Origin of the sequence: Pontivivens marinum (genome assembly GCF_900231835.1) — a bacterium.
GTDB lineage: Bacteria > Pseudomonadota > Alphaproteobacteria > Rhodobacterales > Rhodobacteraceae > Pontivivens > Pontivivens marinum.
Genome location: NZ_OCTN01000008.1, coordinates 1 through 57,671, shown reverse-complemented (window position 1 = coordinate 57,671; position 57,671 = coordinate 1). Strand labels below are relative to the sequence as shown.

The window sequence follows — 57,671 nt, the reverse complement described above, 5'->3', positions numbered from 1 at the left end:
GCGTAGGTTACCAGCACAACGATGCCTTCCCCGGCGGCCACCCCCTGTTCGCTGGCCCACTGGGCTATAACGGATCAAAAGCAGGGATGGAGCTGATCGCAAAGGCAGATGTTGTCCTCGCCCTCGGCACGCGCCTCAACCCGTTCTCGACCCTGCCCGGTTACGGCATGGATTACTGGCCAACAGATGCGAAGATCATTCAGGTTGACCTTAACCCCGATCGCATCGGCCTGACCAAAACCGTGACCGTCGGCATTGTCGGCGATGCGGCAAAGGTGGCGACCGGCATCGCCGAGCACCTCAGCGACGGCGCAGGCGATACCGACCGTCAGGCCCGCCGCGATATGATTGCACAAACCAAATCGACATGGGCACAACAGCTTTCATCGATGGATCACGAGGATGACGATCCGGGCACCACATGGAACGAGCGTGCCCGCGCCGACAAACCCGACTGGATGTCGCCCCGCATGGCATGGCGCGCGATCCAGTCTGCCTTGCCCAAGGAGGCGATCATCTCCTCCGATATCGGCAATAACTGCGCCATCGGCAACGCCTATCCGTCCTTTGATGAGGGCCGCAAATACCTCGCCCCCGGCCTGTTCGGCCCCTGTGGTTATGGCCTGCCCGCAATCATGGGCGCGAAAATCGGCCAGCCTGACGTGCCTGTTGTGGGCTTTGCCGGCGACGGCGCATTCGGCATCGCAGTGAACGAGCTAACGGCGATTGGCCGCAATGAATGGCCACCTGTCACGATGATCGTTTTCCGCAACTATCAGTGGGGCGCGGAAAAGCGGAACTCGACCCTGTGGTTCGACGATAACTTCGTCGGGACCGAACTGGATACCAGCGTATCCTATGCAGGCATCGCACAGGCCTGTGGATTGCAGGGCGTGGTCGCGCGCACGATGGATGAGTTGACCGAGGCGCTGAACAACGCGATCCGCGACCAGATGCAGAACGGTAAAACCACCCTGATCGAGGCGATGATCAATCAGGAACTGGGCGAACCCTTCCGCCGCGATGCAATGAAAAAGCCGGTTTCCGTCGCTGGCATCAATGCCGCTGATATGGCTGCACCTGCACGCTAAACGACACTGAACTACCTTCGTCGGATGACCCTCCGGCCACCTAACCCGCCGGGACAATGGCTCGGCGGGGCTTTCATGACCCCGCCACAAATGTGGCCTGTTTCCGTACCCCCTGAGTACCCCCGCCAAAGGCCCCAATTCCCAATGCTTGACTATTTATCCGCCCTGACGGCACTGCCCGCCGACGACCTCATATTGCTCAGCTGCATCGCATACGGCGCCGGCCTTGTTCGCGGATTTTCAGGATTTGCCCTCTCCGCACTGGTCATGGCCAGCGCCACAGCAATCCTGCCCCCTGTCGCGCTGATCCCGATCCTGTGGTTTATGGAGATGACCGCAGGCATGCTGATGGTGCGCGGCGGCATGACCGAGGCTGATCGCGGCGTAGTGGCCGGTTTGGTCTTTGGCTCCTTTGTCGGCACCCCAATCGGGCTGGCAATCACAACCACCGTTTCACCCACAACATCCGCGCTGATCGCGCTGATCATCATCATCGTGCTGGCCCTGACACAACTGGCCCGCATCCGCCTTGCCTTTCTGTCCACCCGTCCGGGCTTGCTGATCTCGGGCCTCGTTTCGGGCATTGCGACGGGCCTGGCATCGGTGGGCGGCATGGTTGTCGCGCTCTACGTCCTGGCACGCGAGGCACCTGCACGGCAGATGCGCGCCTCACTGGTGATGTTCCTGTTCTTCTCCTCCATCGGGTCGGGGATCTATATGGCACTATACGGCCTGCTGGATCGTGAGACAGTGATGCGCGGCCTATTGCTGAGCATTCCGGCGGCAGTGGGCGTTGCGATGGGCCAGCGGATCTTCATCCCCGTGCTGGAACGATATTACCGCCCATTTTGCCTGAGCCTGTTGATTATTCTTGCCGTGGCAGGTTTGGTAAGAAAAATTGCCTACGCATGACGATAAACTAAGAAAATTCCTCTCAGCCGAAAGCCAGCAGATGACACAGCACCAGCCGATCGTGGATACGCAGCCCAAGGTTTCGGACGAGGTGCGAAAAACGACCTGCTACATGTGTGCCTGCCGCTGCGGTATCAACGTGCATCTGAAAAACGGCACCGTCGCGTATATCGAGGGGAACAAGGATCATCCGGTGAACAAGGGCGTGCTGTGCGCCAAGGGCTCCGCCGGCATCATGCAAATCAACTCCCCCGCCCGCCTGCGCGCCCCGTTGAAGCGTGTGGGCCCGCGCGGCTCCGGCGCGTTCGAGGAAATCTCGTGGGAGGAGGCACTGACCATCGCCACCACCCGCCTCAACAAAATCCGTGAGACGGCACCTGAGAAGCTGGCCTTCTTTACCGGCCGCGACCAATCGCAGAGCTTTACCAGCCTGTGGGCGCAAAGCTTCGGCACGCCTAACTACGCGGCGCATGGCGGCTTTTGCTCGGTCAATATGGCGGCGGCGGGCATCTACACGATGGGCGGCGCGTTTTGGGAGTTCGGTCAGCCTGACTGGGACCATACCAAACTGTTCATGCTGTTCGGCGTGGCCGAGGATCACGACTCCAACCCCATCAAAATGGGCTTGGGCAAGCTGAAATCGCGCGGGGCCAAGGTGATCGGCGTGAACCCCATCCGCTCCGGCTATAACGCCATTGCGGATGAATGGGTCGGGATTACTCCGGGCACGGACGGGCTGTTCATCCTCGCGCTGGTGCATGAATTGCTAAAGGCGGGTAAGATCGACCTGACCTATCTGCGCCAATATACCAACGCGCCGGTTCTGCTGAACGGGGATGAGGCATCCCCCGAATTCGGCCTGTTCCTGCGCGATGCGGATGGCAAACCGCTGGTGATCGACCGCATGACGGGGCAACTGGCCCCGTTTGACCAAACGGGCGTGCGCCCCGACCTTGCCGCGACACACACCGTCGATGGCATCACCCACCGGCCCGTTTTCCAGCATCTGGCCGAACGCTATCTATCGGATGACTATGCCCCCGACGCCGTGGCACAGCGATGCGGCATCACCGCGTCAAAAATCCGCCACATCGCCGCCGAACTGGCCCGCGTCGCCTTTGACGAGAGTTTCGAGCTGCCCCAACCATGGACCGATTTTCGGGGTGAGCATCACGAGACCATGGTTGGCCGTCCTGTCAGCTTTCACGCCATGCGCGGGATTTCGGCGCATTCCAACGGCTTCCAAACCTGCCGCGCGCTGCATGTGCTGCAAATCCTGCTGGGCACGGTCGAGGTGCCGGGCGGCTTCCGCTTTAAACCGCCCTACCCCAAACCGGCGGAGGCACATCCGAAGCCACATTGCGAAGTAAAGGCAGGTAAGCCGCTGGACGGCCCGCATCTGGGCTTTGTCCACGGTCCCGATGACCTGATGCTGTGCAAGGATGACAAACCCACCCGCATAGATAAGGCGTTCACATGGGAAAACCCGATGTCCGCCCATGGCCTGATGCATATGGTCATATCGAACGCCCATGCCGGTGATCCGTACAAGATCGATACGCTGTTCATGTATATGGCCAACATGTCATGGAACTCGTCGATGAACACCAAGGGCGTCATGCAGATGCTGACGGATAAGGATGAGAACGGCGAGTATGTGATCCCCAACATCATCTATTCCGACGCCTATTCGTCCGAGATGGTGGCCTATGCCGACCTCGTTCTGCCCGACACGACGTACCTAGAACGCCACGACTGCATCAGCCTGCTGGACCGCCCGATCTGCGAGGCGGACGCCGCCGCCGATGCGATCCGCTGGCCGGTGATTGAACCGGACAGGGACGTGCGCGGCTTCCAATCAGTGCTGGTGGATATGGCCAACCGCATGGGATTGCCCGGTTGGGTGAACGAGGATGGATCGGGCAAATGGACCGACTATGCCGACTACATCACCAACCACGAACGCCGCCCGGGCGTCGGCCCGCTCGCCGGATTTCGGGGTGACGGAACGCAGGGCGGGCGCGGTGCGCCCAACCCCGACCAGATCGCGAAATACATCGAAAACGGCGCGTTCTGGTCCACCCATATCCCCGAAGAGGCGCAATATTACAAACCGTGGAATGCCGCCTATCAGGACTGGGCCGTAAAAATCGGCCTGTTTGATAAGGCACAACCTTACCTTTTCCAGCTTTATGTCGAACCGATGCGGAGATTCCAGCTCGCGGCGGAGGGGCACGGAAAGCGGCAACCCCCTGAACACCTGCGCGAACAGGTCAAATGCAGCATGGACCCGCTGCCAATCTGGTACGAACCGTTCGAACAGACCCAGACCGACGACGCACAATATCCCGTCCACGCCCTGACCCAGCGGCCCATGGCGATGTATCACTCATGGGGCAGTCAGAATGCATGGCTGCGCCAGATCCACGGGCACAATCCGCTCTACGTGCCAACAAAAATCTGGGAAGCGAACGGCTTTGCTGAGGGGGACTGGGCCAAGGTTACATCCCCCAATGGTCAGATTACCGTTCCCGTCGCCCACATGGCCGCGTTGAACGAAAACACCGTCTGGACATGGAATGCGATTGGCAAGCGTAAGGGCGCATGGGCGCTGGACAAGGACGCCCCCGAAACCACCAAGGGCTTCCTGCTGAACCACCTGATCCACGAGTTACTACCGCCCAAGGGCGACGGCCTGCGCTGGTCCAATTCCGACCCGATCACCGGACAGGCCGCATGGTTCGACCTGCGCGTGCGGATCGAGAAAACGGCGGCGCCAGCCCTTGATCAATCGCAACCGGACATTGCCGCGCAATCCTCACCCGTGCCCGATGCACCGGAGCATGTCAGCCAGCAGGTCGGATCATGATCCGCCGCCCCCTGCTCCCGTTAGGCCGGGCGCGCCTACGGCGCGAGAGCATCCCGAATTTGCCGCCCAAATCTGCCAGCCACAGCGCAGCTACAAAGCAGCCGGAAAGCAGCCAGCAAAAATGACCAGTTTACCGACCCAGACTGACCGCAAACTCGGCCTCGTTATTGACCTCGATATCTGCGTTGGCTGCCATGCCTGCGTGACCTCGTGCAAAGGCTGGAACACCGAAAATTACGGCGCGCCCCTATCGGATATGGACGCCTATGGTGCAAAACCGCAGGGCACATTCCTGAACCGCATCCACTCGTTCGAGGTGCAACCCCAACAGGCTGATAAACCGGCACAAACCGTGCATTTCCCCAAATCATGCCTGCATTGCGACGACGCCCCCTGCGTCACCGTTTGTCCCACCGGTGCCAGCTATAAGCGGCAGGAGGATGGCATCGTTTTGGTCAATGAATCCAGTTGCATAGGCTGTGGACTCTGCGCATGGGCCTGCCCCTATGGCGCGCGTGAGATGGACGCAGATGCCGGTGTAATGAAGAAATGCACCCTCTGCGTGGATCGTATCTATAACGAGAACCTGCCCGAGGAGGACCGCCAACCCGCTTGTGTCCGCACTTGCCCGTCCAATGCAAGGCACTTCGGTGACTTCGCCGATCCGGAAAGCCATGTTTCCCAGATGGTTACGGATCGCGGCGGCTTTGACCTGATGCCAGAGCTCGGCACCTCGCCGGTCAACAAATACCTGCCCCCCCGCCCCAAGGACGCGATGGAGGATGTTCCCGACATCCTAGGTCCGATGATGGCGCGGGTGGATGATACGCCCACCGGCTTCCTCGGTTGGCTTGACCGCACATTGGAGAAAATCTGATGCATCCCGCCCCCTCAGTTATCATATTCTCCGTCTTGTCCGGCCTAGGCTTCGGGTTGTTGGCATGGCTGACATTGGGCCTGCCGGATGTTTCGGGATGGGTTCTTTTTACATTCTTTGCAATTGGTTACGCACTGGCCGTCGGCGGCTTGATTTCCTCGACATTCCACCTTGGCAACCCGCAACGCGCGCTATTGGCATTCACGCAATGGCGGTCGAGCTGGTTAAGTCGCGAGGCATGGTTATCCGTCCTGTCGCTGGTCACGACGGGGCTATACGCGCTGGCGGCGATCTTTTTTGACACGTATTTCGTACCACTGGGCTGGATCGCCAGCTTGCTCAGCCTTGCCACTGTTTTCTCAACCTCAATGATTTACGCGCAGATGAAAACCGTACCCCGTTGGAAACATTGGACAACCAACGCGCTGTTCCTGCTGCTCAGCGCGGGGGGCGGTGCCCTATTGGCCGCGCAAACCACCGCAGCGTGGATATTGCTGGCGGCCGCATTGGCTGTGCAAATCCTGAATTGGAGCAAAGGCGACACCGCCTTTGCTCGCAGCGGATCGACAACGGAAACAGCGACGGGCCTAGGCGCCATCGGCAAGGTGCGCCTGTTCGAGGCCCCGCATTCCGGTGGAAATTATCTATTGGATGAAATGGTTTACCGTATTGGCCGCAAGCATCGAAACCGGCTGCGCGCCATTACAGTGATCTGCATGGCTGCGCCGATTGTACTGCTGATCGTGTCTCCGCTGGGCCACCTCGCAGCGTTGGTTGCGGTGGTCGTGCATCTGACGGGCGTGTTTGCGTCACGGTGGTTGTTCTTTGCCGAGGCGGAGCATGTTGTCGGGCTGTATTACGGCAAAGCTCCGTGAAATTATTGTTGACTTTTTCACGGGCTCGTCGTGAAATTTCAGCAGATAATTTCACGAGGATGCTATGCCATACGAACCATCCCCTGCCTCAACCCTAGGAGCAGACCTGCGCGCGCTGCGGCGTACGCGGGGCCTGACGCTGGGCACTGTTGCGCAAAAAATGGATCGATCTATCGGCTGGATTTCACAGGTGGAGCGCGACCTGTCCACCCCGACCCATGACGATTTACGCGCCTTTGCAGATACTTACGAGGTTCCACTCTCACTGTTTTTTGGAGAGAGCGACGCCCCCGATAATGAACGCGGTCTGGTCGTGCGCGCGGGCAGCCGTCGCGCGATTGGTGATAGCGAAACGGGCCTACGAGAGCAGCTAGTCTCCCCCGATCTGACCGATAGCTTCGAGGTGATCCGGTCCGTCTTTGCGCCCGGTGCGCGGATGGACACCCCCAAAACGCGTGAAACGCAGGAGGTCGCCTATATCCTCAGCGGTAGCCTGACGATCTGGCTGGATGATGTCGAATTCATCATCAGCGCTGGCGACAGTTTTCGTGTGCGCGGGCAGTCCCTGCGCTGGCACAACCCCAACGACCTGCCCGCCATTGCGGTCTGGGTCATCTCCCCACCTGTTTACTGAAAGGTCTCGATATGTCCGATTTCCCTACCACTGCACGGGTTGTGATCATTGGCGGCGGGGCCGTCGGGTGTTCGTCGCTATACCATCTGGCCCGTGCTGGTTGGACCGATTGCGTGCTGCTGGAACGTAACGAGCTAACCGCGGGATCCACATGGCACGCGGCTGGCAATATCCCGAATTTCTCGGCCAATTGGGCCGTTATGAACATGCAGCGCTATTCGACAGAGCTGTATCGCGGCTTGGCCGAAGCCGTAGATTATCCGATGAATTACCACGTTACCGGATCGGTGCGGCTGGCGCATAGCAGAGAACGGATGCAGGAATTCGAGCGCGCCCGCGCGATGGCCCGTCATCAGGGCCTCGACATGGAAATGATGTCCCTAGACGATCTCAAGAACGCCTACCCCTTCATGGAAACCCATGATCTGGAGGGCGGTTTATACGATGCGCTGGACGGTGATATGGACCCCGCGCAGCTGACCCAAGCCTATGCCAAGGGCGCCCGCGATCTGGGCGCGCGCATCCTGCGCTTCACCCCCGCAACCGGTGTGCGGCGTGAGGGCGGCGAGTGGGTTGTTGAAACGGAGAAGGGCGAAATCCGCTGTGAATATGTAGTGAACGCCGCCGGTTACTACGCCCAACGTGTCTCGGAATGGTTCCGCCCCTATGGCGGCCGTCGCCTGCCGATGATGGTGATGAGCCACCAATACCTGCTGACCGATGAAATCCCTGAAATCGAGGCATTTTCGCAGGAAACCGGCAACAAACTGCCCCTGCTTCGCGATGTGGACAGCTCCTATTACCTGCGGCAGGAAAAGCACGGCCTGAACCTCGGTCCATATGAGCGGAACTGCAAGGGCCACTGGATGACGCCCGAGGATCCCATGCCCGAGGATTTCAGCTTCCAGCTATACCCCGATGATCTGGACCGGCTGGAATGGTATATCGAGGATGCAATGGCCCGCGTGCCGCTGCTGGGTCAGACGGGTATTAACAAGGTCATCAATGGCCCGATCCCATACACCCCCGACGGTAACCCGCTGATCGGCCCGATGCCCGGCGTGCCCAATGCGTTCGAGGCTGCGTGCTTCACCTTTGGCATCGCCCAATCCGGCGGCGCGGGTAAGGTGCTGGCCGAATGGATGGTCGAGGGCGGAACCGAGTGGGATATGTGGTCCGTAGACCCCCGCCGCTTTACCGATCACGCGGACCAGGCCTATGCCGATGCCAAGGGGATGGAGGTTTACGGCCACGAATATGCCATCCACTTCCCCCGTCATGAATGGCCCGCAGGGCGCGATAAAAAGCTATCCCCTGTTGATGCCCGCATCCGCGCCGATGGTGGTGTGATGGGTGCATATAACGGCTGGGAGCGCGCGAACTGGTTCGCCAAGGACGGCGACGACACCTCCGAGGCATCAACCGAAACGTGGAACCGCCATGGCCCGTGGGAGGCGCGGATCGCCGAGGAGGTTCACGCCGTCACAAATGGCTGCAGCGTTCTGGACCTGCCCGGATTTTCACGGTTTGAGCTGTCCGGCGACGGTGCCGCGGATTGGCTGCTGACGCGCATGGCCGGTGGTTTGCCCAAGGTTGGCCGCGTTGGTTTGGCCTATTTTGCCGATGATCGCGGGCGGCTTGTGACGGAAATGTCGGTGCTGCGCAGTGGTGAGGATAGCTTCACCCTGATCACCGCCGCCCCTGCGCAATGGCATGATTTCGAACTGTTGGATCACGCCCTGCCCGAGGGGGTGGAGCTGACTGATCGCACGGCAGAGGTGTCCACGCTGATTATCTGCGGCCCGCACACACGGCAGGTTCTGGCCACCCTGACCGATGGCGACCTGACCCAACCGTGGTTGAGCCACCAGCAGGCCAATGTCTGCGGAAAACCCGTCCTGTTGGCCCGTGTCTGCTTCGCGGGTGAGCTGGGCTGGGAGGTGCATTGCCCGATGCAGGATGCGGCGGAAATCTATGACGCGGTGCGCGATGCGGGGGCAAAACCCTTTGGCATGTACGCCCTGAACTCGATGCGGATCGAGAAGGGATACCGCGCATGGAAGGGCGATTTGTCCACGGATTACACCTTGCTTGAGGCCGGAATGGACCGGTTCGTAAAGCTGGACAAGGAACAGGACTTCCCCGGTAAGGCAGCCCTGCTGGCACAGGTTCCGACCAAACGCTTCGCCACGCTGAAAATTGAAGTTGAGGAATTTGACGCCCCCTACATGTCCAGCGTCCTGCTGGGTGATGAGATTGTGGGTGAAGTAACCTCGGGCGGATATGGCTACCGCGTGGATGCGGCCCTTGGCCTAGCCATTGTGCGCTCGGATATTGCGGCGGGCGCGACGGTTGGCGTCAATATCTTTGGCAACATCTATCCTGCCACAGTCCTGCCCGACGGCCCCGCATTTGATCCCAAGAACGAAAGGCTACGCGCATGACCGTCCCCGCAAAGGCCCGCGTTGTTATCATCGGGGGCGGCGTAATCGGCTGCTCCGTCGCGTATCACCTCAGCAAACTGGGTTGGACCGATATTGTGCTGCTGGAGCGTAAGCGCCTGACCTCCGGCACGACATGGCACGCGGCAGGGCTGATCGCGCAGTTGCGCGCCACACAAAACATGACCCGACTCGCGAGATACTCGCAGGAGCTATATGGCGAGCTGGAGGCGGAAACCGGCGTTTCCACAGGGTTCCGGCGTTGCGGGTCCATCACCGTTGCCTTGACCGAGGCACGGCAGGAGGAGCTGTTGCGGCAGGCGGGAATGGCCCGTGCCTTTGGCGTGGATATCGAATCCATCAGCCCGACTGAAATCGCAGCCCGCTATCCCCACCTGAACATCGACGACGTTTTGTCCGGCGTTTATCTGGAAAAGGACGGTCAGGGCGATCCGGCAAATATCGCGCTGGCCTTGGCCAAGGGTGCGCGGCAACGTGGTGCGCGCGTGCTGGAAAACACGCTTGTGACCGGAGTGCGGCGTGAGGGGCGGCGGATCACAGGCGTTGATTGGCAACAGGGCGAGGATCGCGGCCATATCGAGGCGGAGATGGTGGTAAACTGCGCAGGCATGTGGGGCCGCGAGGTTGGCCAGATGCTGGGCGCGAATGTGCCGCTACAGGCCTGTGAACATTTCTACATCGTGACCGAAGCGATCCCCGGTCTGACGCAACTGCCCGTGCTACGTGTCCCCGATGAATGCGCCTACTACAAGGAGGACGCGGGCAAGATCCTGTTGGGCGCATTTGAGCCTGTCGCAAAGCCATGGGGCCCCATTCCCCATGATTTCGAATTCGACCAATTGCCCGAGGATTTCGACCATTTCGAACCGATCCTGGAGCAAGCCGTCAACCGCTTCCCCGCCTTGGCCGAGGCGGGCATCCATACCTTCTTTAACGGACCGGAAAGCTTTACCCCCGATGATGCCTATCACCTTGGCCTTGCGCCGGAGATGGACAATGTCTGGGTGGCTGCGGGCTTTAACTCCATCGGCATACAATCTGCGGGCGGGGCTGGGATGGCGCTGGCCCAGTGGATGGATACGGGGGAAAAGCCGTTCGATCTGGGCGATGTGGATATTGCGCGGATGCAGCCCTTTCAGGGGAACAAACACTATCTGGTGGAGCGGTCAAAGGAGACGCTGGGCCTGCTCTATGCCGATCACTACCCCTACCGGCAAAAGGCAACGGCGCGGGGCATTCGACGCTCGCCCCTGCATAACCTGCTGCTGGATCAGGGCGCCGTCATGGGTGAGCTGGCAGGGTGGGAGCGTGCGAACTGGTTCGCAAGCCCCGATCAAACGCCCGAATACCAATATAGCTGGGGCCGTCAGAACTGGTTTGAAAACCAAGCAGCCGAACATCACGCCGTGCGCAATGGCGTTGGAATGTACGACATGACATCCTTTGGTAAAATACGGGTTGAGGGGCCGGATGCGTGCGCCTTCCTCAACCGCGTATGCGGCGGGCAGATGGACGTGGCGGCGGGTAAGATTGTCTATACCCAGTTCCTCAATTCCCGTGGCGGGATCGAGGCGGATGTGACCGTCACCCGCCTGTCCGAAACCGCCTATCTGATCGTGACACCTGCCGCGACGCGACTGACTGATGAGACGTGGCTGCGCCGGTCCCTACGCGATGAATTCGCAATCATCACCGATGTCACAAGCGGCGAGGCGGTTTTGGCCATCATGGGACCGCGCGCGCGCGATCTGCTGACGCTTGTCTCGCCCGATAATGTCTCGAACGAGGCGCATCCCTTTGGCATGGCGCGCACGATCGAGATCGGGATGTGCCACGCCCGCGCCCACCGCGTGACCTATGTGGGTGAGCTGGGGTGGGAGCTATACGTCCCCACCGAATTCGCCGCCCATGTCTTTGAGGTATTACTGAAAGCAGGCGAGCAGGTCGGGCTGAAGCTGTGCGGATTGCACATGATGGATTCCTGCCGGATCGAGAAGGCCTTCCGCCATTTCGGTCATGATATCACCTGCGAGGATCACGTGATTGATGCGGGGCTAGGCTTTGCCGTAAAAACCGATAAGCCCGCCTTTACCGGCCGTGATGCGGTTTTGCGGCGCAAGGAAACCGGCCCGCAGGCGCGCATGGTGCAATTCCTGCTGAACGATCCGCAGCCGCTATTGTTCCATGCCGAACCGATCCTGCGCGACGGGGATGTTGTCGGTTATCTGGCCAGCGGCAATTACGGCCATACTTTGGGTGGGGCTGTCGGACTGGGCTATGTGCCCTGTGCAGGACAAAGCGCGGCGGAGGTTCTGGCATCAAGCTATGAGATTGAGGTCGCAGGCCAGCGCATACCGGCAACCGCATCGCTGCGCCCGCTATACGATCCGAAATCCGAGCGGGTGAAGTGCTAGGCAAAGGTTTCAAATTTGTGAACAATCAGTTGCTGGGGCGCCCTATATGCGCGTGCCAGCAACAATGCTAGATGATGGCCATCACAGTTAAACTGAGCGGAGCATCACCATGTTGAACCAGATCAAGGGCCTGCACCACGTCACCTCCATCGCGGCGGATGCGGCGCAAAACAACCGGTTCTTCACCAATACGCTGGGCCTGCGGCGGGTGAAAAAGACGGTCAATTTCGATGCGCCTGACGTGTACCACCTGTATTACGGGGATGAGACAGGCGCCCCCGGTTCGGTCATGACCTATTTCCCGTTCCCAAATGCGGCGCGCGGTACGGCGGGCGTGGGTGAGGTTGGCACCACCACATTTTCCATCCCCGAGGGGGCGCTGCCCTATTGGCGGGACCGGCTGGCGGGCAACGTGGCCGAGGATACCCGCTTTGGCCAGCAACGCCTGCTGTTTACGGCCCCTGACGGCGACCAATTTGCGCTGGTAGAACAGTTGGGCGACGCCCGTGCCCCATGGGCCGGAAACGGGGTCAGCGCGGATGAGGGGATACGCGGGTTCCACTCCGCCACCATGCGTCTACAGGATGGCGGTGCCATGGCAGAGCTGTTGGGCTTCATGGGCTATGAGACGCTGGAAACCGAGGGCAATGTCACCCGGTTTGCAGTGGCCGACGGCACCGGCGCGAATATTATCGACGTTGAAACCCTGCCCGACGCCCAGCGCGCGCAGCAGGGCGCAGGATCGGTGCATCACATCGCCTTTGCCGTGGAGAACCGGCAGGCGCAGCTAGAAATACGCCAAGCGTTGCTGGACACCGGATATCAGGTCACGCCTGTAATTGATCGCGACTATTTCTGGGCGATCTATTTCCGCACCCCCGGTGGTGTGCTGTTCGAGGTGGCAACCAACGAGCCCGGATTTGATCGGGATGAGGCCCCTGCCCATCTGGGTGAGGCGCTGAAACTGCCCACGCGGCACGAACATTTGCGGCCTGTGCTTGAGCAGAAATTGCAGAAAATCTAGGCAGTTGGGGCGTGCATATCCGCGCACGCCCCGTTCCATTTATTGCGACGCGGCCAGCAGGGCGGCGTTGCCACCTGCAGCGGTGGTGTCGATGCAGACGTGACGCTCCATTATGCAACGCTCCGCCAATTGCGCCGATCCGACCAAGGGCAGGATCGCGCCTGTCCGTTGGGCCAAGGCACGGCGCAGGGCGCGACGTGGTTCTGTCGCAGCATCCGAGGCGACAACAGCGAACCCCAGCAATTGGGTCAGGGCCTCCGCCGATAGAACGCCGTCCACCCCCTCCACCGCAGTGGCACCCGGTGCGACGATCACTGTGGGGCAACCGGATTTGGCGGCCTGAAGGGCCTGCAAACGAGCCGTGACCAAGCTTGGCCCCAGACACAGAACAACCCCGCGACCCATCGTGGACAGGCGGTTAGATTCCCCCGTTGGGCCATGCATTGCAGTCTGCGACAGCTCTACACCGGGCAAGGCAGCAGCGACGTTCAGCGCCTGTTGCACGTCCGTGACAGCCGCTGCTCGCCCCTCAACCGATGCCTCGGACCCGCGAGATGCAGCAGCAAAGCGCGGCAGATAGTTCGGCCCGCCTGCCTTTGGACCCGTCCCCGACAGCCCCTCACCGCCAAACGGTTGCGAGCCGACAATCGCGCCAATCTGGTTACGGTTGATGTAGATATTGCCGGCATGCAGGCGGGCGCAAACCTGCTCCACCCGATCATCAATCCGGCTGTGCATGCCAAAGGTCAGGCCGTATCCCTGCGCGTTGATCGCATCGACCACACGGTCCAGATCGCGCGCGCGGAAGGTCGCGACATGCAGCACGGGGCCAAAGATTTCCTCGCTCAATGCCTCGATCCCCGACACCTCGATCAGGGCTGCACCGGTGAAGTTTCCAATCTGTGGCGTGGACAGGCGTTTACGCAGGCGTCCCTCGCTTTCGGCCACGGCAACATGCGCCTCGATCTTATCCCGTGCAGGGCCATCGATGACCGGCCCGATATCGGTGGAAAGGTGCCATGGATTGCCTGTGACCAGCTCATCCATCGCGCCCTCCAGCATACGCAGCAGGGATGGTGCCACATCCTGTTGTACATATAGCACCCGCAGCGCCGAGCATCGCTGACCCGCCGATTGGAATGCCGACACCACGATATCGCGCACCGCCTGTTCGGGCAGCGCCGTGGAATCCACGATCATTGCGTTCAGGCCTCCGGTTTCCGCGATCAATGGCACGCTAGGTGACATGCCGTTAGCCATCGCGGTGTTAATCCGCATCGCGGTGCCGGTGGAGCCGGTAAAGCACACGCCACCGATCCGCGCATCAGAACTGAGCGCGGCACCAACCACGGCCCCCTGCCCGGGCAGATATTGCAGCACGCTGCGCGGAACGCCCGCCTGATGCAGAATCTCAACCGCGCGTGCGCCGACCAGCGGGCTTTGCTCTGCCGGTTTGGCCAGAACACCGTTGCCCATGGCCAAGGCGGCGGAGATTTGCCCGCAGAAAATCGCGAGCGGAAAGTTCCATGGCGAAATGCAGGTGAAAATACCACAGGGCTGCGTGCCCTCAACCGCTTGGCCTGCATAGTATCGCAGGAAATCCACGGCCTCGCGCAGTTCACCAACGGCGTCGGCCAAGGTTTTACCCGCCTCACGCGCCAACAGGGCGAACAACTCGCCATGGGCGTCCTCCATCAAATCAGCGGCGCGCAGCAGGGTTGCGGCACGCTCCGCTACCGGAGCATCCCAGATTGTCGCCCCCGCGATGGCTGTTTCCACATCGGCAAAGCTGGCATCGCGCACCGTTCCGACAAGATCATCGGGGCATGCCGGATTGAACCGGTGCATGGCCTGTGTCGGCGCAGTTTGCACGGCGAGCATCGGCCCTGCGGACCATTCATGCCGCTCAAACGGATCACGGGCCGCTGCAATTTTCTGCAACGTAGTCACATCGCACAAATCAAAGCCCTGCGAATTCGTGCGCCCGGGGAAAATCGCCTCGGGCTTCAGCACGGCTGACTTGCCCCGCACAACCTGCCATGCCGCGAAGGGATCAGCGGCGACGACCTCCGCCGGAACATCCTCGTCCACGATCTGGTTCACAAAGGACGAGTTCGCGCCGTTTTCCAGCAAGCGCCGCACCAGATAGGCCAGCAGATCGCTATGCGCGCCAACGGGGGCATAGATACGGCAGCGCGCCTTAGGTAAGCGCAGCACGATATCGTATAGCGAGGCGCCCATTCCGTGCAGCCGCTGGAATTCATATTCCTGATGGGGCTGTGCCATTTCCAGCACCGCCGCGACGGTATGCGCGTTATGCGTGGCGAATTGCGGGTAAATGCGGTCAGACAGGTTCAGCAGCTTTTGCGCGACGCAGATATAGCTGACATCGGTTGCCGCCTTACGCGTAAAGACGGGGAAGTCTGGCAGACCCTCGACCTGCGCACGCTTGATTTCGGTATCCCAATAGGCGCCCTTGACCAAGCGAACCATGATTTTGCGGTCCAGATGCGTGGCCAAGGTGTGCAGCCAGTCGATCACGTGACCAGCGCGTTTGCCGTAAGCCTGCACGACCACGCCGAACCCGTCCCAGTTGGCCAGTTCGGGATCAGCCAGAACCGCCTGAATCACGTCGAGGGACAGGTCCAGCCGGTCGGCTTCCTCCGCATCGATGTTCAGGCCCATACCGGCGGCGCAGGCCTGACGCGCCAGATCTCGGGTACGCTCGACCAGTTCGGACATCACGCGGTCACGTTGGGCCACCTCGTAGCGGGGATGCAGAGCCGAGAGTTTGATAGAGATGCCGGGATTGTCGCGGATATCTGCCGCAGTGCAAAACGGAGCCAGCTTTGCGATGGCATCGCGATATGCCTTCAGGAAATGCTGCGCGTCGTGTTCGGTCAACGCCGCCTCGCCCAGCATGTCGTAGGAATAGGTATAGCCCTCGGCCTGCCGTGCTTTGCCGCGCTTTACCGCCTCCTCAATATTGCGGCCCAGAACGAAGTTATGGCCCAGTTCCTTCATCGCGCGGGCAACGGCGGTGCGGATGACCGGCTCCCCCAAGCGTTTCACTGCGCCGTGCAGGGTGGCGGCAACGCCCTTACGTTTGTCTTCCTTCAGAACCTTACCGGTCAGCATCAACGCCCAAGTGGAGGCGTTAACCAGTGACGACGAGGATTTCCCCAGATGCTCACCCCATGCGGAGGGTGCGATTTTATCCTCGATCAACGCATCGATCGTGTCGGAATCAGGCACGCGCAGCAGTGCCTCGGCCAGACACATCAGGGCGACGCCCTCATCCGTGGATAGGCCGTATTCAGCCAGGAATACCTCCATCACACCGGGTTTCGCGTCGCTGCGAATGGACCGCACTAGACCAGCGGCGCGATTTACGATTTGCTCACGCTGTTCAGGTGCAGGGGCCTGTTCGCGTATCAACGTTTCCAGCACGTCGCCCTCTGGGGCTACATGCATGGTGCGTATTGTGGCGCGCAGCGTCTCCAGACGGGTCAGAGTCTCGGTCGTCATTCGGAAAAATCCTTGATAGGGTTGCGACGTCAGTTTACTGGATGAAGAACAGGCTTTTCTCCCGCGATTTGACTTCACAACAGCAATTCGCCCGAAGTTATTGCCTGATTGCAGGACAATCGCAGGAAATCCGATGGCTGACAGTCAACTAGACAACTTTGACCGCAAGATTCTCGCAATCCTTGCAGAGGATGGCCGGATCGCGGTCACCGACCTTGCCCGCCATGTCGGCCTGTCTAAAAGCCCCTGTCAGGTGCGCATGAAGCGTTTGCAGGCCGAGGGGTACATTCAGGGGTTCCGTGCACGGCTAGACCCCGCGAAGATGGGCATGCGGCATGTGGCCTTTGTCGAGGTACGCCTGACCGACACGACCGAGGCAGCCCTGCGTGCATTCGGTGCCGCCGTGTTAAAGATACCCGAAATCGAACAGTGCCACATGATCGCCGGTGCGTTTGATTTCCTGCTAAAGGTCCGCACCAGCGATATCGTGACCTATCGGCAGGTTCTGGGTGAGCGCGTTTCCGCCCTGCCCTATGTTGGCAGCACCTCGACCCATGTGTCGATGGAATCCATCAAGGATGACGGATTCTAATCGTTTCAATCGGCGCGCAGGGTTTGCATCCAGCCTAGGCCGACTCCCGTTTCGCGGCTGGGGCGATATTCAGCGCCCAGCGGCTGATCCCAGCCCAGCCTATCGAGCAGCGCGAATATCTCCGCATAATCCAGATCGCCACCATCCGGCTGCGCCCGTTCAGGGACCGAGGCGAACTGGATATGCCCGATCATCGGCAGATATTCCTGCAAGTGGCTCGCCACATCGCCCTCAGTCCGCGCAACATGGTAGCAATCGAACATCAGTTTGAGGTTATCACGCTCAACCTCGGCTATGATATTCGCCGCCTGTGCCAGCGTATTCAGGAAATAGCCGGGGGCGTCGTGCGCGTTCAGCGGCTCAATCAGGATCGTAATACCGTGCGCCACGGCGGCACCACAGGCATAGCGCAGGTTCGCAACAAAGGTGTCATGCGCCTTTGCCCCCTGTGCGATGCCCGCCATCACGTGGATTTTGGACACTCCAATCCGGCGCGCATATCCGATGGCCTGATCGATTGCGTGTTGCGCCTGCTCCTGCCGGTCAGGCAGCGCGCTCAGCCCGTTTTGCCCTGCATCACCGCGCACTGTATTCAGCGCCAGCATTGGTAGGCCGGTTTCGTGCAGAGCCATGCGCACATCCTCCGCCGGTGTTTCATAGGGCCAGTGGCATTCGACAGCCTCGAACCCCGCCGCTGCCGCTGCACGAATTGCGTCGGGCAATGGCAGTTCCGTCCACAAAAAGCCCAGATTTGCTGAAAACTGCGTCATGTATGCGCCACCCCTAGCAGTGCATCCGCCGTGCGTTCATTCACCGCCAGCGCCGTATCATACAGGATCGCCAAGCGTAGCAGCGATTTCACGTCAACATCATGGGGCAAGGCCGATAGCGGATCGATAAAGAAGACCAGCCCGTCCAGCCGCCCCTCAGCGATCATCGCGCCAAGCTGTGCATCCCCGCCCAATGGGCCGCTTTGCAATCGTGTGATTGGCAGGCCGACCTCTGCCTCGATCCGGCCGCCGGTGGTGCCGGTGCCGAACAGCGTCAATTCGCCCAGCGCCAGTTTGTGCAGCTTGGCCCACGCGACCAACTGATCCTTTTTCCCGTCATGCGCCACAAGTGCCAGAGTTTTGATTGCGCTCATTTTCAGCGATCCCCGTCCGAATTCAACCTTAGCTTGTCATTTATATAGCGCAGCGAAGGCAAAGCCCCAACGCCCCTTGACCTTCCAGCGACTGGAAGCCCTATGTGACGAGTGAACAGGAGAAACGTCATGGCCAGTTACACGCTACAGATTGAAAATATGACCTGCGGCGGATGTGTCAGTCGGGTTGAGGCCGCGTTGGACAAGGCGCCCACGACCACCGATGCCCACGTCAATTTCGCCAATAAAACGGCCCGCATCGAAACGGGCGATTTGCCGCAGGTTCTAACCACGCTTGAGGCAGCAGGCTATCCCGCGCACCAGACGGTCACAGACCTGACCATTGACGGCATGCATTGCGGGTCGTGTGTTGGCAAAATCGAACGCGCATTGCTGGCCTCGCCGCAAGTTGTTGCCGCGCAGGTGAACCTTGCCACGGAAACAGCGCGGGTAACGCATGTGGAGGGCGTGGACTTGGCCGCGATCATCCGCGAGGCCGGATATCAGGCGCAGCCCGCCACGGCAGAGGTCGCTGATAAAACAGATGAGGTTGAGGCCGCGCGCAAGCGGATGATCCTTGCCGTCGCGCTGACCGCACCGGTTTTCGTGCTGGAAATGGGGGCGCATATCTTTCCCCCCGTTCACATGGCGATTGAGCAAACCATCGGCATGCAGGCCAGTTGGGTCATCCAGTTCATCCTTACAACGCTGGTTCTAATCTGGCCCGGACGCGAGTTCGCCCGCCTCGGCTGGCCCGCCCTGCTGCGTTTTGCGCCGGACATGAACACTTTGGTTGCGCTGGGGACTTTGGCGGCGTGGGGATATTCCAGCGTGACGACCTTTGCGCCGACGCTGCTGCCCGCCGATAGCCGCGCCGTGTATTTCGACGCCGCCGCCGTCATCGTGACCCTGATCCTGCTGGGTCGCTGGATGGAGGCACGGGCAAAGGGCAAGGCGGGTGCCGCCATCACCGCACTGGCGGGTCTGCAACCGCGCACTGCTCGGGTTGAGGTTGATGGCACCGTGCAGGAGCGTGACATCAGCACCATTCGCGTCGATGACCTGATTCATATCCGCCCGGGTGAGAGGATTGCCGTGGATGGCATCGTCACCAGCGGCTCCTCTCATGTGGATGAGAGCATGATCTCTGGCGAGCCTATGCCCGTGGATAAGGTTAGCGGCGATACTGTGACCGGCGGCACCGTCAATGGCACCGGTACGTTGGTCGTGCGCGCAAACCGTGTTGGCAGCGATACCGTTCTGGCAGGCATCATGCGGATGGTCGCGGATGCGCAGGCCGCTCGATTGCCGATTGAGGCTTTGGTAAACCGTATCACCCTGTGGTTCGTGCCGGTTGTGATGGTGATTGCCGCGGCAACGGTGGCGCTGTGGTTGATCTTCGGCCCGTCCATTGCGCATGCGTTGGTTGCAGGCGTTGCTGTGCTGATCATTGCCTGCCCCTGTGCAATGGGTCTGGCAACGCCCGTTTCGATCATGGTTGGCACGGGCCGCGCGGCGGAGCTGGGCGTGCTGTTCCGGCAAGGGGATGCTCTGCAAAGCCTGCAATCGGTTGAGATTGTAGCCTTTGACAAAACCGGAACCCTAACGCAGGGCCGCCCCGAACTGACCGATTTCGAGAGTGCCGCAGGCTGGAACCGCGATGATGTCCTGCCCCTGATTGCCAGCGTGGAGGCCGGATCGGAACATCCACTGGCCCGTGCAATCCTGCGCGCCGCTGAACCGGCAGGCCCTGCCACCGACTTCCGCGCATTAAAAGGCTTGGGCGCGGAGGCGCAGGTCGATGGCAAACAGGTTCTGGTTGGTGCAGATCGCCTGATGCGTGATCGCGGCATTCCGCTCGATTGGGCGCAAGAGGTCGGCACACGTATTGCGCAGGCTGGGCGCACACCGATCTATGCCGCCATAGACGGCACCTTGGTCGCGGCCCTCGGCATTGCCGACCCAATCAAGGACACGGCGCGTGAAACGGTCAAAAACCTGCGCACCGATGGATTGCGCGTGGCCCTGCTAACCGGTGACAATCCGCTAACCGCCAGTGCCGTCGCGCAGGAATTGGGTATTGAGGAACTGCACGCGGGCCTGATGCCGGATGATAAGGTTGAGGCACTCCGCGCCATGGACGCCCCTGTTGCCTTTGTCGGGGATGGGATCAACGACGCCCCTGCCCTTGCCGCTGCGACTGTGGGCATAGCGCTGGGGTCCGGCACCGACATTGCGATGGAAAGCGCAGATGTGGTCCTGATGTCCGGTGATCCGCTCGGCGTGCGTGATGCCCTGCGGTTGAGCAAGGCGACGCTGCGTAACATTCACCAGAACCTTGGCTGGGCATTTGGCTATAACGCCCTGCTGATCCCCGTTGCGGCGGGGGCGCTATATCCGCTGACGGGCACATTGCTGTCACCCGCGCTGGCGGCGGGGGCGATGGCCCTGTCCAGTGTGTTTGTCGTCAGCAACGCATTGCGTCTGCGCCGCATTGGAGGTGCCCAATGAATATCGGACATGCCGCCAAGCGGACCGGATTACCCACCAAGACCCTGCGCTATTACGAGGAGATCGGATTGGTCAAACCAGCCCGTGATACCAACGGATACCGTGCATTTAGTGAGGTAGACATCCATAACCTGACCTTTGTGGCCCGTTCGCGGGCGCTTGGTTTTTCGGTCGAGGAATGCCGGACCCTGCTGACATTATGGCAGGATACCGACCGCGCCAGCGCCGATGTGCGCAAAATGGCGGCGCTGCATCTGGCGCGGATCGAGGAGAAGATCGCCGATCTGGCGGCGATGCGTGATACCTTATCCGAACTGGTGCAGGGCTGCGCGGGCGATGACAGACCCGACTGTCCGATCCTGAACGGGCTGGCCGGTGAATAGCCGGCTCCGTGCTGCATCTGCGAAGAAACCTGCATGCAGCCCTCGACAAGTGGACGTGAACCGCATAGAGCAGCGCCTTTGGTGCGTTTTACCTGTTCCAAACTGCTCTTAGGGGTGCGGTGTCCGGGTGGAAGCGTGAGGAGCGTTGGCTCCACCCTTGTCCCCGACGATACCGTCGAACTATTGAGAGATTTGCTCGTGAAACAAGCCCTTGCCGATGCGCTGCAACAGCGCGGCTATACCGACCTGACACCCGTTCAGGAAGCAGTCACCAAGCCAGAGCTGGAGGGCGCAGATCTGCTGGTCTCCGCGCAAACCGGATCTGGTAAAACCGTTGGCTTCGCGCTGGCCCTTGCACCTACCCTGCTGGGCGATGCCGAGGTATTCGGTCAGGCCGAGGCCCCGCTGGCGCTGATCATCGCGCCAACCCGCGAATTGGCCCTACAGGTTAAGCGTGAGCTGGCTTGGGTCTATGAAAAGGCCAATGTTGTTATGGCGTCCTGTGTGGGCGGCATGGATATGCGCGACGAGCGTCGCACGCTGGCACGCGGTGCGCATATCGTCGTCGCAACACCCGGTCGTTTGCGCGATCACATTCAGCGCGGCTCCATCGACCTTAGCGGTGCGCGCGCCGTTGTGATGGATGAGGCGGACGAGATGCTCGACCTCGGCTTCCGCGACGATCTGGAGTTCATTCTGGAGCACGCCCCTGAGGAACGCCGCACGCTGATGTTCTCCGCCACGGTGCCACGGGCGATTGGTGAGCTGGCCAAGCGTTACCAAAAGGACGCCGTGCGCGTCACCACATTGGCCGAGCGTTCGCAGCACGCCGACATCACCTATCAGGCGATGTCCGTTGGCGCACGCGATGCGGAAAATGCGGTTATCAACGTATTGCGGTTCTACGAGGCGCCCAGTGCCATCGTATTCGCCAACACCCGTGTTGTTGTGAACCGCCTGACCACGCGCTTGTCGAACCGTGGTTTTTCGGTCGTTTCGCTGTCGGGTGAGCTGTCGCAGAACGAGCGTAGCCACGCCTTGCAGGCGATGCGCGACGGTCGGGCCAAGGTTTGTGTGGCAACCGATGTTGCGGCACGCGGTATCGATTTGCCCAATCTGGAGCTGGTGGTTCACGCCGAACTGCCCTCCAACCACGAGACATTGCTGCACCGGTCGGGCCGGACAGGTCGCGCGGGGCGCAAAGGCGTCAGCTCGCTGATCGTCACGCCTAAGGATCGCAAAAAGGCTGAGCGTATTCTGAAATTCGCGCGCCTGAACGCAGAATGGGGCGAGGCCCCCTCAGCCGAGGCTGTCGTGGCCAAGGATGAGGAGCGTATGCTCGCCTCTGACGGATGGCGCGATCCGATTCAGGAAAACGAAGCAGCGATGGTCGCTACTCTGACCTCCAGCTACGATCCGGATCAAATCGCTGCCGCCTATCTGCGCCTGTATCGTGAGCGTCAATCCGCGCCTGAGGAACTGGCCGCAGCGGGTCCAGATGCCCCGCGTCAGCCGCGTGAGGCCTTTGGCCCCAGCACTTGGTTCGCCGTCGATGGTGGCCGTGCCGCCGGTGCTGAGCCGCGCCGTCTGTTGCCAATGCTGTGCAAGGCTGGTGATCTAACCAAGAACGATATTGGCGCGATCCGCATTCAGCAGGATCAATCCTTTGTCGAGGTGCGTCAGTCCAGCGTTGCGAAATTCATGAACGCACTCGGGTCGTCAATGACGGTTGAGGGCGGCGCGAAGGTTTCGCAATTGAACGAGGCCCCTGTCCTGCAACCCCGCCCGCAGCGGGCAAAGCCGTCGCGCTCCAAATACGGCCCTGACGCGCCGCGCGCCCCCCGCCCGGATCGTGCCCCGCGTGAGGAACCGCGTGCAGTTGTGCATGACACAAAGCCGACCGAGTGGAACGACGATCCTGCCCCACGTCAGCGTAAACCAAAGCCCGAGGAGCGTCGCCGCGCCGAGGAAGCTCGCGGTGATCGTGCAGGCAAACCACAAGGCGGTAAGCCCGGTAAAACACCGGTAGGCAAGCCGAACTCCAAGAAGAACAAGGCGCGCGCAGCTGCCGCCGCGGCCGAGGGGAAACCCGCCGGTCGTCCGGGTGCGAAATTCCGCGCTGGTGGACCGGGCTTCAAAAAACGCGGCGCAGACAAGCGCTAAGCACTATGCCTGATGCCTCGCCCCAGCCATAAAGCAGGGGTGAGGCAGCGGGAGGCCAGAAATGGTACGAGTACTGACGGAATTCGGAATGGGCACATCGCTGCGGCGGCGTGACTACACACAGGCGGCCACGCGCGGCGTGCAGGATGCCCTGTGGCACAACTCAATCAACATCGCGGAACTGTTCGGCTTTCCCAAGGAGGCCATGCAAATCCTGCTTGAGGTCGGCGTACAGCAACCTGATGCCGTGGATGTAGACGCCCTGACGCAGGTGTTCCCCTATGGGCAGGTCGAGGTCGTAGTGAAAAAGGGCGGGCTGGACGTGCCGCGCCCTGATGGCGAACCGACGGTGATCGCCAATGTCGCCATATCCGTTAGCTTCGCGATGGAGAAAGCCTGATGGAACAGCGTATTATCATCGAAATGGGTATGGGCAACGACCTGTACGGGCAGGACTGGACCAAGGCTGCCTCCCGCGCGATCGAGGACGCAATCCGCCATTCCTCACTGCCGATATTCGAGGCGATCAACCTGCCACATTCGCAAATGCGCGTGCAGGTAACGGTCGGCGTTGGTGGCCCCGTTGATCTTGAAAAACTCGCACAGGGATTGCCCCGTGGCCGCGCCGAGGTGAAGGCCGTCGAGGGTGGGATGCAGGTTGAAAACCCCGATAATGGCAACGTCATCGTCATCGCCAGCGCCGCGGTTGAGGCATTTGTACCGCCCCAAACCGGATGGGTTTTGCGCGATCAGGAATAGGCAGTTCAGGACCACACCCCGAACCACCCAATATTCAGATCGTCAGTGATGCAATCAGAACCGCAAAGGACGCACCGTGCATGTCCCGATCAGCGCGCGTGCCCTGAATAGCAGGGCGCGGCGCGCTGAATTTAACCACGTTCAGGTCCGACAGATCGAAACGCTTTAGCTGATCGGGCCTGACATTCAGCGCCTGCGCAACGATGCCACTGTCCAGCCCTGCGCTGATTTTATCAAACGCCCCCGCAGAGCCGCAGAAAATATCCACGGTCAGCCAGAATGGCCCAGCATTTTTGGAGCGCACCTTTAGCGCTGTTTCACCTACCGTGCTCATGGCGCCACCTCGATCACGTCCAGGCGGAACGCATCCATCGGATCATCTAGTCTGAGGATATGGTTCAGGCAAAATTCATGGATCGCGCCCCGTTGCATTTCCGGTGGAGAGAACGGGAATGCAAAGGTCGGCATCTCCTCCTCCTCGGTCAGGGGATGGTGCAGCAGGTAGGGGTTGAGCATCTTGGCAACCTCCATCGACAGGGCCTGCGTTTGTGCCGTGATGATGCCCATGACGCCAACCTCCGTACCTGATTGCGCGGTTGTATCCAGCGCGCCTAGCGTCGCGTCCAAACCGATAATCCGCAGCTCGATACTGAACTCACCACTGACACGCGATTGCGCCTTTGCCGTGCATTTTGTCTGGATATCATCACACCATGCGCGGATATTTTGCACATAACGCGGATCACGGACCAGCGCGATGCTGACGGTTTGGAAACCGGTGCGACGTGCGCCCTCCAGCTTGACCGTATAGGGTGCGGGCACCCACTGACTGCCCTCAACCCGAACGGATCGCGCATCCGGTGCCGTATAAACCGCGTTGCTGACATCCAGATAGCCACCCGGTTCAAACAACCGGATCGGGTCACTGTTTTCATACAACATATGCGCCGAGACAGTATGCGGCGTTGCCCGCACGCCCTGCCCCATCGGCTGCATGGTAAAGCCGGTTTCATCGAAATCGATCAGGATGGTGCCGGAATTGGGATGCGTGGTGGCCAGCGCCCCGCATTCGCCAATCTTGGCCCCATGCCACGCGCCGCCAGCATGGCAGCCGTGTTTCAGGGGCAGCGCTGCAATAATCGCCGTATCGGTGGTGCGGCCCGCAATCACAATATCCGCCCCAGTATCCAGCGCTGCGGTGATCTGCTCCGCCCCAGCCAATGCTACGATATTCGTGCATTCGTCCAGCAATGCAGGATCAAGTGGTTCGGACGGGGCCAGCGGAGTTACCCGCCCCGCGCCAAGCGCAGACTTTAGCGCAGCCGCGTCCTGCCCGCTTTTGAGCACCGCGATCTTCAGGTTTTCACCTGTTTCGGCGGCAATCTCTCGCGTGATGTCCACCAGCCAGTCCACGGCATCATCCGCGCCGCAAGTACCCGCTGTGCCAATAACCAACGGAACACCCGCCTGCGCCCGTGCGGCCATCAGCTCACGCCACTCAGCCTTGGTCGAGTTGCGCGAATATTTCGACGTGCCCGTACCCAGATAATGCGGCCCGCTATCGGTGGAGCCGCCATCAATCGCGATCACGTCCGGCCGCATTGCGATGCCGGCAGCCAGGGCCGCGCGATCATATCCCAGACCCAGCGCCCCCGAGGGGATCAATACTCTAATCATCAATCTGTCACCGCCTGAGGTTTCGTAAGCACCGAGCGTAGGAACATTGGCGCGATAAAGCCGACAACCGCCGCAATCCACAATCCAATCGCGATGGGTGAGGAAAACAGGAATGTCGCATCTCCGTCAGACAGCACCATCGCACGCCGCAGCGCGTTTTCCATATTCCCGCCCAGCAAAATGCCAAGGATCACCGGAACCGTCGGGATATCCAGCTTGCGTAGTACGTATCCCAGCGCGCCAAAGCCGATCATCAGCAGCAGGTCGAAATAGCTGCCCGATAGCGAGTAGATGCCAACGAACGACACCATCGTCACTCCCGGCAACAGGATCCATGCAGGCACCGACAGGATGCGTACAAAGATCTTAACCATCGGTACGTTCATCAGCAGCAGAACCACGTTGGCAATCAGCAGCGATGCGATCAGGCCCCAAACGACCTCTGGCCGGTCGGTGAACAATGTCGGCCCGGGTGTGATATTCAGCGTCATCAGCAGCGCCAGCAGCACCGCAGTCGTTCCGGATCCGGGCACACCAAGCGTCAGCATCGGCACCAGCGCACCACCCGCAGCGGAGTTATTGCCCGCCTCAGGCGCGGCAATACCCCGTGCCACACCGGTTCCGAAACCACCCTTTGGCCCTGCAATGGATTTTTCCGTCATATAGGCGAGGAAAGATCCCAGCGACGCACCCGCTCCCGGCAGGATACCGGCGACAAAGCCAACACCAGACGCACGGATCATCGTCGGAGTGGTTTCGCGGATATCGCGCCATGGAATGCGAACCTTTTCCAGCTTCACCCCGATGGACGAGCCCTTGCCATGGCTTTCGATGAAAAAGAACACCTCGGCAATTGCGAACAGGCCAACAATCGCCACGAGGAAATCGATGCCATCCATCAGGTGCAGATGGCCGCCGGTCATGCGCGGCAGGCCGGAATTGTTATCCACGCCGATCATGGCAATGCCCAGACCAATGCACGAGGCCAGCGCCGCCTTGGCTTGGTTATTGGATGCCATCCCGCCCAACGTACAAAACGCCAGCAGGTACAGCGCGAAATATTCAGCGGGGCCAAACAGATAGGCAACACGCGCCAGCATCGGTGCCAGCAACATCAGACCGATCGTTGCCAGCAATGCACCGACAAAGGACGCAACGCCCGACAGCACCAGCGCATCGCCTGCCCTCCCTGCCTTGGCCATTGGATAGCCATCCAGCGTGGTCATCAGCGCCGGTTCATCCCCCGGTATGTTCAGTAGGATCGAGCTGATCCGCCCGCCATACATCGCGCCATAATAAACGGCGGTCATCAGGACCAACGCTTGGGTCGCGTCGAGGCCCAGTGTGAACGTAATCGGGATCAGGATCGCCACGCCGTTCGACGGGCCTAACCCCGGCAGCGCACCGATAATCGTGCCCAGAAAACAACCGGCCACGGCCAGCATCAGCGTGTAGGGCGACAGCGCCACGGAAAACCCGAGCGCCAGATTTGCAAAAATATCCATGTCAGAACCACCCCTTAGGGAACGCGAACAGGCTTAGGCCCAGTGCGAACCTGAACAGCACAAACAGCCCGACGCTAAGCCCGACACCTGTCAGTGCAGCGGCCCGTGGCTGGGGTGACAGCTGATAGCTCAACACACCTGCGGCGATGGCCGTTGGGACCAGAAAACCAAGCGGTTTCAGTGAATAAGCATAGGCGATCAGCACAACAACCGCGATCAACAGCGACACCCATGTGCGGCCAATAGGCCAGCTTGGGTCGGGATCGGGGCGCAGGATCAGCACCAGAGAGCTAAGAGCAGCAACCGCACCCACCAGCATGGGAAAGGCCTTGGGACCGACAGGATCGGCCAGAAAACTTGTCTGGATCTGTGTGGCGCTCGCAATATATGCGAGCGCCACGAAGAGAGAGACCAGACCGAAAATCCGGTCGGATGCCATTACTGGATCACCCCGATCTCACGGCTGAGCGTGTTGATCTCAACAACCAGATTATCCACATAGGACTGGAACTGATCGCCAACCATGGTGAAGGGCGCCAGACCGTTTGCGGCCATGGATTCAGCCCAATCGTCGGAATCTGCAACCTGCTGCAACTTGTCAGCCCAGCCGTTGAAATCCTCGTCCGAGATACCGCGCGGTACGTACAGACCGCGCCAGTTCACGGCGACAACGTCAAAGCCCTGCTCACGCGCCGTTGGGATATCGTCAAAGCCGGGCACACGCTCCTCGGTCAAAACAGCCAATACGCGGATTTCGCCAGCGTTAAGGAAGCCTACAACCTCAGACATGTCGCCGGTCATCGCTTGGGTAAAGCCACCAACGGTCTGCGTGATCGCATCCGCGCCACCGTCAACACCGATATAGCGAACCGAACGGATATCGTCGAAGCCTGCCCGTTGCAGAACCATCAGCGGCTTCAGGTGATCAAAACCACCCACAGCGGACCCACCGGCAAATGCGACGGAGCCCGGGTCAGCCTGAATCGCGGAAACCAGATCTCCCAGCGTGTGATAATCGCTATCCGCCGCAACAACGATAACGCCCGGATCAGCACCGATTGCACCAACGAAGCGAACCTGATCCGCCGTCGCACCCGCATATGCGTTTTGTGCAAGGCGAGTAGTAGTGGCCGAGGACGCCGCAATGATCACATCATTGTCGTCATTCCGTTCGTTCACGATGTGGCTATACGCCAAACCACCGCCCGCGCCGGACATGTTGGTCACCTGAACAGGCTGGTCCACCGCGCCAATATCAAACATGATTTTACCGATTTGACGGCAGGTGAAATCCCAGCCGCCACCGGGGTTTGCCGGTGCGATGCATTCCGCCGCGCTAACCGCAACAGGCGCGGAAAAGCCCAGCACTGCGGTCGCAAAGACCGCCTTAAACAGACGTTTTGTCATTGTAGTCCTCCCATTTGACTTGGCTTATTAGTTTGCCAATGCTGCACCGAAACCCTTCAACCTGACACCAACCTGTCACGGCATCGAAAAAGTGACCCATGCGATTTTTGCTTATCGAGGATAATCCGAAGCTGGCCAGCGCCATTGTCGAACGGCTGCGGCTGGACGGGCATGCCGTGGATCATGCCGATACTTTGGACGCTGCGCATTCCTGTTTGGCGGTTGCGCGATACGATCTGATGCTGCTCGACATCATGCTGCCCGATGGCGACGGGCGCGCCCTGTTGGAGAGCCAGCGGCAGGATACCAACCGTTGTCCGGTCATCGTGATTACGGCCCGTTCAGCGGTGTCGGATCGGGTCAGCCTGCTGGATTTGGGGGCCGATGATTACATCACCAAGCCCTTTGATTTTTCGGAGCTGGAGGCCCGCTGCCGCGCCGTTTTACGCCGTCAGGGGCGGGCAACGGATAACCGGATCAGCATCGCGGGAACCACGCTGGATTCAACGGCGGGGGAACTTCTTTTCGACGGTCAGGTGATCGCATTACGCAACCGCGAATTGCGTCTTCTGGAGGTATTTTTCAAGGCACCCGGGCAGGTGTTTTCCAAATCTCACCTGATCGACCGCATGTTCTCACTCTCCGACGAAGCCTCTGAAAACGCTATCGAAGTTTACGTTGCCCGCTTGCGTAAACGGCTGGATGGGTCGGGGACGAAAATCGAAACAGTGCGCGGGTTAGGTTACCGCATGGTTGCGGTATGACGGCTACGAAAATGCACCCCACAGCGTCGATCCGGCAGAACCTGTTTTACCAGCTTGCCGGGGTTGCCGCGATCCTGTCATTTGCCTTTTTCCTGATCGTTCGCGGCGTGGCGGAACAGGCGGCGGAAATGACGCAGGATGGCATCCTGTCCGCCTCCGCCACCGCGATTGCAGATGCCCTGCGCAGTGAGGGTGGCGCGGTGGTTTTGGACTTGCCTTACTCCGCCCTATCCATGCTGGGCACATTGAACGAGGATCGGGTTTTCTACCGCATCTATACCGATCAACAAACCCTAACCGGCTATCCCGATTTGCCCCTGCCTGATGAGCGTCCGCGACGGGGTGAGCCGGTTTTTGAAACCCACGAATTTCGCGGGGACGAGGTCCGCGCCGTATCCGTCATGCGCCCTGTCGGGGCATCAGGTGCCGCGCGAAATGTCATCGTTACCGTCGCCCAAACACGGTTGGGGTTGGAGGCAACGTCGCGTACCATCACCACAACCGCGACAGGGGTAGCGGCGGGATTCTTTCTGGCGGCGACGGGGCTCAGCCTGTGGGCAGCCTCTGCCGCACTGGCCCCGATTGAGCGTTTGACCAGCGCCGTCGCCCGCCGTGGCCCCTATGACCTGCGCCCTGTTACGGCGGACACCCCGACCGAACTGGTGCCGCTGGTCGATGCGCTGAACTCCTTCATGACACGCCTGCGCGCATCCCTCTCCCGCACCGAGGATTTCATAGCCGAGGCCGCGCACAGGGTCCGCACGCCGCTCGCCACTGTCCGCACGCAGGCCGAAGTCACGCATCGCAAGTTGAACAAGCCTGAACACCGTCTGGCCATCCGCGAGATGATCCGCGCAATTGATGAAAGCTCACGCTCCGCCGGACAGATGCTGGATCACGCGATGGTCAAGTTTCGGACCGACACGCTGGCCAGCGATCAACTGGATATGCGCGCCCTGATTGACGAGGTTTGCGACCGCCTAGGTGCCACCGCTGATCTGAAGGATATCGACATCATCCGCGATCTGCCCGACGATCCGATCCCCATCCACGGCGACGGTATTCTGTTGCAAGCAACTCTGCAAAACCTGTTGGATAACGCCATCAAATACTCGCCCGAGGATAGCCGCATCACCGTTTCCGTCACGCCGAACGATGCGCTATGGGTGTCTATCACTGATGAGGGGCGCGGCTTTGGCGATGCCGACCTGACCCGCCTGAAAACTCGCTACACGCGCGGTGCGAATGTTGGGGATATTGTCGGTTCCGGTTTGGGGCTGACCATCGCGGATGAGGTGGCCAGCGCCCATGGCGGGCGGATTGATATTAAACCGAACGAGAATGGAGCCGGAGCATGCGTTTCCCTCGTCTTGCCGCGCGAATAATCGCCGCCCTGACCCTGCTGACCACCGCCAGCCATGGCTATGAGGTTGAGCAGCAAATGCACTATCCCTCCACACAGGACGGGACCGTGTTGCGCATCATTTCCACTGCGGATTTGAATGTGTTCGAGCCGATCTTGCTGGCCTTTCAGGACATGCATCCCAGCGTTGCAGTCGACTATGTTGTCGTTGAAACCGCCGATTTGATGCATGCGATTTATGCCGAGGGCGCTAGTTTTGATCTGGCCATTTCCTCCGCTATGGACCTGCAAACCAAGCTGGCCAATGACGGGTTTGCGCAGGACTATACCTCACCCGCGACGCAGGCCCTGCCGGATTGGGCGCGATGGCGGAACCAGGTTTTCGCGTTTACACAGGAACCTGCTGTGCTGGTGGTCTCCGATGATTTCTTTGGCACGGAACACCCGCCCACCAATCGTGATGAGCTGATTGCATTGCTACGTGAAAGCCCCGAACGGTTCCGCGGCAGGATCGGCACATATGATGTCAGGCGTTCCGGCTTTGGTTATCTGATGGCCACGCAGGACAGCCGCAACAGCGAGGCCTATTGGCGCCTGATGGAGGTGATGGGTCGGTTGGAGGCGGAGCTATATTGCTGCTCGGGCGAAATGATCCGTGACGTGGCCAGCGGTAATTTGGCATTGGCGTACAACGTGTTGGGCAGCTACGCGACATCGCAATTGGCCATAACGGACGGGTTTCGGATTATCGAGCTGAGCGACTATGTAAACGTCATGCTGCGCACCGCATTGATCCCTGTCACGGCTGAAAATGTAGCGGATGCTCAGGCGATGATCGATTTTCTGACTATGCTTGAAACGCGCCCTGACTTGATTGCCGCATCCAACCTGCCCTCCATTGCGCAGGAAACGTTTCGCGCTAATACAGCCCTGCGCCCGATCCGGTTCGGGCCGGGCTTGCTGGTGTTTCTGGATCAGTTGAAACGTGCGGCCTTCCTGCGAAATTGGGAAGATTCACTGCTGCAAAACTAAGGATATGCCACGTGTGCATTGCTGACCTCACCACCCAAATCAATGCCGTGCTACCCAAAGGGCGCAGGCGCCTCATCGCGCTGGCCGGTGCGCCTGCAAGTGGCAAATCAACCTTGGCCGATGATTTGGCCAATGCATTGGGCGGGCAAGTGGTTCCGATGGACGGCTTTCATCTGGATAACTCGATTCTCAGCGTCCGTAACCTGCTACACCGCAAGGGCGCGCCTGAGACATTCGACGCCAGCGGCATTTTGCATCTGGTGCAACGTTTGGCGCAGGGGGCTGAGGTCGTGCACCCTACATTCGACCGCCACCGCGACATCGCGATTGCAGGCAGCGGCGTGGTTGGGGTGGACTGTACGACCGTGGTGATCGAGGGGAATTACCTACTGCACGACGCCCCGATCTGGCGGGAGCTGAGCGCGCTGTGGGATTTCTCGATCCGGCTGGATGTGCCAATGGCTGAGCTGCGCAATCGGCTGGTTCAACGGTGGCTGGATCATGGGCTGACCGAACGGCAGGCCATCGCACGGGCCGAGGAAAACGACCTGCCCAATGCGCGCCTGATGGCAGCGGCGGAATTGCCCGCCGATGCGACAATCACGTCAGCCTAGCGGTCAGGCCGCCATTCGCCGCGCCGTGGCAAAGGATACCAAGCGGCGGCTCTTTTCATCCCACAGGTCGAGGCTGGCGCATTTGAAGCTCTGCCCCAAGGTCATGCGGCTGACCTCAATCAACTCACGATGGTCACGCAGAACCTCTGGCAAGCGATAGAACGGGATGCGGCTATACAGGTGATGCACATGGTGAATGCCGATATTCGCCGTAAACCAGCGCAGCACTGGCGGCAAATCGAAATGCGAGCTGCCATGCAGAGCCGCCTCGTGAATTTGCCAATCAGGTGCGCGATCCCAATGCGTGTCCTCGAACTGATGCTGGATGTAGAACAACCACATACCGGCAGAGGCCGCGACCAGAGTGGATGGCAGAAAGATCAAGAACAGCGCCTGAAATCCGCCGAAATAGGTAATCGCAGCCAATAGCGCGAGGATACCGACATTCGTGCCCATAGCGCTGATCCAGTATTTACGCCCCTGATTCATAAACCCGACCGGCAGGCGGTTTTGCAGGATAAACAAATAGGTCGGGCCAAGGCCAAACAGAACCAGCGGGTGGCGATAGGCGCGATACATCAAACGCCCCAGCGGGGTGCGCTGGTGATATTCCTCAATCGTTAGCGTCATCACATCACCGATGCCACGATGATCCAGATCCCCCGCATGGCTGTGATGGATCGAGTGGGACCGCCGCCAAACATCGTAAGGCGTCAGGGTCAAAACGCCCAATGCGCGACCGATCCAGTCGCTAACATCGCGGTTGCCGAAAAACGATCCATGGCCGCAATCGTGTTGAATACAAAACAGCCGTAACAGGAATGCGCCGTTAAAGGCCGAAATCACAAATGCGCCCAGATAACTGAACTGAACGACCCAGCACGCAGCAACCCATAGCGCGACAAACGGGATCAGGCTGATCACCAGTTCATAGCTGCTGCGGACGTTGCTAGGCTCACGATAACCCGCAAGAACCTTGATCCAATCGCGGGGTTGCCTTGCCGGCGCAGTGCTAGTGTTTTCTGGCATGATCTTCTTCACATTGCATTAGGCGTCTCGGATAACGGAATGACGCCACGTAGCAAGCAAAATTAGCCCTCCGCGCCCATTCATCGCGGTTTGTTGTATTATTTGGTACGCTTGCAGGACACGACATATACGGATGTTAACCGCGCTGCGGATCACGATGTGCGCGCGACCCTTTTGGATTTAACGTGATATGTCAGTGCATTAGAAATTAGCGCCGCAATCGTATCCGGCATAATGTCCTGTCCGGTCGTGAATGTGACCGCCCGATTTCCCTCATACGTATAGGCATCGGGAAACAGGTGACGAAAATCCGTCAATAGCGTCGTCTGGCAATGCACATACAGCGCGAACCCGCCGGATTTCGGCACGCCCAACCGTAATGTTGACCCTGATTTTGTGTCAGGCGTCAGATAGGATGGCTGACCCCATTTCAGGGTTTCATGCACGCGGCCAATTCCGGGATCAGCCGCGGCGCATTCGAAAATCAGGCCGCGTAGCGCCATTAGCCCATCCCGCACATCAGGTGCGAATTTGGCAAACGCCTGCGCAACCTGCGGATCGTCAAAGGCAGGATGTTTCTGTTGCACGTAAAATACTCCGTTTCACCAAATTCATAGCAATCTTTGCGATCTGGCACAGACCCAACATTTAGACCTTGCCCTAGCTGCCTGCCTTTGTGAGTACGACTCTAAACGCGTTCCTTACCCCCGCTGGAGAAATTTTATGTCCATTAGCCATCTTGTCACCCATTCTGGCGGTTTTCATGCGGACGAATTACTGTCCTCGGTGATCCTGACGCGGTTGTTTCCGCAGGCAGAATTGCGCCGCACGCGGGACAAGGGCTGGCTGACCCCTGCCGATGACAAGATTATCTATGATGTGGGTGGCGCCTATGATGCCGATGCGCAAATCTTTGACCACCACCAGCGCCCCGGCCCCCTGCGTGAGGATGAGCAGCCCTACAGCTCGTTCGGCCTGATCTGGGCCCATTACGGCCGCGATTACCTAACCGCGATGGGCGTGCCCGAGGGTGACGCGGAGGCGATCCACACCAAGTTCGACGCGAAATTCGTGCTGCCTATCGATCTGCTGGACAATGGCGCGATGGAACCATCGGTAGCGGGGCCGCTTTCGATTCTGACCCTGCCCTCACTGCTGGGCAGCCTGAAGCCGGTATTCGACGATACCTCGCCCACCGCTGATGATGATGCATTCATGTCGGCACTGCCCATCGCCCGCGCCTTTGTTGAGGCGCAAATCCGCAACCTGACGGCAAAGGCCCGTGCGCAGAGCACCGTTCTGGAGGCGATTGAGAAGGCAGGCACCTCACCGATTCTGGAGCTGCCAATGGGCATGCCCTACCGTTCCGCGCTGGATCAGGCCGAGGCTGATCACATCCTGTTCGTGGTCAACCCACGCGGTGGTGACTGGACGCTGGGTGGGATCAAAATCTCGAACGAGACATTCGAGCAGCGCGCCGACCTGCCTGCTGCGTGGGCTGGTTTGACCGATGCCGCACTTGAGGAAGCCAGCGGTGTCGAGGGCGCGAAATTCTGTCACAAGGCACGCTTCATCGCTGTTGCCAGCACCCGTGATGCCATCCTGAAAATGGCGGAAATCGCAGTGCGTGAGGCACAGGCCTGACGCGAAAATCACAGGGCGGTGGAAACCCCACCGCCCTGCCTGATTTTACTCGGCCGGAATGCCATCGGCCTCCATCCGCAACCGCTTGGCCGATGCACCGGGCGCACCGCCCCAGACAGCCACCCAGCGATAGAAGATCGGCGTCAGGAACAACGTGAACACCGTCGCGAAACCTAGACCGCCGACAATTACCCAGCCCACAGCGACCCGCGCCTCGGCCCCTGCGCCCGATGTCATGATCAGCGGCAGGCCACCAAACACGGTCGAAACCATGGTCATCATCACCGGACGAATTCGCAGGCGCAGCGCATTACGAATAGCGGTATCGATATCCTCGCCTGCCTCTCGCAGCTGGTTTGCGAACTCGACAATCAAGATCCCGTTCTTGGCCATCACGCCGATCAACATCACCAGACCGATCTGACTGTAATAGTTCAGCGATCCGCCCGAGAGCGAGATAGCCAACAGCGCCGCCGCCAGACCGAATGGCACCGTCATCATGATGACCACCGCACTGGCGAAGCTCTCGAATTGCGCGGCGAGCACCAGCAGCACGACGACCAGCGCCACGCCGAACACCATGTACATTCCCGTCGCAGTATCATCCAGCGTTGCTGCCTCACCGGTGAAGATGATGCCCATGCCGTCGGGCAATTGATCATCTGCGATGGCCAGCAGTTGATCCATCGCCGTGGACAGGTCCACCCCGTCGCCCAGGTTCGCCTGTAGCGACACAGCCAAGGCACCGCCATAACGCTCGATCTGCGCCTCACTCACCACCGTTTCCAGTGAGGCAACTGCGGATAAGGGCACATAGGCGCCGCTATCCAGCCGGATCGACATAGAGGCGATGTCCGATGGGTCATCGATTGGCGGCCCACCGGGCACGACGTTCACGTCGATCTCCGTGTCATCATCAAACACGCTAACCGCAACGTCGCCCTGCACCAATGCGCGGACAAGCTGCGTCACATCCGATGTAGACAGCCCCATATCGCCCGCCGCAGCATCGTCCACCGTGACCTCTAGCTGCGCATCCACACTGTCATTGGACAGCTGCGGGTTCAGGAAGGTCGCATCCTGCGCCATCGTCGCAACCAGCGCATCCGCAGCCGCCGTCATATCGGCAAGGTTGGTGCCCGTCACCGCAAAGCCCAAGCCGCTGCCACCGCCGCGAATGTTCAGGCTGTTTGTAGACCGCGCACTAACCTGCACGCCGGGAACCGCAGAAAGCTGTCCGCTGATCTGTGCGATCAGCTCCTGCTGGGTAAAGTCACGCTCCGCCCAATCCGGCAGGCGCACAATGATAAACGCACTGGTGCCACCGCCGACGCCAATGATGCTTTGCACCGCTTCGATTTGACCGTTTTCCTCGTAAGGTGCGAGGATATCCTCGACCAAGGCGACCTGCGTATCGAGGTAATCAACCGTCGTATCCGACGCACCGCGCGCCTGAACGAGGAAGAAGCCGCGATCCTCGGTCGGGGTAACGGTGGAGGGCAAGGTCGTCGCCGCCCCCATCGCGATGATAACGAACCCGAATGCAACGGCGATCACCAGAACCGGCGTGCGGATCGCGTAATCCATCACGGCATCAAAACCACGAGAAAGAAAGTTGGGCTTTTCCGGTTCATCGCTCTGCTTGGCAACCGATTTACCGGGGTCCAGCAAGGCCGCCAAAACAGGAGCCAGTGTCAGTGCCGTGATCGACGACAGCGTCACAGCAAAGGCCAGCACAAAGCCGAATTCAGAGAATACGCCCCCCGCCTGCCCCGGCAGGAACGAAATCGGGATAAACACCGCCGCCAAGGTTGCCGTGGTTGAGATAACGGCAAAGAACACCTCGTTCGTGCCAGCCGCCGCCGCTGCGAATGCGCCTAGGCCCGCCTTGCGTTTGCGCACGATATTCTCGATCACCACGATGGCGTCATCAACAACCATACCCGTGGCCAGAACCAGCGCCAGCAGGCTGATTGTGTTGACAGAAAAGCCGGTCAGCCAGATCGCCGCCAATGTTCCGATCAATGCAACAGGGATTGTAACCGCAGGGATCAGCGTGGCCCGTGGCGAGCGTAGGAACAGGAAGATCACCGCCACAACGATGATGGTTGCCAGCAGGATGGATTTCACCACCTCCTCGATAGAACCCTCGATAAAGATACCATCATCCGAGGCCACGATCAGTTCGATATTATCGGGTAGTTGTGCGCGCAGCTCCTCAACCGCGATGCCAACAGCGCGTGAGATTTCCAGCGTGTTGCCAACGGATTGACGGGTGATGTCCAAACCGACCGAGGTTTCGCCATTCACGCGGGCATAGACGCTGGTATCCTCGGGCAGCAATTGCACCAAGGCGACATCAGCAACCTGTGTCCGCTCGTTAATCGGCAATTCGCCAATTGTGGCGACGGTCACTGCCTCGTTCCCGACGCGCAGGGCCAGCGTTTGCGACTCGGTTTCCAATTCACCCAGCGCAGTATCGTCGCGCAATTGCTCCAACGCAGTGGACACGTCAAAGATCGTCAGGCCACGGCTGAGCAAGGATGGCATGTTCAGCGTCACCCGAAACTCGTTCGCGCGGTTGCCCTGCACCGTAACTTCGGCAATGCCGTCGATCAGAGATAAACGTTCATAGACCAGCCCCTCGGCCACTTGGGTTAGCTCGTCAAAGCTAGCATCGCCCAGCAAAGCCAGACGGATAATCGCGTCGGAGTTACTGTCGCTCTTGGTCACGGTGGGATCGTCAACGTCATCCGGCAGGGACCGCAGCGTGTCTGAAACAATCTCGCGCGCCTCATTCGCGGCGACATCCACATCGGTGCCGTCGGACAGATCAATGGTGATGCGGCTGGAACCGGTGCTGGAGGTGGACTCGATGTAGGACATCCCCTCAAGCGCGCTCAACGCATCCTCAAGCACTTGGGTGATTTCGGTATCAACTGTGCTGGGAACAGCGCCATCATAGGAGGTGCGCACCGACAAAACCGGTTGATCCACATCGGGCATTTCGCGGATATCAACACTGGTCAATGCGGCCAAGCCCGCGATGATAATCAGCAGGTTCAGCACTATGCCTAAAATCGGGCGTGCAACAAATGTATCTGCAAAGCCTGCCTTGTGCGCGATTTTTTCGATCTTCATGATCTCGACCCTTCACCTGCTCGGGCACTGACCACTGTTGTGCCTTCGCGCAGTTTCGATGCACCCTCGGTCACGATTTGCGATCCCAGCGGGGCGTCTGTCTCAATCCATATCCGATCGCCATCACGATAACGGATCGCGATCGGCATGCGCGTGGTGCGGCCGTCATTCGACACCCAGATACCTGCGCCCGACCGGTCCCACGTCACCGCGGTTGAGGGGACAACCGGCAGCGGGTCCGTTTCCTCGGACATGCGCGCGGTAAAGGTCATGCCGGACAGCAACAGCCCCTCGGCATTGTCGATTTCCGCCTGCACGGTCGCGCTGCGGGTTACACTATCAAGGCGGCTGTCAAAGGCGATGATGCTGCCCTCGAAACTGCGACCGGCGAAGGTTGGAGTTGTCACGAACACCTGCTTGCCCTCTTCCAACAATCCGATGGAGCGTTCGGGCACCTCGAATTCAGCAATCAGGCGGGTTGAATCGTCGATGGTCACGATGGTTTGCCCCGATGTCAGGCGATCCCCGACATGAACATCACTCAGCCCAAGCCGGCCCGCGATTGGTGCAACAATCGTGCGATCATCCAGCGCCACCTGTGCCAAGCCGACATTCGCCTCAGCCAAGCGTAACGCGACCTGCGCCTCGAACAATGCAACGTCGGTTACGACAGAACTGCCGGTTTCGTGCAGCCCCTCATATCGCTGCAAGGTAGACTCCGCCTGATCCCGCTCTGCTTCTGCAATTTCCAGCGAAAGACGTTCGGTCCGGTCATCAAGGCGCAGAATAACATCGCCCTGCTCGACCAAGGCATTGGCGCGTAGGGCGCTCTCAACCACTTCCCCTGCCTCACTGGCCATGATATCCGCCTTACGCAGGGAAACCGCACTGCCCACGGTGCGCAAAACCAGCGTGTAGCTGCGCTCCTCCAGCGGGGCCATGACAACGATGGTTGAACGTGATCCGCCGCGTGCGCCCGGCCTGCCGCCAGCCTGAGCAGGGGCTTCTTCCTGCACAGCAGGTTCACCCCATAGCTGCGCAATCTGATCGGGTACGCCGAAGGTATAGGAATACGCACCAAACAAAACGCCGACTGAGACAATTATAACAATCAGATTTTTCAAAGTCTTATTCGCCTTTATGATGGTGACGCCACTGGGGCACACTCCGTTAGAATTCTACAGCGGCACGACGGCACTGCCGCTGTGGTCGCGATTGCATGCCTGAAATATTGCAGTGCAATAAATACGCCCAAACCAGCGCCTCATGGAAAAAATCGGACCTAGCACACCGAAAGTTGATGAGAGGTGCTGACTATTCCACGGTTGGCCGGTTCCTAGCTCATACGAGCGCCCGCGCGATTTCCGTCGGAAAATTCGTGCGCGATTTGAAAAAGTTGAACAGTAAGGGGTCGCTGCCAGAATTCCGGCAGCGATAGGCTCATTCAGGCAGGACAACGCGCACAGTTGATGAAATAGCGGTGCCGTCCTGCGCCCACTCGCTATGATCATTTGCATTCAACGTGATGCTGACCAAATTCACCCCCGGTTGCAGCAGCGAAGACGGCAAATGGAACCAGTTGGAATAGACGCGCTGGATCTTCACCCCGTTAATATAAAGGTGCGCGTGTCCCTGATTGTCCTGTACCGCACGATTGATCGCAGCGGGCGTAAACTCGAAGTTTCGCGGCAGGATCTGCACGTTGTACCCATCCATCGCATCCGGAAAAACCAGATGCGTGACGGCTGGTACAGGCAAACCGGATGTGACCTCACGCATGGGATGATCGTGCATGGAATGATCATGCGTGTCGCCCATAGACATCTCAGATGCCATGTCGTGCATAGACGACATCCCCAAAGCTGGAATGTAGGGCAGCGCGACCCCAATCAGGACCCCCGCTGCCGCGCCTTTCAAAGCGTAGACAACACCCCGCATCAACGCACACCGGGTGCTGGCATGGCATTGCGCAATTCATCGGCGCTGATCCCCAGCTCCTGCGCCGCTGCGTCGAAATCTGGCGGCATGGAACCGCCCAGCGCGGCGATCAACGCGGCCTCACTAACGCCAAGTGCCGTTGCCGCCGTTGAGAAATCTGGCGCGCCGCCATCGGGGCCACCCTGCATCGCGGTGACCTCAACCTCTCCATGATAGCAATCGATGGTATAGGGGGCCTCATCCGCGGTTAGGTGGTAGTGATAAATCCCGTCCGGAAATTCAGGTGTCGCGCCAACATGGCCGCTACACTCATCCAGATCGGCATTTGTGACTGTTGCGCCGCTTTCGCCCTGATTGCCGTAAACCGGAAATCCATCCTCAAGCACGCCAATCATCAACGAATGCTCACCCGTCTGATCCAGCGTTTCGGTGATGCACAATGGCACGCCATGATAGTGATAGCTGGTGCCATCCACCAATGTATGCCCGTTGCATTCATCGACAAAGGAGACGTGGTCATGGGTCACCTGATCGTTCAGGGCGACGTTCGTCCGCTCGAAATTCTCATAATCGTTGAATAGCTGCGCGCCGCTGATCACAACGCCGATCCGGCCCAGCGTCGTATCGGTGACCGTATCAACATAGGTTGGCAGGGTGGTGATATCCGTCTCAACCGTGGATTCAGTGAAATAGTCGGCTGAATTTGCAACGGTAAAGTCGCTGGCCGGTTTGTCGCTGAACGGCTGATCGTTCGGGTTGTTAGGGATCAAGTACTGCTCGGCGAACCCGTGGCTGGGGATACCGTTGGATTCAAAGCGGAAGGTGTTCGCCTCATCATCCACGGTGATCGTGACGCCTTCGCTCCAATTCGCGGATTCAACGGCCGCTGTCGTGTCCACGATGTCATAGGCGGATCGATCGGCATCCTGCGCGGTTGCGGAATCAAGGTTCACGCCAACCACCGCTACTGCGATGAGAGCAGCGACGGTTCCGGATAGGGAGCGGCGATTGAATTGACGAGGGGTGCGTTTCATCTGAAGGCCTTTGACTAATTCGGGTCATGCGGGCGCAGCGCCCAATTTCGCATAAATCATCAATTAGCATGCTAACTGTTAATGTCCAACACAAAAGCATGACCTGAACAGCACCCTCCAACCTAGGGTTGTAGACGGGATTACATGTTGATTGCGAATCTGGTATACTAGACGCCCAAGCGATGAGGCTGAAAAATTGGCCCAATTAAATCAACCGACTGGGAGGTCCATGTGAAAAATCTACCCCTGCAATCCGTCTGTTTCTGCCTTGCCTCTGTCGCGGGCACGGCGGCAATTGCGTCCAATAGCTGCGAGGTTAGCCGCACCTTAACCATCATCTCGGCCACGGATGATGGCCTGTACGAGGAAACACATGGCCCCGAAAACACCATCGACGGGGATTTCGATCCTGACTCCCGATGGTCCAATCAATCGCAGGGTGCGCCGAAAACCCTGCTGCTGGATCTGGGCGCGCAGCAAACGCTGACCTCGCTGGATATCGCATGGTACAAGGGGGATGAGCGTTGGTCCGCATTCGCCATTGAGGCATCAACCGACGGTGTTGAATACCAGACCATCGTGCCAATGCACCAATCCAGTGGCGGCACGCTGGAACTGGAGCAAAACCCGCTCGACAATATCTCCGCCCAATTCATCCGCCTTGTCAGCAACGGCAATGAAAGCAACGAATGGAACAGTATTGTTGAGATTGCCGCCATCGGATGTGGTGAGGATATCGCCGCCCCCGATCAGCCTGTCCTGACGGAGCGCGCCGGTCAGGGCATGTTCGGCCTGCGCACCGATTTACCCCCTGGTCAGAATTTCGACCTGCTCGGCTGGTACATCACCACGCCTGCCGATGATGATGGCGATGGTCGTGCCGATAGCGTTTATGAAAACGAGCTGTCCGCCGGCTGGACCGACCCGCGCTATTTCTACACCGACCCTGCAACGGGTGGCATGGTGTTCCGGTCTACACCGGCGGGGGCGCGGACCTCGGCCAATACGAATTACACGCGCACCGAATTGCGCGGCATGTTGCGGCGGGGGGATGAGAGTATCGAAACCCGCATTGATGGCGGATATCCGAATGCAAACAACTGGGTCTTTTCCTCGGCCCCAGAATCGGCACAGGCCGCTGCCGGTGGTGTGGACGGTGTTCTAACTGCCACTCTAGCGGTCAATCAGGTGACCCGTCAGGGCCGTGATTATCAGGTCGGGCGTGTCATCATCGGGCAAATCCACGCCAAGGATGACGAGCCGATCCGCCTGTATTATCGCAAGCTGCCGGATAACAAATACGGCTCGATCTACTTCGCGCATGAACCCGCAACCGGTCGTGAACAATGGGTTGAGCTGATCGGCAGCCGTGGTGATCGCGCCGAAAACCCCGAGGACGGCATCGCGCTGGATGAGGTCTTCAGCTACGAGATCGAAGTGGTTGGTGTGCAGGAGGGTGACGAGATCATCCCGATGCTGCACGTAAAAATCATCCGCGACGATGGCAGTGAGGTTATCGCAGAACCGTTCGACATGCGCGATAGCGGCTTCAACATCGAGGACGAATTCATGTTCTTTAAGGCGGGCGCGTACTCGCAAAACAACTCCAGCCCTGATCCGGAGATGGATTTCGATCGGGTGATTTTCTACGAGCTGGACTACTCCCACTCCCCCGCGCCAGAGGGGACAGAGCAAGCCACAGCACCTGTAACGCCCCCCGCCCCCGCGCAGGCTGGCATCGTCTTTGATGACAGCTTTACCGATGGGGACCGCGCCGACAGTGCCGATGCCACCGATACGAATTGGTGGACGACCACGAATAGCAGCGCACTGGAGTTTAGCGCAGGTACGCTTGGCCTCGTAACTGGCGGGTCCGGACGCGGACTGCGGACAACCTTTGCCCCGCAAATGCTGGCTGAGGGGCAGTCATTGCAGGCGTCCTTTACCTTTACCACGCCAGAAACCATCGGCGAGGATCGCGATTCAGCGCTGCGGATCGGGTTATATGACATGCTGGGCCGTGCGGAATTGCTGGGCGATCTGTCTGCATCCTCCAGCAATCCGAACACGTCCTATGACGGGTTGCCCGGCTATATGATCGACTTCGACGTTAACCTTGCGAATTCAGCAGATGCCAATATCGACATCCGGCGACACGGGCAGGACACGCAGGGCCGTCTGCTGGGAACAACCCGGGGCTATCAGCACCTTGGCGGTGGAGGTGATCCGTATCAGTTCGAGGCGTCGCAAACCTATACCGGCACGATGACCACCACAAAGGTTAGCAATGGCCTGCAAATCGCAGGGTCGCTCAGCCATGAGGGCACGATCATCAGCCAGTTCAGCCTGTTGGATGAGGGCAGCGACGTGAACAATTTCGGGATGCTGGCCTTTCACGCGAACAGCAACACATTCGGTTCCTCCAAGGAGCGCGAGACACCCGATAACGGCATCGACTTCACCAATGTGACGGTTGAGGTTCTGCCCTAACCCCTGACCGAAATGCGTTGCCCGTATACTCAAACCGTGCGGGCAGCGCGACATTCAACCCGCGTCGATGATCCCGCGCAATGGATCATAAACGCATGGCGCGGCGGCCAGAACACGCCCGCCTGACGCAAGCATCTGGTCCATGTCTACGCCCTCGATCCAGCCACCGGCCTCCTGCACCATCAGCAATCCGCCCAGACAGTCCCACGCATACATGTGCGGTTCGTAATACCCCGCCAACCGGCCCATCGCGACATCGGCCAGCATCAATGCGCCCGAACCGCTGCGGTAAAAGGCACCTCCCGCCCCGATCAAGCGTCCGATAACGCCAGCAACATGCGCAGCGGGTGAGCGGTGGCTAGCACCAATCGCGGTCATCGCACCTGTCAGGTCAAGGCTGTCCGATACCATCACCGGCGCCCCATCACAGCGGAACCCACCGCCCAGCCGTGCGTCGAACAATTGGTCCTGCATCGGCACGAATGTCGCCGCAGCCACCGTTTGTGCTCCCTGCAACAGTGCGATTGCAATGCACCAACTGGGCAAACCCGATAGGAACGGCATGGTGCCATCAATCGGATCGATCACCCAGGTAAAGCCGGACGTGCCCGATTTCGCGTCATGCTCCTCACCCACAATGCCATCATCGGGAAAGGATGCGGCGATGCGATCACGGACCAGCGCCTCCACCTCGCGATCTGCGCGGCTGACGACATCCTGCGGCGTTTCCTTTGCCTCAACACGCAGGATGTCGCGGTTCTCAAACAGGGTGCGGGCAACGGCGCCCGCCTCTCGCGCGATCTGGCAGGCAAATAGGTGACGTGCCGCAATAGGGTCGGTCAAAACGGGTCTCCAACTGGGTCGAGCGCCCCATGCGCCATCGGGCGCGGGCCGCATCCATGCTATTTCAGCGAAGCCCTACTATAGATTCCGCCCGACTGCCCAGACGGATTGCTGCCTGATACGGTTCGTACCTGATATTGCCCGTTGTGCATGATCGGAAACCGCTGATCCGATCACGTCCCGCGCGTCACAGCAAAGTTGACACAACGCCGCCCTGATCCCTTGACGGCGCAAGTCGCGCACTCAACATGGTTCCACCGGCAACACGATGCCGCGCCTCTTTCTGACAGGACCACCGATATGAGCAAATACGCCCTGACCGTGACGTGCCACTCGACCCGAGGGATCGTAGCAGCAATCGCCAATTACCTTGCCGAGAATGGCTGCAATATCAGCGATAGTGCGCAATTTGATGACAAGGAAACGGGCAATTTCTTCATGCGGATCAGCTTTGACAGTGATGAGGCCATTGATATCGAAAAGGTCCGATCAGGCTTTTCCAAAACGGCTGATACATTCGGCATGGAATATGAATTCCATGATGAAAATCAAAAGATGAAGGTCGTCATCATGGTTTCGCGTTTCGGGCATTGCCTGAACGATATCATGTATCGCTGCCGCATCGGCGCATTGCCGATTGATATCGTCGCCGTGATCTCAAACCACATGGATTATCAAAAGGTTGTCGTGAATAACGACATCCCGTTCCATTGCATCAAGGTGACCCCCGAAAACAAACCCGATGCAGAGGCGCGTATCATGGCGGTGGTTGAGGAAACCGGCGCAGAGCTGATCGTACTGGCCCGCTATATGCAGATCCTGTCGGATGAGATGTGCCAGAAAATGTCGGGCCGCATCATCAATATCCACCACTCGTTCCTGCCCAGCTTTAAGGGTGCAAACCCCTACAAACAGGCCTATCAGCGCGGTGTAAAACTGATCGGCGCGACCTCGCATTACGTCACTACGGATCTGGATGAGGGGCCGATTATCGAGCAGGACACCGTGCGCGTCACCCACGCCCAGTCCCCTAACGATTACGTGTCGCTGGGCCGCGATGTGGAAAGTCAGGTTCTGGCCCGTGCGATCCACGCGCATATCCACCGCCGTGTATTCCTGAACGGAAACAAGACCATCGTCTTCCCTGCCTCGCCCGGTTCCTATGCATCCGAACGGATGGGCTAAACCAAACCACCAGCAACAAAAAAAGGGCCGGCGATGTTTCGCCGGCCCTTTCGATTCCAGATTACAATCGCTGCGAAATTATTCGCAGGCCCAGCGCATATCGCCGAAATTGTAATCCCACGACATCATCGGAATGAACTCGTATCCCGTCAGGCACGAATGGATCGCGTGACGCTTTTGCTGCGTTCCGATAAAGACATCAGCTGCCATATCGACCAAAGTTGCCTGCAATTCCTGATAGATCGCATTCTGCTCAGCCACATCAGTGGTCGCGCGCGATTCATCGATCAATGCGTCAACAGCAGGTGTTTCCAGCCACTCCATTGATGCCCATGTCCCTGCGGATTTCGAGTGGTACTGCACATAGAAAACCGAGTCAGGCGATGGATAGGATGGGCCGTTAAAAATCTCGGTCGCATTCGGCGTTGTCGCAGGGTCAGCGGCCAGTTCGGTGATGCGGTTCCATGGCTCGGGCTGGATATCCAGAGTAACTCCGATCGCCTCCAGATTGGCCTGTAGCAACAGCGCGATATCTTCCTCAAAGGACAGACCGGCAACATAGGCCAGGCTGATCGTAATATCCTGACCGGCATAGCTAGACATCGCCAGTTCCTCGGCCGCCTTCTCCAGATTATATTCCGGCATTGGCAGATCGGTGTTCAGCGCGTCGGCAAAGGCATGCGCCATTGGTCCGTTCAACTCACCGTTGGGAAAGATTTCCTCGCGGATCAGGGTGTAATCCGTTGCATATTGCAGGGCACGGCGAACGTGGATGTCGTCGGTCGGTGCCAGCTGCGTGTTCAGCTTCAGATACAGGTTGGTCACGGTCGGGATCACAGCGACGGAATAGTTATCCAACCCGTCCAGCGCGGCATATGTCTCGTTCGTGTGGGTCGAGGCGGAAAAGCCCAGCTGCCCCGAGGTAGCAAGCGCACGCACCGTTGCCTCATCATTGGTGATGACGAACCGCACGGTATCGATTGGCGCGCCGTCGCCGCCCTCAAAACCCGCATAGTAGTTGGTGTTCCGCGACAGGATGAATTCCGCGCCACGGTTCCAACTGGCCACCGAATATGGACCCGCACCGTAGGTTTGCTCGGCGATCACATCCTCGCCCCACTCGGTTTCGGATGCCTCAGCCACTGCGCCCTCGTTCAGCACGAGGATCAACGGTGTCGTGGCGAGGAAGGGTGCGAAAACTTCGGTCAAGCCAATGGACACTGTGCTCGCATCAACAGCGATGACTGCCTCTGGATCGACCAGATCGCTGAACAGATAGCTGGGGCCCTCGTTCAACGCCAGCAGACGCTTGATGGAATAAACCACGTCCGATGCCTCAACAGGCGATCCGTCGGTAAAGGTCGCACCGGGGGTCAGGTGGAATGTGTAGGTCAGGTTGTCCTCGGACACCTCCCAGCTTTCCGCCAATTGGCCGACGACGCTGCCTGCATTATCCACGGTGGTCAGGCCGTCATACAGGTTAACTGCGGCCATATACTCAGTGTAGTCGTTGATTTTTGCAGGATCGATTGTGCCAAAAACCTGCGTCGCGTTGACCGTAATTGCAGTATCGGCCAGCGCGGGCGCGGCAAAGGCGCAAGCGGCCATCAGCGCAGTGGAGGAGAGAAGCTTTTTCATGATTTACCCTGTTGGTTGCAGTATGTTGGACGCGCATCAGTCAGGCCGCGTCAGGCCCTTTCCCCCGTGGTGAAGGGGCGAAATTCGTGGTCGTAACCAAAGTACTTCGGCCCTGCGAGCTCCAGCCCCGCAGGTGTGTGCCATTGCGGATCAGCCGGAATGGCGGAGAATTCGACCGTCATGCCGTAGCGCATCTGCTCCGTCGTGACTGGCAGGCCCATATCGGCATCCAGCGCGCAGATCAGGTCAGGCGTCATGCAGATCGGCGCACCGGTGGCGGTTTCGGCCAGCAGGAATTCGTTCTGGAAATGGACGAGGAATTCCTGTCCGGCAAAATCGTCAATGCCGCGCAGCGTTAGCTTGCCTCGCGCAAAACCGCCCTCAGTCGCGCGTTGCACATCCACAACACGCCCCGTGAACAGATGCGCGCCGCCCGTCATCGCCCGCAGCGCCGCACCGGGATGGCGCGAGGCTTTACGCTCGGACAGGATGGTGTTTCCAATATCGCGGATCGTGGTCATCGTGCCGTGCAGCAACGCCTTTTTCATGTCAGCGCCGTTCATCGGAAACGCCGCGACCAGTGCCGCGCCACCCATTTGAACCGCAACCACACGGGCCAAGCGTTCTGTCCATAGGTTCGAGATCGTGGACATCAGGGCGGAGTTCCCCTTGTCATCCGCAACCACCATCGGGCTGGACGCGATGCCGTGCATGGTGAATGTCACCATCTGCAATTCGGGAAAGGCACGCCCCATCCCGTCACCATCGATCAGCGGCAGCCCCGTCGCCGCGGCAACCATAAACGGAATAGTGGAATTCAGCCCGCCTGCCTCAACACAGATCAACGCACCTGCCTTTTTACCGAGGAAGGTTTCCAGCTCGGCCAATGCCTTTAGGATTTCATCGCCCGAGGGCAATTTTTCCAGCATCACCGTCGGCGCCCCCATCATAAAGACGGGGACGCATAATGTGTCATCGGCAACCTCATCCGCCGCGATAACAGTAACGGGGCCATGTTCGGCAATGGCCTGACGGGCCATCAGCTTTCCGATATACGGATCGCCACCGCCGCCCGTGCCCAGGAATGCGCCGCCCAGGGCGATTGCCTCCAGATCGGATTGAGTTACCTGATAGGCCATGATCAGACCTCCTGAAGCGGAACATAGGTGATGTCGTCAAAGCCGAATGCCTTTGGCCCAACAACATCCAGTGCCTGCGGGGATCGCAGCAATTCATGGCATGGCAACGCAACAATCGCGACGCGCTGACCGTAACGCAGCAGCTCGGTCGTGATTGCCTCGCCAGTATCCACATCCAGCACGAGGATCAGGTCCGGCACACAGCAGGCCATCTGCTCGTTGTGATAGAACACCAGGTTTTCGTTCTGGATCAGGACTTGGCCTGTCTCACCATGCTGTGCGTCGATGCCGGACAGCTGCACCTCACCCCGAACGAAGCCGCCCTGTAGGTGGCGTTTCAGATCGGTGATCTTGCCGGTGAACAGGCGCTTGCCACGCTCATGCTTGCAAATAGCGTCGATGGGGTCTTCATGCGCCTTTTGCGCCGCACGGACGGTACGGCCCAGCCCGATTGCCTGTGTGTAGGAATTGGGGATTCCGTATTTCTTAACGAACTGCCCGCGCATCGGGGCCGAGGCAAGGTCAGACCCTGCCCCCTGACTAACCACCGTGGCCCGCGCCATACGCTCATGCCACAGCTCGGACGCGGCATGCTGGAAAATAACAACGTTTCCATGGACATCACACATTGCCGACGGGGTCGAGCGGTGGCCGTAGATGGAATATGTGGTCATCTGCATTTCGGGAAAGGCACGCCCCATCCCGTCGCAATCCACGACAGGCATACCGGCATAGGCCCCGACCAACAGCGGTTCGATCGCGTTGGAACCACCGATCTCCTCGCATGCGATGGCATCGACCTGACAGTTCAGATGCGCCTCTAACGCGCGAATACAGCGCAGGCCCTCGCGCCCCTCGCGAATGCGTTCCACGCCCACAACCGGTGCACCGATGCCGCCCACGGACACGACCAGCGCGTCGTCGTGGATTTTCTGATGCGGCAGGATGGACAGTTGCAGCCCTTCGTTCAGGGCCTGACGCGCGCGCAGCTTACCCACATAGGGATTGCCGCCGCCGCCAGTGCCCAGAATACCCGCGCCGATTTCCAGCGCGTCGATATCCTCATGGTCCAATATCCACAGATCGGCGGGGTCATAGGCGGGGAATTGGCGTGCTGAATCACTCATTGCTGCCACCCATTTCGCCGACGACCTTTACGTGAATGCGGGTCGCGTTGCCGGGCAGATAGGCCAGCGGTACGTCCTCGCGCTCGATAACCTGAATGGTTTCGGCAACGGCCCCTGCGGCCAGCGCGTTCTGGGTTGCCTCCTGCTCCGCCAGAACCAAACATTCCTCACGCGTGGTTTTTTCCAGCGAAAAGACCCGATCAACCTCACCCGAGATTTGTGCAATTGCGGCCCCAACAGCATTCGCAACGGCGAAGTTATCGGGACGGATCACGGTCAGATCACCCAAGCTGTCAGGCATCAGGATCGACCCGCCGCCAACAGCAATCACAGGGATCAGCTCGGGCGATACCCGCGCACGCTCAACCGCGTTTTCCAGCATCGAGGTAATGGTATCCATCGCCGTTTTGGCCAGCGCGGGATCAACATCAGCAACCTTGGCCGGGTCACCGACCTGCGCCTTACCACTGGCAACGGCGATATCGGTCGTGGTCAGGGTTTGGCCACCAAAGACCTTAGCCTCCTGAATGATCTTATAGCCAACCGATTGCGGACCAACGGCAACCGCGCCGTTTTGCTCACGCACCAGCGATCCACCGCCAAGGCCGATGGAGAACACATCGGGCATGCGGAAGTTGGTGCGCACACCGCCCACATCCACAACCGTCGCCGCCTGACGCGGGAACCCCTGCTGCAACGCGCCAACATCGGTGGTCGTGCCGCCAATATCGACGACGATCGCTTCCTTCACACCGGTCAGAAACGCCGCGCCGCGCATCGAGTTTGTAGGGCCGGATGCAAAGGTCAGAACGGGGAAGTTCTTAACCGTTTCAGCCGCCATCAGCGTGCCGTCATTTTGCGTGATGTAGAACGGGCAGTTGATGCCGGCATCGCGCAGCGCATCACCGAAAGCATCCACGGTCTTTGCCGCAAGCCTCAGCAGCGAGGCATTCATGATGGTCGCGCTTTCACGCTCCAACAAACCGATCCGGCCAATATCGGTGGACAGCACGACGGGCAAACCAGGGCAATGTTCCTGGATGATCGCCTTGGCCCGCTGCTCCATCTCGGCATTGATCGGGCCGAAAACGCAGGTGATGGCAGCGGCCTTCAGGTCCTTGCTCTGAATATCCTTGGCAATGCGGATCAGTTCCGCTTCATCCAGGGGCGAGATCTCGCGGCCATCAAATTCGTAACCACCACGCACCAGATAGCCGTGATCGCCAACGACCGTTTTCAAATCCTGTGGCCAATCCACCGCAGGCGGCAGGCAGGCCGTTGCCGGCAGGCCAAGGCGGATCGCGGCGACCTGTGTCAGGTGCTTACGCTCAATCACCGCATTGGTGAAATGTGTCGTGCCGATCATGACATTCGAGACATTGGCACGGTCAATTCCGGCCTGCGCAATGGCGCCGTTCATGGCGGCAACAACGCCTGTTGTCACATCCTCGGATGTTGGTGCCTTGATGCCGGCAAGAACGTCCTTGCCCTTCATTACAACGGCATCGGTATTCGTGCCGCCTACGTCGATTCCCAAACGATACACTTTTGTGTCCTTTCTTATGTCCTCAGCTGCCGGTGTTCGCGACCAGAAACTGGGACCTTTCTTCGTCTGTAACTGTTGGTTTTTGCGCTTCCTCAGCGTCCGAAATCACTGGGATCGCGGAGATAAGGGCGCGGGTGTAGGGATGCTTGGCCGTGCGGAACACCTCCTCGGGTGTGCCTGCCTCGACGATGCGTGACTTGAACATGATCGCGATGCGCGAACAGAAATTCCGCATCAGCGACAGATCATGCGAGATGATCACATAGGTCAGGCCCAGACTGTCGCGCAGCTCCAGCAGCAAATCCATGACGGTCCGCTGCACCGACACATCCAGCGCGGAGGTCGGCTCATCCAGCACGATAATCTTCGGCTCCGCGGCCAAGGCACGGGCGATGGCCACGCGTTGTTTCTGCCCGCCTGACAGTTCGTGCGGGTATTTCGACAGGAAATTCACCGGCAACCGCACGAGGGTCAGCAGCTCCTCCATCCGCGCGCGCCGTTTGGGTTTGTCGTAGCCCATATGCTTTAACGGCACGTCGAGGATTTGCTGAACCGACCGTTTGGGGTTCAGCGAGGTGCCCGGGTTTTGGTAGACGATTTGCGACAGACGCAGAGCATTTTCGCTGGGCGTGCCAGACACCGTAACCGTACCGCTGGTGGGTTCCAGCAAGTCCATAATCATCCGCGCAACGGTGGTTTTACCTGAGCCGGATTCCCCAGCTAACCCGAAAATCTCGCCCTCATTCACGGTGATGTTGATGCCATCAACCGCCAGATGCCCCTCACCCTGTGTGAACAGGCCGCGCTTTTTGTAGATTTTCTGCACATCGGTCAGCGTGATGATCGGCGCCTTATCCGACACCGGCTGATTGGTGACATTCGGGCCGTATAGCGGTGGAACGGCGGCCATCAGGCTTTTGGTATAATCAGATTCAGGGGCGGAGAAGACGCGCTGCAACGGTCCCTGCTCAACCATATGGCCGTGCTGCATGACCAGCACACGATCAGCAGTTTGACGAACCACGCCCAGATTGTGGGTGATCATCAGCAGCGATAGACCATCCTCAACCACGAGGCTTTTAATCAGCCGCAGAATTTCGTACTGCGTGGTTACGTCCAACGCGGTTCCCGGTTCATCCGCGATCAGCAATTGCGGCTGGTGCAATAGCGCCAATGCGATCAACACACGCTGGCGCATACCGCCGGACAGCTCGAACGGCCACGCGTTGAAAATACGCTCGGGATCGGACAATTGCACCTTGCGCAATGTCTCGAAAATCCGCGACTTGCGGCCCTTTGCGCTGTCCGGAATGCCCTGCCGCCGGTCGGCATGGCGCATCACATCATCCAGATGCGTGCCAATGCGAAATACCGGATTAAACGAGGATAGCGGGTCCTGCATGATGATGGAAAAGGCCGTACCCTTCAGCCGTTCCCGATCCGGCTTGGACAGGTTGAACAGGTCCATCCCCTCAAACCCGATCGAGCCGCTGTCGATGGTGGCATTGGCGGGCAAGGTGCCCAAAATCGCCTTGGCCGTCACGGATTTACCCGAACCGGTTTCCCCGATCAGCGACACCTGCTCCCCCTCATTCACGCAAAAGCTGATGTCGTGCAGCACCTGTTGCGTGCGGCCATAGCCGGAAAAGGAGATGTTTAGGTTTTGAACGTCGAGAAGCCGTTTCATCTCAATCCTCCACGTCGAACATATCGCGCAGCCCGTCGCCCAGCAGGTTGAACCCCAGCGTGGCGTAGAAAATCGCGAAACCCGGGGCGAGCACTTCCCACCACTTTTCGGGCAGGAACTGACGCCCATCCGCAACCATTGATCCAAGGTCGGGCGTCGGCGGTTTCACACCGAACCCCAGAAAGGACAGCGTCGCGCCAAACAGGATGACAAAGGCCGCGTCCAGCGTGGTTTTGACCGAAATCACCGCAACGCAATTGGGCAGGATTTCCCGAAACAGGATGTGCATATGTGATGCACCGGCCAGACGTGCGGCTTCGATATAGTCCTCGCTCGCGATGGAAACCGTGATCCGGTAGACCAGCCGCGCATGCCACGTCCACCATAGCAGCGTGATGGCGATCATCGCGTTGGTCAGGTTCGGCTCCAGCACATTGCCAATGGCCAGCGCCATAACCAGCGGTGGGATCGCCAGCATCACATTGGTCAGGCCAGTGATAATCCGCTCGGTCCAGCCGCCGAAATATCCGGCAGACATGCCCAGCACAGCGCCGACAGGAACCGAGATACCCAGCACCCCGACCACCAGCATCAATGAAACGCGGAACCCGAAAATCGTGCGGGTAAAGACATCCCTGCCCGCCTTATCCGTACCGAACCAGTTCTGCGCATCCGGTGCGGCATGACGATTGCGGAAATCCACGACCGACCCGATATGGTCAGGGAATGGCGTGATCCATGGCGCCAACGCAGTCATCACCAGAACCGAGATGACGATCACAGCGCCGATAACAGCCGCATGATTACGTGAGAACCGATACCATGACATATAGGCGGCGGTTAGCTCTTTGGGGGTGCTCTGGCTCATGCCGTGCCTCCGCGCAGACGTAGGCGCGGGTCAATCAGGCCCACAACAATATCGATTACTAGATTGGCAAAGATGAAGAACAAGCCGGAGATCAACACCACCGCCATCAGCGCGTTGAGGTCCTTTTGCAGGATCGCGGTCAGCCCGTAGGACGCAAATCCACCCCAGCCAAACACCATCTCGACCACAAAGGCGTTCCCGATCATCGAGGCGAATTCCAGCCCCATAATTGTCAGCGGCGCGACCGAGGAAAGCTTGAGCAAATATTTGAACGTGACCACCTTCTCCGGCACGCCAAAGCTGCGCAGCGTCAGCGCGTGATCGCGTCGTTGGTTTTCAATCATCGCGGAGCGGGTGATCCGTGTGATCTGCCCGATACCCGACATGGCCAATGCCAGTGCGGGGAACAGAATATGCTGGCTGGCATCGGCAAAAACATCCATCCGCCCCGACATCAAGCTGTCGATCAGCAGCAGCCCTGTTGGACCATCCGGCGCGTTAAGCTGGTAATCCACGCGGCCCAGAATTGGCCAGCTTGGGAAAAAATTCGCTGCCACTAACTGCAAACCGACCGCGAACAGAAAGGACGGTATCGTCACCCCGACCAGCGAGAAGAAGCGCCCGACATTGTCGATCCATGTATTGCGATGGCGCGCCGTTAACACGCCCAGCGGCACCGCGATCAGCAGCACGATGATGATCGTGACCAGCACCAGTTCCAGCGTCGCAGGCAGGAATTCGGCAATGTCGCGCGATACGGGTCGGTTGGTTACAATCGACTGCCCTAAATCGCCATGCACAGCCTTACCAACATAGGTGACGTATTGGGTGAGGATGGGTTGGTCTAACCCCATCTCCGTGCGCAGTTCGGCCACTTGTTCCTGCGTTGCGGATGGGCCCAGAACCATACGCGCCGGATCACCCGGTACGATCCGCGCCAAGGTGAAGATCATCAGCGATAACACAAACAGCACCAGCAGCACTGAGAGCAATCGCCTCAAAATCGTTTCGAGCAGTCGTAACGCCATATGAGCCCATCCCTGATTACCGGTTCAGGCTGAGGCAGATCGGACATGCAGACAAGACATGCAAGGGATAGGTTTATGCGAAATAAGGATGGGCTTTAGGCCCTCACCCGACCCAGCCCAGCCCCCGCGCGGTGGCAACAGCCTCGGCCCGTCGGCTTACGGCCAGTTTTCGGTATAGGTTGCGCAGGTGGAATTTCACCGTTGGCTCGCTCAACCCTAACCGGCGGGCGATGCCCTTGTTCGACGCGCCCTCAGTCAACATGACCAGCACTTTCAGCTCCTGCCGTGTCAGTGTTGCGCGGGCTGTCGCGGATGTTTTCGCGTGGCGACTTTCCTCCAACCGGCGCTGCACGGCGCGGGCAGTTCCCGATGCGTCCAGAAAGGTTGCCATGCGCTGATCCGCCCATAGCTCGGATAGGAATATCTGCTCCTCGCTCAACACGGATAGGGAATGTCTGCGCGCGGCCAGCTCGAACACGCGCAGCAGCAGCCCCCGTGCACGCCCATGATCGCGGTTATGACGGGCAACATAAGCGGACCAAACATCGATCGACAGCAATTGCCGTTCAGTCAGGCGGGGGTTCTGCCGCATCGCCTGAAGCTTACGGTCCAGATAAACGAAACGGGGGCGTTCATAGGCGATCTGGCGCAGCCATGACATCGCCAGCAGAATATCATCGCGGGCATCCAGACGGGTAAATCCGGTTTCGGCGCTCTCAACCCAAACCCGATCCAGACCGGCCTGAATTGGGGACAGGATCAACGCAGCCTCACCCCAGCGGCCCTTATTTTGCAGGATTTGCGCCTTGCGCACCTCGATCAAATGCCGAAATTGCCGGTTCAGCGCCATGTATAACTGCCACTGATCCAGAAAGGCCAAGGCCGACCGCGTGGACGCCTGCTCACACAAAACCTGTGAGCCATAGACAACCGCCAGCTCCACCAGTGATGGCCAAATCTCACCGTGGGAAAATTCGTCCAGGTCATGCTCCAGAAAATCGAGCAGCGCCTGCGGATCACCATCCTCGAATTGCAGGATCGTCTCGACCAATTTTAGCAGACGCCAATCGCCAGGGGATTCAAATGCGATCTCTGACAGGCGCGCCCGTGCAGCCTCCACATCATGACGGGCCGCGCTCGCCTCACCCCGCATCAGACGCATTACGGCGCGGTGTACGGAGATATAAAAGGCCAGCAGCGGCACGTTTCCCTGCTCATACGCCTTTAGCGCCCGACCGGCCGCGTCCTCCGCCTCATCATACCGACGCAGACGCAACAGGAATTCCAGCATCGCGTTATAATAGGTTCCGCGTAGTACCGTATCGTTCAGCCGGATCTGCGTCGCGAATGCAAACAAGGCCTCCAACAACGCATCCGTTAGCGCCAAATCCTGATACATCAGCAGCAATATGCGGAAAATCCTGACCTTTAGCGGGAACTTCGCAATGCCCCTGACGACTGAAAGCGTATCTGCAATTTCGTGGCCAAACCGATGAACCAATACTGTCTGGGCGTATTGAACCTCGCCCTCCTTTAATGCCAGCAAGGCACGCGACAAAACCACGTCAATCTCGTCGGAATCCTCAGGGAACAGCGCGATCAGATCAGCGAATGCCCGCTTCCCGAAACGGTAGAACAGTGTCCAGCCGCCCGCGCGATCAAAGACCACCAGTGCTCCGGCAACCTTACCGTTCTGGATCATCCGCGCCATCACCCGGCACAGCACCATTGGGTCGCGGACCACCTCATTATCCAGCCACGAGGTATCGGGCCCAATTGAGGATAGATGCTGGCTTAGCTCACCCTCCGCCGCGTGCCGCACGATACGTGCTAAGCGCAGGCCTACTGGATCAGCTGTGTTGGCAAGAGGCGGAACAGCATGGCGACACCAGTCTGGAAGCTCGGATTGCGCCAAGACCGCCCACAAATCCTGCGCAGCGGTTCCGTCAAAAACATCTGTCGCGATATAGTCCTGCAACAGCGCGTCATCCTGTGCCGCGGGTGATAGCAATAGCGGCCACCCAAGCGACCGCTGCCATTGTTCCGCTGAGCACATATCCTCAGGCACCAGCAAGTCATCGCCATCCAACTCAAGCAACGCGCCATATAACCGCCCCCGCGCAAGGGCAGCCGGTACGCTTTGCGGGCGGCTGGCGATGATTAACCGCTGTCCTGTTGCCAACGCGGGCAATTCAGCCCCCAGCGTAGGATCATCCCAGAATATCCATGCGGCGTTCGTTATTGGCGTGCCCCCCGCCACGACGTGATGGCCCATGCGGTCTGCCATAGCACGCAAGAAATGCGACTTTCCCGCGCCTGCCGGTGCGCAAATCAATGTCACGGCACGATCATCCGCTAGAATGCGATCTTCAAGATCGTGACGAGCAATATTATCAGCGGGTGAATGTGCCAAGCTGATCCTCATCTCTGCCTTGCCAAACCATTGAGGGGAATTTGCCTGTTCTGCAAGCGCCCTTCGCACTTTCACAGCACTGGCGAAAGAGGTTCAAGACCAGCGCTTTTGCAACGAGCGCAAAGCGAACTTTCGATGCTACGATCATTCGGGTTTGCTGTGCGAAATCTGGCAGGCGTTCGCCCATCCGTATCGGCCAGTGTCCTTCATCTCTGCCCAAGTCAGCTGGACCTGTCGCGGTTTGATGCCGCTCCTTTGATAGCATTTACTGCAACAAAGGAGACGGACTATGGGACTGAAACGGACGGACGAATTCCGCAA

Annotated in this window: 45 protein-coding genes (1 of these 45 running past the window's edge); 22 read left to right on the top strand and 23 right to left on the bottom strand. The window is 59.3% G+C overall.

What is annotated here, in order from left to right:
• The 9 genes from xsc to CR254_RS15025 all read left to right on the top strand — a co-directional run.
• Positions 1-1,091, top strand: partial view of a sulfoacetaldehyde acetyltransferase gene (xsc, locus tag CR254_RS15065; protein ID WP_097931437.1) — the 3' portion only. Its footprint begins 688 nt before the window's first position; 1,091 of the gene's 1,779 nt are visible here — the last part of the coding sequence; its start codon lies off the left edge, out of view; it ends in the stop codon at positions 1,089-1,091.
• A 144-nt stretch (positions 1,092-1,235) separates the two neighbouring features.
• The gene (locus tag CR254_RS15060; RefSeq protein WP_097931435.1) at positions 1,236-2,003 is read left to right on the top strand and encodes a sulfite exporter TauE/SafE family protein; all 768 of its coding nucleotides are present in this window, start codon (positions 1,236-1,238) and stop codon (positions 2,001-2,003) included.
• A 40-nt stretch (positions 2,004-2,043) separates the two neighbouring features.
• Positions 2,044-4,872 carry a molybdopterin oxidoreductase family protein gene (locus CR254_RS15055; protein ID WP_097931433.1) on the top strand — a complete coding sequence of 943 codons (2,829 nt, stop codon included), beginning with the start codon at positions 2,044-2,046 and terminating at the stop codon, positions 4,870-4,872.
• A 121-nt stretch (positions 4,873-4,993) separates the two neighbouring features.
• A complete protein-coding gene (locus CR254_RS15050) occupies positions 4,994-5,749 on the top strand; it encodes a 4Fe-4S dicluster domain-containing protein (protein WP_097931432.1) in 756 nt (251 codons plus the stop codon).
• Complete coding sequence (locus tag CR254_RS15045; protein ID WP_097931430.1) at positions 5,749-6,624, top strand: dimethyl sulfoxide reductase anchor subunit family protein; 876 nt, start codon at positions 5,749-5,751, stop codon at positions 6,622-6,624. Before CR254_RS15050 ends, CR254_RS15045 begins: the two co-directional genes overlap by 1 nt.
• A 64-nt stretch (positions 6,625-6,688) precedes the next feature.
• Entirely contained in the window at positions 6,689-7,258 is a 570-nt protein-coding gene (locus CR254_RS15040) for a helix-turn-helix domain-containing protein (RefSeq protein WP_097931428.1), read from the top strand.
• Positions 7,259-7,269: 11 nt separating this feature from the next.
• Positions 7,270-9,702, top strand: coding sequence for a GcvT family protein (locus CR254_RS15035; RefSeq protein ID WP_097931426.1), 2,433 nt, complete (start codon positions 7,270-7,272; stop codon positions 9,700-9,702).
• The gene (locus tag CR254_RS15030) at positions 9,699-12,134 is read left to right on the top strand and encodes a GcvT family protein (RefSeq protein WP_097931425.1); all 2,436 of its coding nucleotides are present in this window, start codon (positions 9,699-9,701) and stop codon (positions 12,132-12,134) included. The genes CR254_RS15035 and CR254_RS15030 overlap by 4 nt, the downstream gene beginning before the upstream one ends.
• A gap of 109 nt (positions 12,135-12,243) precedes the next feature.
• Positions 12,244-13,158 (top strand): VOC family protein, encoded by a 915-nt coding sequence (locus CR254_RS15025; RefSeq protein WP_097931423.1) that lies wholly within the window; start codon positions 12,244-12,246, stop codon positions 13,156-13,158.
• A 39-nt stretch (positions 13,159-13,197) separates the two neighbouring features.
• On the opposite strand, the gene putA is transcribed toward CR254_RS15025, so the two are convergent.
• Positions 13,198-16,686, bottom strand: coding sequence for a bifunctional proline dehydrogenase/L-glutamate gamma-semialdehyde dehydrogenase PutA (gene putA, locus CR254_RS15020; protein WP_097931421.1), 3,489 nt, complete (start codon positions 16,684-16,686; stop codon positions 13,198-13,200).
• A 133-nt stretch (positions 16,687-16,819) separates the two neighbouring features.
• Between putA and CR254_RS15015 the strand changes: the two genes are divergently transcribed.
• Positions 16,820-17,278: an Lrp/AsnC family transcriptional regulator gene (locus CR254_RS15015; RefSeq protein WP_097931420.1), complete on the top strand. Its 459-nt coding sequence runs from the start codon at positions 16,820-16,822 to the stop codon at positions 17,276-17,278.
• A 5-nt stretch (positions 17,279-17,283) separates the two neighbouring features.
• On the opposite strand, the gene CR254_RS15010 is transcribed toward CR254_RS15015, so the two are convergent.
• Positions 17,284-18,048, bottom strand: coding sequence for a hydroxypyruvate isomerase family protein (locus CR254_RS15010; protein WP_097931418.1), 765 nt, complete (start codon positions 18,046-18,048; stop codon positions 17,284-17,286).
• Positions 18,045-18,422 (bottom strand): methylglyoxal synthase, encoded by a 378-nt coding sequence (locus tag CR254_RS15005; RefSeq protein WP_097931416.1) that lies wholly within the window; start codon positions 18,420-18,422, stop codon positions 18,045-18,047. The genes CR254_RS15010 and CR254_RS15005 overlap by 4 nt, the downstream gene beginning before the upstream one ends.
• A 129-nt stretch (positions 18,423-18,551) precedes the next feature.
• Here CR254_RS15005 and CR254_RS15000 point away from each other — a divergent pair, with 129 nt between their 5' ends.
• From CR254_RS15000 to CR254_RS14980, 5 genes are all read left to right on the top strand, one after another.
• On the top strand, positions 18,552-20,933 hold the full coding sequence (locus CR254_RS15000; protein ID WP_097931415.1) for a heavy metal translocating P-type ATPase: 2,382 nt from the start codon (positions 18,552-18,554) through the stop codon (positions 20,931-20,933).
• Positions 20,930-21,316 carry a Cu(I)-responsive transcriptional regulator gene (gene cueR / locus CR254_RS14995; protein WP_097931413.1) on the top strand — a complete coding sequence of 129 codons (387 nt, stop codon included), beginning with the start codon at positions 20,930-20,932 and terminating at the stop codon, positions 21,314-21,316. Before CR254_RS15000 ends, cueR begins: the two co-directional genes overlap by 4 nt.
• A 198-nt stretch (positions 21,317-21,514) precedes the next feature.
• Positions 21,515-23,479, top strand: a complete 1,965-nt coding sequence (locus tag CR254_RS14990; RefSeq protein WP_097931411.1) for a DEAD/DEAH box helicase — start codon at positions 21,515-21,517, stop codon at positions 23,477-23,479.
• Positions 23,480-23,540: 61 nt separating this feature from the next.
• Complete coding sequence (locus tag CR254_RS14985; RefSeq protein ID WP_097931409.1) at positions 23,541-23,879, top strand: Lin0512 family protein; 339 nt, start codon at positions 23,541-23,543, stop codon at positions 23,877-23,879.
• Positions 23,876-24,238 carry a Lin0512 family protein gene (locus CR254_RS14980; RefSeq protein ID WP_097931407.1) on the top strand — a complete coding sequence of 121 codons (363 nt, stop codon included), beginning with the start codon at positions 23,876-23,878 and terminating at the stop codon, positions 24,236-24,238. Before CR254_RS14985 ends, CR254_RS14980 begins: the two co-directional genes overlap by 4 nt.
• 34 nt (positions 24,239-24,272) lie before the next feature.
• Here the strand turns inward: CR254_RS14980 and CR254_RS14975 are convergent, their stop codons facing one another.
• The 5 genes from CR254_RS14975 to CR254_RS14955 are packed head-to-tail and all read right to left on the bottom strand — an operon-like array spanning position 24,273 to position 28,827.
• The gene (locus CR254_RS14975) at positions 24,273-24,572 is read right to left on the bottom strand and encodes a DUF4387 family protein (RefSeq protein WP_097931405.1); all 300 of its coding nucleotides are present in this window, start codon (positions 24,570-24,572) and stop codon (positions 24,273-24,275) included.
• The gene (locus tag CR254_RS14970) at positions 24,569-25,915 is read right to left on the bottom strand and encodes an acyclic terpene utilization AtuA family protein (RefSeq protein ID WP_097931403.1); all 1,347 of its coding nucleotides are present in this window, start codon (positions 25,913-25,915) and stop codon (positions 24,569-24,571) included. Before CR254_RS14970 ends, CR254_RS14975 begins: the two co-directional genes overlap by 4 nt.
• The gene (locus tag CR254_RS14965; RefSeq protein ID WP_097931401.1) at positions 25,915-27,420 is read right to left on the bottom strand and encodes a tripartite tricarboxylate transporter permease; all 1,506 of its coding nucleotides are present in this window, start codon (positions 27,418-27,420) and stop codon (positions 25,915-25,917) included. The genes CR254_RS14970 and CR254_RS14965 overlap by 1 nt, the downstream gene beginning before the upstream one ends.
• 1 nt (position 27,421) lies before the next feature.
• Positions 27,422-27,859 (bottom strand): tripartite tricarboxylate transporter TctB family protein, encoded by a 438-nt coding sequence (locus CR254_RS14960; protein WP_097931399.1) that lies wholly within the window; start codon positions 27,857-27,859, stop codon positions 27,422-27,424.
• A complete protein-coding gene (locus CR254_RS14955) occupies positions 27,859-28,827 on the bottom strand; it encodes a Bug family tripartite tricarboxylate transporter substrate binding protein (protein WP_097931397.1) in 969 nt (322 codons plus the stop codon). Before CR254_RS14955 ends, CR254_RS14960 begins: the two co-directional genes overlap by 1 nt.
• A gap of 98 nt (positions 28,828-28,925) precedes the next feature.
• Between CR254_RS14955 and CR254_RS14950 the strand changes: the two genes are divergently transcribed.
• From CR254_RS14950 to CR254_RS14935, 4 genes are read left to right on the top strand one after another with little or no spacing between them, the layout of a single operon-like run.
• A complete protein-coding gene (locus CR254_RS14950; protein ID WP_097931395.1) occupies positions 28,926-29,591 on the top strand; it encodes a response regulator transcription factor in 666 nt (221 codons plus the stop codon).
• Positions 29,588-30,976, top strand: coding sequence for a sensor histidine kinase (locus CR254_RS14945; protein ID WP_219618030.1), 1,389 nt, complete (start codon positions 29,588-29,590; stop codon positions 30,974-30,976). The genes CR254_RS14950 and CR254_RS14945 overlap by 4 nt, the downstream gene beginning before the upstream one ends.
• Entirely contained in the window at positions 30,946-31,986 is a 1,041-nt protein-coding gene (locus CR254_RS14940) for an ABC transporter substrate-binding protein (RefSeq protein WP_097931393.1), read from the top strand. Before CR254_RS14945 ends, CR254_RS14940 begins: the two co-directional genes overlap by 31 nt.
• 11 nt (positions 31,987-31,997) lie before the next feature.
• Positions 31,998-32,600 carry a nucleoside/nucleotide kinase family protein gene (locus tag CR254_RS14935; RefSeq protein WP_097931391.1) on the top strand — a complete coding sequence of 201 codons (603 nt, stop codon included), beginning with the start codon at positions 31,998-32,000 and terminating at the stop codon, positions 32,598-32,600.
• 3 nt (positions 32,601-32,603) lie between these two features.
• Here the strand turns inward: CR254_RS14935 and CR254_RS14930 are convergent, their stop codons facing one another.
• Together CR254_RS14930 and CR254_RS14925 are read right to left on the bottom strand one after the other, a co-directional pair.
• Positions 32,604-33,629: a fatty acid desaturase gene (locus CR254_RS14930; protein WP_097931389.1), complete on the bottom strand. Its 1,026-nt coding sequence runs from the start codon at positions 33,627-33,629 to the stop codon at positions 32,604-32,606.
• A gap of 152 nt (positions 33,630-33,781) precedes the next feature.
• The gene (locus CR254_RS14925; protein WP_245851674.1) at positions 33,782-34,216 is read right to left on the bottom strand and encodes a DUF1801 domain-containing protein; all 435 of its coding nucleotides are present in this window, start codon (positions 34,214-34,216) and stop codon (positions 33,782-33,784) included.
• Positions 34,217-34,352: 136 nt separating this feature from the next.
• Here CR254_RS14925 and CR254_RS14920 point away from each other — a divergent pair, with 136 nt between their 5' ends.
• Positions 34,353-35,273: an MYG1 family protein gene (locus tag CR254_RS14920; RefSeq protein ID WP_097931387.1), complete on the top strand. Its 921-nt coding sequence runs from the start codon at positions 34,353-34,355 to the stop codon at positions 35,271-35,273.
• Positions 35,274-35,318: 45 nt separating this feature from the next.
• Here the strand turns inward: CR254_RS14920 and CR254_RS14915 are convergent, their stop codons facing one another.
• The 4 genes from CR254_RS14915 to CR254_RS14900 form a co-directional block, all read right to left on the bottom strand.
• The gene (locus tag CR254_RS14915) at positions 35,319-38,414 is read right to left on the bottom strand and encodes an efflux RND transporter permease subunit (RefSeq protein ID WP_097931385.1); all 3,096 of its coding nucleotides are present in this window, start codon (positions 38,412-38,414) and stop codon (positions 35,319-35,321) included.
• Positions 38,411-39,538 (bottom strand): efflux RND transporter periplasmic adaptor subunit, encoded by a 1,128-nt coding sequence (locus CR254_RS14910; protein WP_097931383.1) that lies wholly within the window; start codon positions 39,536-39,538, stop codon positions 38,411-38,413. The genes CR254_RS14915 and CR254_RS14910 overlap by 4 nt, the downstream gene beginning before the upstream one ends.
• A 316-nt stretch (positions 39,539-39,854) precedes the next feature.
• The gene (locus CR254_RS14905) at positions 39,855-40,259 is read right to left on the bottom strand and encodes a hypothetical protein (protein WP_145996755.1); all 405 of its coding nucleotides are present in this window, start codon (positions 40,257-40,259) and stop codon (positions 39,855-39,857) included.
• A 92-nt stretch (positions 40,260-40,351) separates the two neighbouring features.
• On the bottom strand, positions 40,352-41,386 hold the full coding sequence (locus CR254_RS14900; RefSeq protein WP_097931379.1) for a YHYH protein: 1,035 nt from the start codon (positions 41,384-41,386) through the stop codon (positions 40,352-40,354).
• Between the two features lie 231 nt (positions 41,387-41,617).
• Here CR254_RS14900 and CR254_RS14895 point away from each other — a divergent pair, with 231 nt between their 5' ends.
• Positions 41,618-43,876 (top strand): polysaccharide lyase family 7 protein, encoded by a 2,259-nt coding sequence (locus tag CR254_RS14895; protein ID WP_097931377.1) that lies wholly within the window; start codon positions 41,618-41,620, stop codon positions 43,874-43,876.
• Between the two features lie 54 nt (positions 43,877-43,930).
• Here CR254_RS14895 and CR254_RS14890 read toward each other — a convergent pair whose 3' ends face one another.
• Positions 43,931-44,719: an inositol monophosphatase family protein gene (locus CR254_RS14890; RefSeq protein ID WP_097931375.1), complete on the bottom strand. Its 789-nt coding sequence runs from the start codon at positions 44,717-44,719 to the stop codon at positions 43,931-43,933.
• 300 nt (positions 44,720-45,019) lie between these two features.
• On the opposite strand from CR254_RS14890, the gene purU reads away from it, so the two are divergent.
• The gene (gene purU / locus CR254_RS14885; protein ID WP_097931373.1) at positions 45,020-45,904 is read left to right on the top strand and encodes a formyltetrahydrofolate deformylase; all 885 of its coding nucleotides are present in this window, start codon (positions 45,020-45,022) and stop codon (positions 45,902-45,904) included.
• Between the two features lie 78 nt (positions 45,905-45,982).
• Here the strand turns inward: purU and CR254_RS14880 are convergent, their stop codons facing one another.
• The 8 genes from CR254_RS14880 to CR254_RS14845 form a co-directional block, all read right to left on the bottom strand.
• Positions 45,983-47,542, bottom strand: a complete 1,560-nt coding sequence (locus CR254_RS14880) for an ABC transporter substrate-binding protein (RefSeq protein ID WP_097931371.1) — start codon at positions 47,540-47,542, stop codon at positions 45,983-45,985.
• Between the two features lie 50 nt (positions 47,543-47,592).
• Positions 47,593-48,681 (bottom strand): S-methyl thiohydantoin desulfurase family protein, encoded by a 1,089-nt coding sequence (locus CR254_RS14875; RefSeq protein ID WP_097931369.1) that lies wholly within the window; start codon positions 48,679-48,681, stop codon positions 47,593-47,595.
• Between the two features lie 2 nt (positions 48,682-48,683).
• The gene (locus tag CR254_RS14870) at positions 48,684-49,808 is read right to left on the bottom strand and encodes an S-methyl thiohydantoin desulfurase family protein (protein ID WP_097931367.1); all 1,125 of its coding nucleotides are present in this window, start codon (positions 49,806-49,808) and stop codon (positions 48,684-48,686) included.
• Positions 49,801-51,354: a hydantoinase/oxoprolinase N-terminal domain-containing protein gene (locus CR254_RS14865; RefSeq protein ID WP_097931365.1), complete on the bottom strand. Its 1,554-nt coding sequence runs from the start codon at positions 51,352-51,354 to the stop codon at positions 49,801-49,803. The genes CR254_RS14870 and CR254_RS14865 overlap by 8 nt, the downstream gene beginning before the upstream one ends.
• Before the next feature lie 22 nt (positions 51,355-51,376).
• Positions 51,377-53,041, bottom strand: coding sequence for a nickel ABC transporter ATP-binding protein NikE (gene nikE, locus CR254_RS14860; RefSeq protein WP_097931363.1), 1,665 nt, complete (start codon positions 53,039-53,041; stop codon positions 51,377-51,379).
• Position 53,042: 1 nt separating this feature from the next.
• Positions 53,043-53,909 (bottom strand): ABC transporter permease, encoded by an 867-nt coding sequence (locus CR254_RS14855; protein ID WP_097931361.1) that lies wholly within the window; start codon positions 53,907-53,909, stop codon positions 53,043-53,045.
• On the bottom strand, positions 53,906-54,937 hold the full coding sequence (locus tag CR254_RS14850) for an ABC transporter permease (RefSeq protein ID WP_097931359.1): 1,032 nt from the start codon (positions 54,935-54,937) through the stop codon (positions 53,906-53,908). Before CR254_RS14850 ends, CR254_RS14855 begins: the two co-directional genes overlap by 4 nt.
• A 103-nt stretch (positions 54,938-55,040) precedes the next feature.
• On the bottom strand, positions 55,041-57,350 hold the full coding sequence (locus CR254_RS14845) for a helix-turn-helix transcriptional regulator (protein WP_180956029.1): 2,310 nt from the start codon (positions 57,348-57,350) through the stop codon (positions 55,041-55,043).
• Positions 57,351-57,671: the final 321 nt, after the last annotated feature.

Excerpts from the sequence above, each read along its gene's own strand:
- CR254_RS15010 (WP_097931418.1), bottom strand. The coding sequence starts at position 18,048 with ATGACGCAGTTTTCAGCAAATCTGGGCTTTTTGTGGACGGAACTGCCA.
- CR254_RS14870 (WP_097931367.1), bottom strand. The coding sequence starts at position 49,808 with ATGAGTGATTCAGCACGCCAATTCCCCGCCTATGACCCCGCCGATCTG.
- cueR (WP_097931413.1), top strand. The coding sequence starts at position 20,930 with ATGAATATCGGACATGCCGCCAAGCGGACCGGATTACCCACCAAGACC.
- CR254_RS14940 (WP_097931393.1), top strand. The coding sequence starts at position 30,946 with ATGCGTTTCCCTCGTCTTGCCGCGCGAATAATCGCCGCCCTGACCCTG.
- CR254_RS14900 (WP_097931379.1), bottom strand. The coding sequence starts at position 41,386 with ATGAAACGCACCCCTCGTCAATTCAATCGCCGCTCCCTATCCGGAACC.
- purU (WP_097931373.1), top strand. The coding sequence starts at position 45,020 with ATGAGCAAATACGCCCTGACCGTGACGTGCCACTCGACCCGAGGGATC.
- CR254_RS15005 (WP_097931416.1), bottom strand. The coding sequence starts at position 18,422 with ATGAGCGCAATCAAAACTCTGGCACTTGTGGCGCATGACGGGAAAAAG.
- CR254_RS14960 (WP_097931399.1), bottom strand. The coding sequence starts at position 27,859 with ATGGCATCCGACCGGATTTTCGGTCTGGTCTCTCTCTTCGTGGCGCTC.
- CR254_RS14905 (WP_145996755.1), bottom strand. The coding sequence starts at position 40,259 with ATGCACGACATGGCATCTGAGATGTCTATGGGCGACACGCATGATCAT.
- CR254_RS14880 (WP_097931371.1), bottom strand. The coding sequence starts at position 47,542 with ATGAAAAAGCTTCTCTCCTCCACTGCGCTGATGGCCGCTTGCGCCTTT.
- CR254_RS14855 (WP_097931361.1), bottom strand. The coding sequence starts at position 53,909 with ATGAGCCAGAGCACCCCCAAAGAGCTAACCGCCGCCTATATGTCATGG.
- CR254_RS15030 (WP_097931425.1), top strand. The coding sequence starts at position 9,699 with ATGACCGTCCCCGCAAAGGCCCGCGTTGTTATCATCGGGGGCGGCGTA.
- CR254_RS14965 (WP_097931401.1), bottom strand. The coding sequence starts at position 27,420 with ATGGATATTTTTGCAAATCTGGCGCTCGGGTTTTCCGTGGCGCTGTCG.
- CR254_RS14850 (WP_097931359.1), bottom strand. The coding sequence starts at position 54,937 with ATGGCGTTACGACTGCTCGAAACGATTTTGAGGCGATTGCTCTCAGTG.
- CR254_RS15060 (WP_097931435.1), top strand. The coding sequence starts at position 1,236 with ATGCTTGACTATTTATCCGCCCTGACGGCACTGCCCGCCGACGACCTC.
- CR254_RS15035 (WP_097931426.1), top strand. The coding sequence starts at position 7,270 with ATGTCCGATTTCCCTACCACTGCACGGGTTGTGATCATTGGCGGCGGG.
- CR254_RS15025 (WP_097931423.1), top strand. The coding sequence starts at position 12,244 with ATGTTGAACCAGATCAAGGGCCTGCACCACGTCACCTCCATCGCGGCG.
- CR254_RS14915 (WP_097931385.1), bottom strand. The coding sequence starts at position 38,414 with ATGAAGATCGAAAAAATCGCGCACAAGGCAGGCTTTGCAGATACATTT.
- CR254_RS14955 (WP_097931397.1), bottom strand. The coding sequence starts at position 28,827 with ATGACAAAACGTCTGTTTAAGGCGGTCTTTGCGACCGCAGTGCTGGGC.
- CR254_RS14950 (WP_097931395.1), top strand. The coding sequence starts at position 28,926 with ATGCGATTTTTGCTTATCGAGGATAATCCGAAGCTGGCCAGCGCCATT.
- CR254_RS14945 (WP_219618030.1), top strand. The coding sequence starts at position 29,588 with ATGACGGCTACGAAAATGCACCCCACAGCGTCGATCCGGCAGAACCTG.
- putA (WP_097931421.1), bottom strand. The coding sequence starts at position 16,686 with ATGACGACCGAGACTCTGACCCGTCTGGAGACGCTGCGCGCCACAATA.
- CR254_RS15045 (WP_097931430.1), top strand. The coding sequence starts at position 5,749 with ATGCATCCCGCCCCCTCAGTTATCATATTCTCCGTCTTGTCCGGCCTA.
- CR254_RS14920 (WP_097931387.1), top strand. The coding sequence starts at position 34,353 with ATGTCCATTAGCCATCTTGTCACCCATTCTGGCGGTTTTCATGCGGAC.
- CR254_RS15000 (WP_097931415.1), top strand. The coding sequence starts at position 18,552 with ATGGCCAGTTACACGCTACAGATTGAAAATATGACCTGCGGCGGATGT.
- CR254_RS14970 (WP_097931403.1), bottom strand. The coding sequence starts at position 25,915 with ATGATTAGAGTATTGATCCCCTCGGGGGCGCTGGGTCTGGGATATGAT.
- CR254_RS14975 (WP_097931405.1), bottom strand. The coding sequence starts at position 24,572 with ATGAGCACGGTAGGTGAAACAGCGCTAAAGGTGCGCTCCAAAAATGCT.
- CR254_RS15015 (WP_097931420.1), top strand. The coding sequence starts at position 16,820 with ATGGCTGACAGTCAACTAGACAACTTTGACCGCAAGATTCTCGCAATC.
- CR254_RS15040 (WP_097931428.1), top strand. The coding sequence starts at position 6,689 with ATGCCATACGAACCATCCCCTGCCTCAACCCTAGGAGCAGACCTGCGC.
- CR254_RS14985 (WP_097931409.1), top strand. The coding sequence starts at position 23,541 with ATGGTACGAGTACTGACGGAATTCGGAATGGGCACATCGCTGCGGCGG.
- CR254_RS15050 (WP_097931432.1), top strand. The coding sequence starts at position 4,994 with ATGACCAGTTTACCGACCCAGACTGACCGCAAACTCGGCCTCGTTATT.
- CR254_RS15055 (WP_097931433.1), top strand. The coding sequence starts at position 2,044 with ATGACACAGCACCAGCCGATCGTGGATACGCAGCCCAAGGTTTCGGAC.
- nikE (WP_097931363.1), bottom strand. The coding sequence starts at position 53,041 with ATGAAACGGCTTCTCGACGTTCAAAACCTAAACATCTCCTTTTCCGGC.
- CR254_RS14930 (WP_097931389.1), bottom strand. The coding sequence starts at position 33,629 with ATGCCAGAAAACACTAGCACTGCGCCGGCAAGGCAACCCCGCGATTGG.
- CR254_RS14875 (WP_097931369.1), bottom strand. The coding sequence starts at position 48,681 with ATGGCCTATCAGGTAACTCAATCCGATCTGGAGGCAATCGCCCTGGGC.